A 41,019-nucleotide genomic window follows, 5' to 3' on the forward strand; every position below is an offset into this window, starting at 1 on the left:
TCTGGAGCGGGAAACGAGACTCGAACTCGCGACCCCGACCTTGGCAAGGTCGTGCTCTACCAACTGAGCTATTCCCGCATCATCATTGCGATTACCTCGGCGTAACCTTCACGCGGGGGATAAACGCTGATGCTTTACTGCTGCGCACCACACGAAATTCTTCATCGGTACGGGGTGCGCATTATACGAGAATTCGTTTTTGCCGCAAGCCTCTTATCGCAAAATTTTGCGCTTTCAGCGCGTTTGCTGCTTTAATCGACAAAATGATGCTTTACTGTGCATTTCAGACCGTTAAAGCTGTAAAAAATGCTCGCGATAGTATGCCAGCTCCGCGATCGACTCGCGAATATCATCCAGCGCCTGGTGCGTACCCGCTTTTTTAAAGCCCGGCAGGATCTGCGGTTTCCAGCGTCGCGCCAGCTCTTTCAGCGTGCTGACATCCAGATAGCGGTAATGGAAGTAGGCTTCCAGCTCTGGCATATAGTTAAACAGAAAACGGCGATCCTGACCGATGCTGTTGCCGCAAATCGGTGAAGTGTTAGCGGGCACCCACTGCTGCAGAAACGCCAGCGTGGCTTGTTCAGCCGCCCGATCGTCATACTGGCTCGTTTTGACCCGCTTCACCAGGCCACTGCCGGTATGGGTGCGCACGTTCCACTCATCCATCAGAGCCAGCTGCTCATCAGACTGATGCACCGCCAGTACCGGCCCCTCTGCGAGCACATTTAAGTTTGCGTCTGTAACGATCGTCGCGATCTCGATAATGCGATCGCGTACCGGATCGAGTCCGGTCATTTCAAGGTCGATCCAGATCAGGTTATTTTCGTTTCCAGCTGTCATCTATTTTCCATCCGTTGCCAGTGTCGTCATTCGACCGCGTTAAGGTGTATCATAGACGTTTTGCCCAGCGGGGCGAAGCCTGGCGAAAGCGTGAGAGGATGCGTGAGCAAAAATAAACTGTCGAAGGGTCAACAACGTCGCGTAAGCGCAAACCATCAGCGTCGTCTGCAGCAACGGAGTGAAAAACCGGAGCCTGATGATAGCCTGTTTGGCGATGCGTCTGAGGGCGTGGTGATCAGCCGCTTTGGCATGCACGCAGATGTCGAAGACCAGGCGGGTGAAGTGCATCGCTGTAATATCCGTCGCACTATCCGCTCGCTGGTTACCGGCGATCGCGTTGTATGGCGTGCAGCGAATGAAAATGGCGGTAAAGGTATCGTTGAAGCGGTACACGAGCGTAAAAGCGTGCTGACCCGCCCCGATTTTTATGACGGCGTAAAGCCTATCGCGGCCAATATCGATCAGATCATGATCGTATCAGCTATTCTGCCGGAGCTTTCGCTCAATATTATCGACCGCTATCTGGTCGCCAGCGAAACGCTGGGTATCGAGCCGTTACTGGTACTCAATAAGATCGATCTGCTGGATAGCGACGCACGCGCGTTTGTTGATGAGCAGATGGATATCTATCGCCATATCGGTTATCGCGTGCTGATGGTCTCCAGCTACGCACAGGATGGCCTGAAAGATCTGGAAGCGGCACTGACCGGGCGCGTCAGCATTTTTGCCGGCCAGTCAGGCGTGGGTAAATCGAGCCTGCTTAACCGGCTGCTGGGACTCGATGTTGCCGGCAGTGAGATCCTGACCAATGACGTGTCGGATGTGTCCGGACTGGGTCAGCACACCACGACCGCCTCACGTCTTTACCACTGCCCGCACGGCGGCGATGTGATTGACTCGCCCGGTGTACGTGAATTTGGCCTGTGGCACCTTGAGCCGGAACAGGTTACCCGCGGGTTTATCGAATTCCGCGAATTTCTCGGCAGCTGTAAGTTCCGCGACTGCAAGCACGATACCGATCCCGGCTGCGCAATCCGCGAAGCGGTAGAGAATGGCCTGATTAACGCGTCGCGCTTTGATAATTACCACCGTATTCTGGAGAGTATGGCGCAGGTAAAAACGCGTAAAAACTTTTCTGCCGATGAAGATTGATCGGTAAAACGACATAGTCGCTAACTCACCGGGGCGCTGCTACAATCCGCCCCCTTTTTACGTAAACCACAGGTATTAAGCCAGGAGGCAACGGTGTTTGATCGTTTTAAACTCGGCCTGAATCATATTCTGCCTAAGAAGGCGCTGACCGAACTCGCCGGCTGGGGCGCCAGTCGCCGCGGTGGCTGGCTGACCAAAGCGGTCATTGATGCTTTCGTCTGGTTCTATAAAGTTGATATGGCGGAAGCCAGTAAGCCGCATACCGGCAGCTATCGCACGTTCAACGATTTCTTTGTCCGCCCGCTGAAAGAGGGTGCCCGCCCTGTCGATCCTGACGCCTCGCTGCTGGCGCTGCCGTGTGACGGCGCAATCAGCCAGCTGGGCCGCATCACCGGCGATCAGATTTTTCAGGCGAAAGGACACTACTATACGCTGCAGGCGCTGCTGGCAGGCAACGACGAGCTGGCAGAGAAGTTTATTGATGGGGAGTTCGTTACCACTTATCTTGCCCCACGCGACTACCACCGGGTGCATATGCCCTGCAACGGCATCCTGCGTGAAATGATCTATGTGCCGGGCGACCTCTACTCCGTTAACCCGCTCACGGCGCGCAATATTCCTAATCTGTTTGCGCGTAATGAACGCGTTATCTGCGTCTTTGATACCGATCACGGCCCGATGGTGCAGATTCTGGTGGGTGCCACTATTGTCGGCAGTATTGAAACTGTCTGGGCAGGAACCGTGACGCCACCGCGTGAAGGTGTGATCAAACGCTGGCGCTACCCTTCTGCCGAACATGATGGTGCGGTCGTACTGCTGAAAGGTCAGGAAATGGGCCGTTTCAAGCTGGGCTCAACCGTGATCAACCTGTTTGCTCCTGACCGGGTAAAACTGGCGGAAAGCCTGGAGGCGGAAAGTAAAACGCGTCTCGGCCAGCCGCTGGCTATTGCACTGCCGCAGTCTGGCGACAGCGCCCCGCTGACTCACTAATCAGAGACCTGCTCCCGTGCGCGCTTTCCTTGTTCTACTGCTGAGCCTTGTGCTCAGCAGCCCTCTCTGTGCCGCCTCCCTCCCCTCCACCACGCAGCTGCAGCAGGAGCTGGATGAGGCAAAATCCGCTAAAAACAGCCCTGCACAAACCGAACAGGTGCAGGCACTGGAAGCGGCCATCAATTTTCTCTCTGAACGCAGCGACTCGCTGGAGCGGGCGAAGCAGTATCAGCAGGTGATCGACGATTTTCCCCGGCTGGCACGCGAACTGCGCCAGCAGATCGCCACGCTGAACGAGACCAGCAAACCCGTACGCAGCAATATGAGCAATGCGGAACTGGATCAGGAAATACTCCAGGTCAGCAGCCAGCTGCTGGAAGAGGGACGGCAGGCGCAGCAGGAGCAGGACCGCGCACGTGAAATCAGCGACTCGCTGGCGCAGCTGCCGCAGCAGCAGACCGATGCGCGCCGTGCTATGACGGAGAATGAGCGTCGCGCGCAGGGCGTTTCAAACAGCGCGTCGCCCCTTGCCCAGGCGCAGATGTATGCCCGTCAGGCAGAAAGCGCAGCGAGCAAAGCCCGCGTAGATGAGCTGGAGCTGGCGCAGCTCTCAGCCAATAACCGTCAGGAACTGGCCCGCATGCGGGCAGAAGTGCATCAGCGGAAAGCCACGCAGCTGGATAACTATCTGCAGGCGCTGCGCAGCCAGCTGAACAATCAGCGTCAGCGCGAGGCGGAGCTGGCGCTGGAGCGTACGGAGCAGCTGGCGGAAAACAGTGGCGATCTGCCGCCCACGATTAGCGAGCAGCTGCGTATTAATCGTCAGCTCTCTGCCGATCTGAATCAGCAGGCGCAGCGTATGGATCTGGTCGCCTCGCAGCAGCGTCTGGCAACGAATCAGACGCTGCAGGTACGCCAGGCGCTGAGCACGCTGCGCGAGCAGTCGCAGTGGCTGGGCGCCTCTAATTTGCTGGGTGAAGCGCTGCGCGCGCAGGTAGCCCGTCTGCCCGATATGCCAAAAGCACAGCAGATCGATAGCGAAATGGGTGAGCTACGGGTGCAGCGGCTGCACTATGAGTCACTGCTCGAACGTCAGCAGACATTGCGTAAAGAGAAGCAGGAAGATGGCACGCCTTATACCAGCGAGCAGAGCCGGATCCTGGACGCGCAGCTGCGCACCCAGCGTGAACTGCTTAATTCGCTGATCTCCGGCTGCGATACGCTGATTCTGGAGATCACCAAGCTCCGGGTGTCTAACACGCAGCTGCAGGATGCGCTCAGCGAAGTTAAAGAGGCGACGCACCGTTACCTCTTCTGGACGGCGGATGTCAGTCCGGTGGGCCTGAAGTACCCCCTTGAGGTAGCAAGCGCCCTCACCCGCCTGCTGTCGCTGGATACGCTGGGCCAGATGGGCAAAGCGCTGGCCATGATGTTTACCAGTCGCGAAACGGTGCTGCCGATTATGGGTGCCGTGCTGCTGGTGGGTTTCAGCATCAGCTCACGCCGCCACTACAACGCGTTTATGGCGCGCGCCGCCAGCCGCGTGGGCAAAGTGACACAGGATCGCTTCAGCCTGACGCTGCGTACGGTGTTCTGGTCCATTCTGGTGGCGCTGCCGCTGCCGGTGCTCTGGGCGGCGCTGGGTTATGGCCTGCAGCATGCGTGGCCCTATCCGTTTGCCGTGGCGATAGGGGATGGCATTACCGCCACGCTGCCACTGCTGTGGGCGTTTATGATCAGCGCCGCCTTTGCCCGTCATGACGGCCTGTTTGTCGTGCATTTTCGCTGGCCGCAGACGCGGGTAGCGCGCGCCATGCGCTACTATTCGCTGACCGTGGGGCTGATTGTACCGCTGATCATGCTGCTGATCGCCTTTGGCAACCTGGAAGATCCGCAGTTTTCCGCGACGCTGGGCCGACTCTGTTTTGTGCTGATCTGCGGCGCACTGAGCATTGTCACGGTCAGCCTGAAGCGCGCCGGTATTCCGCTTTATCTTGATAAAGAGGGCAGCGGAGATAATTTTGTCAATCGCATCCTGTGGAACCTGATGATCGCCATTCCGCTGGTAGCTGCTTTTGCATCCTGCATTGGCTATCTGGCAACCGCCCAGGCGCTGCTGGCTCGCCTGGAAACCTCAGTCTGTATCTGGTTCTTCCTGCTGGTGATTTATCACATTATTCGCCGCTGGATGCTGATTCAGCGCCGACGCATTGCGTTCGATCGCGCCCGCCAGCGTCGTGCCGATATGCTGGCCAACCGCGCGCGCAGTGAAGAAGAAAAAGAGCAGCAGAGCGCCACCAATACTGACACCATTGAAATTGATGAGCCGGTGATTGACCTCGATGCCATCAGTGCGCAGTCGCTGCGGCTGGTGCGTTCAATCCTGACGCTGATTGCGCTGGTATCGGTGATCCTGCTCTGGTCGGAAATCCACTCCGCGTTTAGCTTCCTCGATAACATTCCGCTCTGGGATGCCAGTACCACGGTTCAGGGCGTTGAGAGCGTGCAGCCTATCACGCTGGGTGCAGTACTCATCGCCATTCTGGTGCTGATCATCACCACGCAGCTGGTTCGCAATATGCCGGCGCTGCTGGAGCTGGCGCTGCTGCAGCATCTCAGCCTCGCGCCGGGTACCGGCTACGCGATTACGACGCTGACCAAATATGCGCTGATGCTGATGGGCGGCCTGATTGGCTTCTCTATGATTGGCGTGGAGTGGTCAAAGCTGCAGTGGCTGGTCGCTGCGCTGGGTCTTGGGCTCGGATTTGGCCTGCAGGAAATTTTTGCCAACTTTATCTCCGGCCTGATTATCCTGTTTGAAAAACCGATCCGCATCGGCGATACCGTCACCATTCGCGATCTAACCGGCAGTATCACGCGTATTAACACCCGCGCGACTACTATTACCGACTGGGACCGCAAAGAGATTATCGTGCCCAATAAAGCGTTTATTACCGAGCAGTTCGTGAACTGGTCTTTGTCAGATTCCGTTACGCGTGTGGTGCTGACGATTCCGGCGCCGGCGCGCGTGAACAGTGAAGAAGCTACCACCATACTGAAACAGGCGGCCGAGCGCTGCACCTACGTGCTGGATATGCCGCCGCCGGAAGTTTACCTGGTGGACCTGCAGCAGGGTATTCAGCTCTTTGAGCTGCGCGTGCATGCGGCAGAGATGGGCCATCGCATGCCGCTGCGGCATGAGCTGCATCAGCTCATCCTGCGGGGCTTTGCGGAGCACAATATTGAGATGCCTTTCCCGCCCTTCCAGGTACGTATGGAAACGCTGGGACGCAAAACGCCTGCCGGCAATGGCACGGCGGCGACGCAGACCTTTAAATCTGGCGGACTGTAATAAAAACGCCCGGCTGAAGCCGGGCGTTTCACACTGCGTAACAGGATTTACTGCTTCACAAACTCTTCACCCTGCGCAATATCTTTTTTCAGCGTCTCCAGCATACCGTGCAGCGCCTGCTGTTCAAATTCGCTCAGCGTGCCGAGCGGGCGACGTTCGGCAATCCCGTTTTTTCCCAGCAGCAGCGGCTGAGAGAAAAAGCGCGCATACTCACCGTCGCCTTCGACATAGGCGCATTCAACTACGTTGGCCTCACCCTGCAGCGCACGGATCAGCGACAGGCCAAAGCGTGCGGCGGCCTGCCCCATTGAGAGAGTCGCCGATCCGCCACCCGCTTTGGCTTCCACCACTTCGGTGCCGGCGTTCTGAATACGCTTTGTAAGATCGGCGATCTCCTGCTCGCTGAAGCTGACGCCCGGCACCTGCGACAGCAGCGGCAGAATGGTCACGCCAGAGTGGCCGCCCACTACCGGCACCTCTACTTCTCCTGGCTGTTTACCCTTGAGCGCGGCGACAAAGGTATTGGCACGAATGACATCCAGCGTGGAGACGCCAAACAGCCGGTTTTTATCGTAAACGCCAGCTTTTTTCAGCACCTCTGCGGCGATCGCTACGGTGGTATTAACCGGATTGGTAATGACGCCAATCAGCGCTTTGGGTGCCGTGCTGGCTACCTGCGCTATCAGGTTGCGGACAATGCCCGCGTTAACGTTAAACAAATCCGCGCGATCCATGCCGGGCTTACGCGCTACCCCGGCAGAAATCAGAACCACGTCGGCTCCTTTTAACGCCGGGGTGGCATCTTCACCGCTGAAACCTTCAACCGTCACAGCGGTAGGGATATGGCTGAGATCGACCGCCACGCCAGGCGTGACCGGTGCAATATCATAGAGAGAGAGGGCGGAACCCGCGGGTAACTGCGTTTTGAGCAGCAGAGCCAGCGCCTGGCCAATACCGCCAGCGGCTCCGAGAACGGCAAATTTCATCCTGAACTCCTTATTAAGATGGGGCAAAGATATGCCAGAAATCCATCAGCTTACGAGTTTAGTCAACATCTCAGGCGATAGCGACATAGCCGTTGCGCACAGGCAGCCTGCTGCTATCCGCTTCCGATACCGCTCTGTTTCAGAAGCGCCTGAATGATCTTATCGCAGCCAGCAGAGATATACGGCTTTGATCGTCGATCTGGTTGTTACCACGTCAATAGTATAACAACTTTGCAACCTCTGCTTTGCGCGTCAGCGCGCGATTTTGGTGCGTAGCCAGTTTCTGCTAGAATGCCCGTCCCGCGCGGACGTATGGCGAAAGTCTCTGCTGACGCATTGCATAAAAATTCATCTAAATGCATAATAATTTATCAGCTGCAGGCTTGTTGCCTGCTGCGCCTCTCATTCATTGGTAGCTTATGCGTAATCCTTCAAAACAAGACGACCTTATCAAGGCATTCAAAGCTTTGCTTAAAGAAGAAAAATTCAGCTCTCAGGGCGAAATCGTGCAGGCGCTGCAGGAAGATGGCTTTGAAAATATCAATCAGTCAAAAGTCTCCCGCATGCTGACAAAGTTTGGCGCCGTACGCACGCGCAACGCAAAAATGGAGATGGTCTATTGCCTGCCCGCTGAACTGGGTGTCCCTACCGCTACCAGCCCGCTGAAAAACCTGGTGCTGGATATCGATTACAATGAAGCGCTGGTTGTGATTCATACCAGTCCGGGCGCCGCGCAGCTGATTGCCCGCCTGCTCGATTCCCTCGGCAAAGCGGAAGGAATTCTGGGTACTATCGCCGGCGATGACACCATTTTCATCACCCCGGCGCGCGCTTTTACCGTCAAGCAGCTCTATGACGCGGTACTGGTGCTGTTTGAGCAGGAGCTGTAGCACTTCTCTGCCGGCGGCCAGTCTGCCGGCACCTTCTGGCGTTCAGATACCTGATATCTTCTGTTACTCCATCCCGCCTTTATCGCTAAAGGTTATCAGGCCTGCTGATATAGGTCAGACCTTTAAGCTCTTGTCACACTCAGCCATATATTCTCCTGCCTGTAACCACTCTTTCACCCGTTTTAACTGATTTTCTCGCCAGCATGCAGCGGCATTGACCATAAACTTTGGCACGAAAAGTTAATTTGACGCAGATCACTGTTTTTGCGAAAAAAAAGAGCCTGACGGATGAAAAATAGCCGATTTTAATAACTTAACGTTATAAAAAGGTGGCATAAGGATAAAGGATAACAACGAAACATTATTAGCGAAGTATTAATTTCCCATGTGATTAGATCTATACTTCTTTTCGTGACGCAAATCACACTAACTAAAAAGATAAAAATCACAGACGAGGAAAATACCATGAACGTTAAAGCGGCTATCGCCACCCTAAGCATTCTCTCTGCACTCTCATTTGGCGCTTCTGCAGCAGATTCTATTTCTGCCGATCAGGCAGCGAACCTGCAGTCGGCCGGCACCATCAGCGTCAGCGGCGTAGGCGGCTCGCCAATGGATATCCACCAGCAGCTGAATGCGAAAGCCGATGCGCAGGGCGCAAAAGCGTATCGTGTTATCGAGGCTTATAACGACAACACGTACCACGCTACAGCTGAACTCTATAAATAACTGTCAACCGGCGTGATATAACGCCGATGCTAATCGACGACCCGCTTACTCTGGTGTAGCTGCAGGTTGTTGATGCTAACGAGGAGATACATCATGAAAATCAAAACAACTCTTGCAACGGCTGGCCTGCTGTCTCTGTTTGCCTTTGGCGCCTCTGCGGCTCAACTGGTTACCAGTGAATCAGCACAAAATCTGCAGCCTGCTGGCAGCACCATCTCAATCAGCGGTACCGGCGGTTCACCAATGGATTATCGCGAACAGCTTTCTCAGAAGGCTGATGCGCAGGGTGCCAGCGCTTACCGCGTTATCGAAGCACGTACCGGCGATAGCTATCACGTGACCGCCGAACTCTATAAGTAATTCCTCGTCACCCCTGACGAACCCTTTGGCCCCGCTTTGCGGGGCCCTTTTTGGATTGTATTACTGAGCGGTAAAGCGGAGCTGGCCCTCCAGCTCCTCTTCTGCCTTTTCAAATAGCAGGATCAGTGCGCTATACCGGCGTTTCTGCCCTCTCCCCAGATTAACGAAGACAATTTCCAGCGGCAGCGGAAGCTGTTTACCGCTCATCACCCGCCAGAGATCGTCCGGATCGCGAATAGCGGCCTCGTTCAGCATAAAACGCTCGCCAAACTGACTATAGAAGTGGGCCTGATCGACGATTTCATCAAAATCGAAACGCTCGGTTCGCATGCTGTATCCTCCTGCTAAGAGAGACCGCCCAGATGCAGCGCTTTGACTTCCAGGTACTCTTCAATACCCAGCACTGAGCCTTCACGTCCCAGACCTGATTCTTTGATCCCGCCAAACGGCGCCACCTCAGTAGAGACCGCGCACTCATTGATACCGATCATCCCCGCTTCCAGCGCGGCAGCGACGCGGAACACCCGCTGCAGATTCTGCGTATAGAAGTAGGCAGCCAGACCATATTCGGTATCATTCGCCCGCTCGATTACCTCCTCTTCGCTGCTGAAGCGGAAGCAGGCCGCAACCGGACCAAATGTCTCCTCCTGCGCCAGCATCATGCTCTCCTGCGCTTCGGCAATGACCGTGGGCTGCCAGAAATTGCCTCCCAGCGCATGCTGTTCGCCACCGGTGACGATTCGGCCACCTTTACGCACCGCATCCTGCACATGCTCTTCAACTTTTTCCAGCGCGGAGGCAGCGATCAGCGGCCCGACGATCGCGCCTTCGTCCATACCGTTACCGACTTTGAGCTGCTTCACCGCTTCTGCCAGCTGCGTAACAAAGCGATCGTAAATCTGCTCATGGATATAAAAACGATTCACGCTCACGCAGACCTGACCAGCGTTGCGGAATTTATTGGCAATCGCACCCTGTACCGCCGCGTCGATATCCGCATCTTCAAAGACGATATATGGCGCGTTGCCGCCCAGTTCCATGGAGACCTTTTTCATCGTCTCAGCCGCATTGCGCATCAGCGTTTTACCCACGGCAGTGGAACCGGTAAACGAGATTTTGCGCACCGCGCGTGAGGCCATAATAGCGTCGCTGATCGCCTGGGTATCGCCCGCAACGGCATTGAGCACGCCGTCCGGCACGCCAGCCTGCTGCGCCAGGGCTATCAGGGCAAATGCGCTGAGCGGTGTATTATTTGCCGGTTTGATAATTCCGGTGCAGCCTGCGGCCAGCGCCGGCCCAAGCTTACGGGTCAGCATTGCCATCGGGAAATTCCAGGGGGTGATCGCCGCGACCACGCCAACCGGTTCACGCGTGGCCAGAATGCGCGAGCCGGGTTTAGCGGGCGGAATAATCTCGCCGTTGGCGCGCTTTGCCTCTTCTGCAAACCACTGAATAAAGCTCGCGGCATACTCTACTTCGCCTTCCGCCTCTTTGACCGGCTTACCCTGCTCGGCGGTCATCAGCTCTGCAAGCCAGCGTTTGTTCTCCACGATCAGCTGATACCAGCGCATCAGGATCCCGGATCGCTCTTTGGCCGTTTTATCCCGCCAGCCTGGAAAAGCGCGCTGCGCGGCAGCGATCGCCTGTTCGGTTTCCGCTTTACCCGCTTTGGCAACGCGGGCAATGACCTCGCCGGTTGCCGGATTGGTTACGTCAAACGTCGCGGAGGCCGCATGCCATTGACCCGCAGCGAAGAAGCCGGTTTTGAAGAGTTCATGTTGCTGCAAAGAAGCGGACATCAGTATTCTCCTGTCAGTATGCATCCGTCAGGAAAGTATAGATGGCAACGCGCAGCCGATTGGTGTCAGCGTGGCATAAACCCGCCGCCGCGCACGGCGGCAGGCTCAAATCTGGATAAGGGTGTTCTGATATTTGTCCAGCATCTGCGTCAGGCGGGCGACCGGCTCCGTGACGCTGGCAGGGGCACTATAATGCGCCAGCTTCTCCTGATAGCCAGCCAGCTCCTGCAACAGTGTCCTGAACGCGTCGCGTCGCTTATCATCACTGCTGGCTGAGATAACCCGGTCCGCGGTGTGCCGCAGCTGCCGGTGATAAGCGGAGAGCTCCGCATTGACCGGCACTTCTGCATTACGCAGCCGCTGATGACCAATGATCAGCGTCAGGGCGATACGGTATTTGTCGATATCGCCCGGAAACAGGTTGAGCAGCAGAAAAAGTTGCTGATAAAGCGCCGGCAGATGATTTTCACGGCGCCGGGCCTGATTGGTCGTCAGCGCTGCAACAGCAGCATACATCAGGCGATTCAGCAGTTTGCGGCCGGTACGCGCTTTGGATTTATCGCGAATCAGCAAAATCACCATCATGGCGACAAAGCTGCCGATCCACTGCCCCAGCGCGTTATCGAGAAACACGTTGAATTCAAACTTCATCGGGTTGTCCAGCACCAGCACATTGATTGTGCCAATCAGCGCGCCCAGCGTGCCAATCTGCCGCCGCTGCACAAAGATACCGCCGACAAAGCCGAGCAGGCCGATGGCGATGCAGAGCAGCAGCGCACTCTGCTGCGTGGCAGGCAGAACCCAGGTGAAGTAGAACAATCCAAGCGGCACGGCGACCGCCATACCGTAAAAGAAATCTTTGGCCATCATCAGCGGATTGGGCATGCGCATCGCCAGTGCGGTGATCACCCCCAGCATGACCATGCAGCCGCTGCCGGAGGTCCAGCCGGTATAGAGCCAGAACAGGGCCCCCAGCGCGGTGGCGACAAAGGTGCGAATACCGTTGATCATCGCATGGTGAGTTTCAGCCGAGCGGGCCTGAACGATAATCTCCCGCTGCAGGATGTTCTCTTCAAGGGCGCTGATACGGCTGTTGCATTTAATCCCTTTGATCAGCAGCAGATATTCAGTCGCTGCTCCGGTCCAGCTCGCCAGCGTGACCGGAACCGTTTTGCTGCTGTCACTGATAACGCGCCGCAGCACTTTCATGCGCTTATGTACCTCACCGGCGCTGTTTGCCTCTTTCTCCAGCAGCAGCCGGAACTGCGGCGGAATATAGTCGGGCCGGGAGTTCTGGATAAGGAACGTTTCAGCGGCCTGCGTAATCAGCGTCAGCGACAGCGTATTAAGCATCTTTAGCCGGCGACTGCTGTTCTGCCAGCGAGATGACTCCATCATTAGCTGGCTGCGCATGCCGTTCAGGGCAGTGGTGCGGCGCACCAGCGCGCTCCAGGCTTTGTCCACCTCATCTTTATCTTCATGCGCAACGCAGAGCTGCAGCAGTTTGTAGTGCGCCACCAGCAGCGCATCCACTTCAGCATCTATGACTTTTTTAATGGAGCGCGGTGAAAACAGCATATCTGCCAGAATCGCACAGAGGATCCCGATCACAATTTCGCTGCAGCGTTCAACGGCAAACTGGGGAGCCAGCGTCAGCCCGCCGGTTGCGTCAGCGGTGACGACGATAATCAGCGCCGTGTAACCTGCCAGCCCAAGCGCATAGGAGTTTTCAACTTTGATCAGCGAAGAGAGCCAGACGCAGAAACCGGCCCACATGCAGCACAGCAGCAGCATCACGACCGGCGCACGCACGGTGGTGATCATGATAGTCAGCGCGGCGATACAGCCGATAAAGGTGCCGATAATGCGCAATACGCCGCGATAGCGCAGCGCGCCGGAGTAGGGATCGCCGCCAGCTGCAAAGGCGGTACCGCCAGCGACAATACCGGCCGTCATCACCGCCCAGCGCGGCGTTTCCAGATGAAAGTGAAAGCCAATCATCAGCGCGGCCACCAGCGCAAACGTCAGCTTGATCGGGAAACGCAAAAACTCAATCATTACGCCCCCGCTTAACCAAACTCACGCAGGCGATTGAAGAATTGCGCCAGCGGCGAGACGTTGGTCTGCCGATCCTGCTCACCGGTGATCACTACGGTCGCGGTTGTGCCTGCCGGGAAGCGGTTGCCAGGCTGGGCATCCAGTCGGATACGCACCGGCACGCGCTGCGCCAGGCGCACCCACTCCAGATTAGAGTCCACCGTTGCCATACCTTTATTATCAATGCTGCTGCTGCTGTTGGTCACCCCGGCAGCCACGCTATCCACCGTGCCGCGTAACACGGTATTGCTGCCCAGCGGCGTGACTTCAGCGCGAAAGCCCGGACGCACGCCGCTGAGTTTGGTCTCTTCCATATAAGCCAGCACGTAGAAAGAGTGCTGCTGTACCAGCGCGACCGCTACGGAGCCGCGCGTAATGAATTCACCCTCATAGACATTGAGGTTGGTCACCCAGCCATCAGAAGGGGCTTTGATCGTGGTACGGTCGAGATCGATAACCGCCAGATCGCGGGTAGCGATCGATTTCGCCAGCTGATGTTCACTGGTCTGCAGATCGCTGTTGGCCTGTTCAATCGCCTCACGCGACATCGCGCTGGTCCCGAGCTGATTACGCCGTCCCGCCTCGCGGCGTTTTTCACTCACCAGCGCCTGATAGTAGTCCACGTCTGCCTGCGCCTGCGCCAGCGCTTTCTGATAGCGCGGCCGGTCGACGATAAACAGCGTATCGCCTTTTTTCACCAGCTGGTTGTCATGCACCGGCACGTCGGTGATGAGACCGGTGACATCAGGTGCGATAGCCACCACATCCGCAGAGAATTTAGCATCGCGTGTCCACGGGGATTCGGTGTAGAACACCCAGGCGCGAAAGACAATCACGACGGCGATGATAACCAGCAGGAGCGTAATCGCGTAACGCGCGATTTTTCTTATGAGCGCTTTCACTTAAAACCTCAGATGAATAGACGGGATACAAGATAAAACACACAGCAATACAGGGCCGTGTTAAACAGGGCCGGATGCCAGACCAGATCGTAGATCCCGCTTGGCGTCAGCACACGTTTCACCAGCCAGAACAGCGCCAGCGAAACCAGTAGTTCAATGAAGATGGGCGGGAAAGATAGCCCGAATACGACAAATACCGGAAGCACACTCATTTCGGTTCCTTAGTTCGACCTTGCCGGGATCGCACCGCTTTTGCCCCCACGCTGTGCCGCACCGGAAATGGTTAAGCAGGCAGCAGAAAAGTGGCAGTAACCTTCAGGCCGCCCTGCGCTAATCATAGCGTATCATCAGCCTGTCTGGTCCGTAACGGAATGCAGTGCATAAACCCAGCGCGCGTATAATAACGTGCCTGACTATATGTTTTCTACAAATCGTGACATAAATCACTTTTTAATCTGAATAAATAACCACACGACTTAGCGCGATATCTGTTTTTGCCAAAGTGGCTAACCGGAGGGCATTTATAGCTGACGCAGCCACAAAAAAGGCTGCCCGCAGGCAGCCTTTATAGTGACAGAGGTTCAGCACCTCAGGCGGTGCCGCCTACGGTGATTTTGTCCAGCTTCAGCGTCGGCTGACCTACGCCAACCGGAACGCTCTGCCCCTCTTTACCGCATACGCCGACGCCTTTATCCAGCGCCAGATCGTTACCGACCATTGAGATTTGCTGCATCGCCTCAATGCCGGAGCCAATCAGCGTAGCGCCTTTGACCGGCCGGGTAACTTTACCCTTCTCAATCAGATACGCCTCTGAGGTAGAGAAGACAAATTTGCCCGAGGTGATATCGACCTGACCACCGCCGAAGTTAGGCGCATAGAGGCCATATTCCACGCTTTCGATGATCTCCTGCGGCGTGGACTTGCCCGCCAGCATGTAGGTATTAGTCATGCGCGGCATCGGCAGATGCGCATACGATTCGCGCCGGCCATTACCGGTTGGCGGCACACCCATCAGGCGCGCGTTCAGCTTGTCCTGGATATAGCCTTTCAGCACGCCATTTTCGATCAGCATATTGTACTGACCCGGAACGCCCTCATCATCCACCGCCAGCGAGCCGCGCAGCCCCTCCAGCGTGCCATCATCCACCACGGTGCAGAGTTCCGAAGCAACCAGCTGACCCATCTTACCGCTGAATACTGACGTTTCACGACGGTTGAAGTCCCCCTCAAGGCCATGTCCTACCGCTTCGTGCAGCAGCACTCCTGGCCAGCCGGCACCCAGCACGACCGGCAGTGCGCCAGCAGGCGCTGCAACTGCAGAGAGGTTAACCAGCGCCATACGCACCGCTTCACGCGCCCAGGCGTCAGCCCGGACGTCACCACTCTCATCAGCGAGGAAAAACTCATAGCCGGTACGCGCGCCGCCGCCGCTTGAGCCGCGCTCGCGCTTGCCCTGATCTTCCACCTGCACGCTGATTGACAGACGCACCAGCGGACGAATATCCGCCGCCAGCGTCCCATCCGTTGCCGCAACCAGCACCTGCTCATAAACGCCGCTCAGGCTGGCATTAACCTCCTGTACGCGCGGGTCGGCCGCGCGCGCTACGCGGTCCACGCGATGCAGCAGGGCGATTTTATCTTCACGCGTCAGGCTGTCGAGCGGGTTAACCGGCGCATAAAGCGAACGTTGCATCACTGCCTGCAGCGTATGTGCGGTGCCATTGCCCTGCTCACGTACAATACTGCGCGCGGCTTCTGAGGACTGTCGCAGGGCGTTCAGGGTGATCTGGTCTGCATAAGCGAAGCCGGTTTTTTCACCGCTTACGGCACGTACGCCAACGCCCTGATCGATGTGGTAGGAGCCATCTTTAATAATTTTATCTTCCAGCACCCAGGACTCATGGAAGCTGGACTGAAAATAGAGATCGGCATAATCCAGACGACGTTCTGAAAGCTGCCCTAACAGGGAATGAAGGTCCTGCTGATTAATGCTGTTCGCAGCTAGTAACTGCTCACTTACCAGATTCAGAGTCATCGTTTCTCACTCATTATGTGCTCAGATAGTCATAGCCTGCGGCAATTCCCCGACGGCGTCAAATTCACTTGCTGCCGGCGTCGCGCGCTTTGCGCAGCACTTCACTGATTTCCGGTTTATCCAGCGGGCCACTGATGTGATAGCGCAGCAGAGAAATCTTGTTCCAGAGCGGCCCCAGTACCTTGCTGGCGGCAAAAACGGCGGCACCAACCACCGGATTGATCGCAAATGCTGCTGCCACACCGACCGACGCGGAGATCTCCGGCGCCACGACCGCTTCCATATCAATCTTTCGCTGTACCAGATCGATCCGGCCCTGCATCGCAATATCCGCCTCCAGCCCATCTACCAGCAGGTTATCGGTGCGCATGACGCCGTTTTCGATCCAGGCAGTGCCGTTGATTGAATCAAAATAGAAGCCATCGCTAAAGGTATCGCTGAAATCCAGACGCAGCTTGCGCAGCAGCGCATCAAAACTTACCAGGCGCAGCAGCTGTCCTGCCCGTCCGGTGTTGACATCGGCGATCTCTCCTTTGCCAAAGTGCGTTTTCAGCGTGCCGCTCAGCGTCGCCTCAGCAGGCTGCCAGGGCGCAGCGCGCCAGTGCAGGTCGTAATCCACGTTAAACGGCGCATCGCGCAGCGGCGTGTTCATACCGAACCAGTTGGTGGCGTCGTTGATATTGCTGCCGCTGAGGCGTCCCTTCAGCGAGGTGCGCGGATTGCCCGGTGAATTAACCCATTCGCCATTGATACTGAGCCGGGCGCTGCCGCTGTCCACAATTCCGTTAGTGAGTGCTAACGTCTCTCCGCGCGGCGTCAGCGTCGCAGCCATCCGTCCGAACTTCTGTCCGCGCAGCCAGCACTCATCGCAGTTAAGCTGCAGTGCAGGCCACTGACTGAAATCGATTCCGCTGTCGCCGCTGAACGGTGATGACGCCTGCCTGCTGCCGGTCTCTTTCCATTGCGGGTTGTAATAAAGGTAGTTCAGATTAATGCGCCATGGTGCACGCTGCGCTGTCGTCAGCGTGCCGCGCGCTTCACGACTCTCCAGCTTCAGCTGCGCATCACCGCCCGTGCCCTGCAGCAGAGTGGCGCTGAGATCGTGCCACTGCTGCCCGCCCAGCGTCAGGGCTGGCGTATGCAGCGTGACATCGCCCGGTAAGCCGACTCCACCCACCTGCGTGGCGCCCTCTCCGCTGCCGCCCGCTCCGGCCAGTACACCGAGCCAGGCTTCCCCATCCAGCGGCGGCAGGTTTAATACCATACCGCGCTGCGCCGGGAGCGCAGGCGTTGCCGTGGTCTGGTTCTGCCAGATGCCGCGTTCGACGCGCAGCTGCGGCTCCAGCAGCCAGCGGCTGTTAAAGCGGTGCATCTCGCCCACGCTGCCGCTGAGCATAAAGCCGTTCAGATCGCCCTTAGCCTTAACCGTCACCGGCAGCGCCTCACCGGCAGGCTTTGTCAGCGGCGCAGGTAAGTGACTGCTTACTGCTTTGCCATCGCCCCTGAGATCGACGCTGTAGGTCGCGCCTCCGCTATGCGGCAGCCTGATATCCACATCGCCCTGCCAGGCGAGTGACCCGCCGAGCTGACGCGCTACCGCCGCTGGCATCACGCTAAGACGCGCCGGCTGCCAGTCGCCCAGCAGGTGGACGTTAACGCCAAAATCCTGCGGATTCTCCTGCGTGCTGAAGGTCACGCCCAGCGGCTGACCAAACCAGTTCGCCTGCATCTCTTCGCTTTCAAGGTTGCCGTTGTTATAGCGGAAACGCCCTGTCAGCTGCGTCAGCGTGCTCTTCAGCGGTTTAATATGCAGCGTGTTGTTATTCATCACCACGTTGCCGCTGGCGTGTACCTGTTCGCCATCCAGCGGGATCTCCAGGTTGAGCGTACTTTTTACGTTGCCCCCAACCTGCAGCTGCTGCAGCGCAGCGCCGAGCGACGATTTCAGCGGCGTCTCATTAAAGTAGGCGCCGATATCCTCTCCCTGCCCGCTCAGATCGCCAGCGATCAGCAGTTTTTCTTTAAGATAATCCGGAATAACAGCCGTGACGTTACGCGCCCCGACTTTGCCCAAGCGCGCGTGATCAGCGCGCATCCACAGGCCGTCATTCACAAAATCGAGATCGATATCCAGATCCTGCAGAGCTGGCCAGCCCGGCTGAAAGCGAAACGCGGCATTACGCAGCGGCACCTGAACTTCAAACATGCCGTCGTTATGCTTAAACGGGAACAGGCGCGGATCGCCGGCGAATAGCAGCGTGGCGTTATCCGTTTCCCCGCCTTTTATCGCTTCGCTCAGGTAGCGCGTCAGGTTATGCCCCATCAGCGGTTCCGGCAGATAGCGCCACGCATCGCCCGCATCGGTTACGCGAATGCCGGCCAGAATATCGAGCCGTGGTGCAGTGTCACTGTTTTGCTGATAGCGGAAATCACCGCGCGCCCACAGCGACCGCGCCTGCACATCCAGCTGGTGTCCGGCCAGCGTCAGGCCATGACGGTCACGCAGCCAGCTCAGCTGGCCACTCAGCTGATGAATATCCAGCGGCGCCTGGAACATATCACCATAAGGCACTTCAGCCTGTCCCATGCGGAGATCAACCTGACCATTGCTGACGCTGCCGCTGGCGCGCCCGCTGAGATTGCTGATGCCTGGCAGCAGCTTCCAGTTATGCCACGCCAGATCGCGCCACGTCGCCTGCAGTCGCGTCTGCTCCGGCTGTGCCAGAGGAATATCCAGTGCCAGCGTATCGATATAACCGCGCGGCTGCAGTGCACGCCAGGTATCCAGCAGCGTCGGCGAGAGCGGGCCAATCAGCGGCACCAGCGGCGCAAACCGCTGCAGGTCCAGCCGGGTAGCACGCACGCGGATCTCCGCTGCCGCTTTATCCTGAGGTTGCCACAGCAGCGCAATCCGGCCGGGTGCCCAGGCCACGCCATCGGTGCTGAGCCGGGTCTGCGGTATGTTCAGGCTCCAGCCGTCGCGGAAGCGCGCCAGGTGTGCGGTCAGTCCGTCAATCTGCAGCTGATGGTCGTGCTGCTCGCCGCGCCAGCGCGCCCCACCCTGTTTAATCAGCACATCGCCCGCATAGAGTTCGCCATCGCGCAGGCTGGCCCACGCCGCCAGGCTGATACGCGCGCTCTCCAGACTGGTGTTATCACGCAGCCAGCGGCCAATCCAGGGACGCACATCCACATCGTCTGCCTGCATCCAGATGCGACCGTCGTTCAACAGGCCACGGGTATCCTTTAAATCCAGCCTGACCTGCACAACGCCATGCTGGCCGGTAAAGCTGCTGAGACTGACCTCGCCTTCCGCGCGATGCCGGCTGGCTTCATTCAGCCAGGTGAGGCGCGGTATCGCCAGCTCGGCATGCTGGCCTGAAGGCGTCAGAAAGCGGATAGTGCTGTCGCGCAAATCGAAGTGATCAAACTGGCGCAGGAAGAGGTCGTTGATCTGAGCAGGCTTGATGCTGGTGGTATCGCTGTCGCGGGTAAACAGCGGCCGCTCCGTCGCCAGACGCAGCTGCCAGAAGGTGAGATCGCGGAACTGCCAGCGCCAGTGCAGCAGCGACTGCCAGACATCCAGCGCAAGAGTGACGCGGCCAATGTGCAGTTCGCCATCCTGTTTCATATCAATACGCAGATCGCGTACCTGCAGCGTCGGGCCAAAATTCTGCCACGTTCCCTGCAGTTCACTGGCGTCTGCGGTGACGCCGCTGATGCGTGAAACCGTCTGCAGAATGTCGCTGCGATAGCTGTTGAGATGCGGCATCACCAGACGCAGCCCGCTCACCAGCAGCGCCACAATGACAATCACTGTGGCGATCAGCAGTAACAAAATCCCTGGCAACCGCCTCACACATCTCTCCTTGCTGGTCACTGGATAATAACGTCTGGCCGTAGGCCTTACATCATGACGACGTCAAACTGCTCCTGAGTATAGAGCGGTTCAACCTGAACTTTGACCTGTTTGCCGACAAAGATTTCGACTTCGGCCAGCGCATGCGACTCATCCGTTTTCAGCGCTTCGCCTACCGCCGGCGAGACGTAAACCAGAAAGCGGTCGGAGTCATAGGCGTGATGCACGCGTACGATCTCACGCATGATTTCATAGCAGACGGTCTCTACGGTTTTCAGCGAGCCGCGTCCTTTACATACCGGGCAATCGGCACAGAGCACATGCTCAATGCTTTCACGCGTTCTTTTACGGGTCATCTCCACCAGGCCCAGCGCTGAAAAGCCATGGATCCCGGTTTTAACCCGATCTTTACTCAGCGCACTCTCCAGCGAATGCAGCACGCGACGGCGGTGGTCGTCATTACTCATGTCGATAAAATCGATAATGATAATGCCGCCGAGGTTACGTAACCGCAGCTGACGGGCAATGGCCTGCGTCGCTTCGATATTCGTATTAAATATGGTTTCATCAAGGTTACGGTGGCCAACAAACGCCCCGGTGTTGATATCTACCGTGGTCATCGCCTCCGTCTGATCGATAATCAGGTAGCCACCCGATTTAAGCTCGACCTTGCGCTCCAGCGACCGCTGGATTTCATTTTCTACATCATAGAGATCAAAAATAGGCTGCTTGCCGCTGTAATGCTCCAGCTTGCCCGCCATTTCGGGAATATATTCGCTGGTAAACTCCACCAGCAGATCGCAGGTCAGACGCGAATCGACGCGAATGCGATCCAGCGCGGCACCGGCAAAATCGCGCAGCACGCGCTGTGCCAGCGCCAGTTCGCCATAGAGCAGGCAGCGCGTCTGGTTACGCTTTTTGCGCTCGCTGACTTTGGTCCACAGGCGTTTGAGAAACGCCGCATCCTGCGCCAGCTCTTCTGCGCCAATGCCTTCCGCAGCGGTACGAATAATAAAACCGCCCAGATCGTCACAGTAGGCAGCTACGACCGCTTTCAGCCGCTCGCGCTCCGCCTCACTTTCAATACGCTGTGAAACCCCCACGTGTGATGCGCCAGGCATAAAGACCAGATAGCGGGATGGCAGCGTGATATCGGTGGTCAGGCGTGCGCCCTTGGTGCCGAGCGGATCTTTCACTACCTGCACCATCAGGTCCTGCCCCTGGCGTACCAGCTCGGCGATGTCGCGCACAACAAAATTTTTCTTTTCATCGCCGGCAACACACTCGGTGTGCGGCATGATGTCGGAAGCGTGCAGAAAGGCGGCTTTATCCATGCCAATATCGACAAAGGCGGCCTGCATACCCGGCAGCACGCGGCTGACCCGGCCTTTGTAGATGTTGCCAACAATGCCGCGCCGCGCTTCGCGTTCGATATGAATTTCCTGCAAAATGCCGCCATCAATATAGGCAACGCGCGTTTCCGAAGGTGTCACATTTACCAGCAGTTCAGCCGTCATTCTCTCCCCTTAATGCACGCAGCGACTGAAAATGGCTCAGCAGCTCTGTGGTTTCCACCAGCGGTAGTCCCACTACGGCGTAGTAGCTGCCATTAATCGTGCGCACGAAATTGCCGCCCAGGCCCTGAATGCCATAGGCGCCCGCCTTATCCATCGGTTCGCCGCTGGCTATATAGTGCGCGATTTCATCAGCGGTCACGTTGCGGAAGGTCACATCGGTAAGCACCAGGCAATCCAGCAGCGTCTCGCTGTCAGCCAGCGCTATCGCGGTCATCACCTGATGCGTCTGTCCGGAGAGCCTTGCCAGCATCTCTGCGGCGTGTTCCGCATCACGCGGTTTTTCCAGTACGTCACCATTCAGCACCACAATCGTGTCCGCGCCCAGCACCGGCAGATCCCGGGGCGCCATAGCGACACCGGCGCGGGCTTTATCCGCCGCCAGACGGCGAACGTAATGTTCAGCCGCTTCGTCAGGCTGACGCTGCTCTTCGGTATGGGTTAACAGACGCTCAAACTGCAGCCCAAGCTGCGTAAGCAGCTCGCGCCGACGGGGCGAGCCGGAAGCCAGATACAGGGTAATCATTGTGTTCCTTACTGAACGGCAAACTGCCGGCGGATCTTTCTCATCAATAAGAATAGCCAGGGCCAGAGAATGCCGTCGACCACGCTACTCCAGAAAATTTCAGGCCGGAATGAGACATCTATGACCAGGAATTCAGCCCAGAAAACAATGACATCTACTGCCAGAGAAAGAACCATAACCATTAACGCCTGCTGCCACAATGCAAGGTTGCGGAACAGCTGGAATTTAAAGGCGACCAGGTAGGCGATGATACTGAAAGCCAGCGCGCGTACGCCCAGCGTGGAGCCGGCAATCAGATCCATAACGGCACCGAGAAAAAACCCGGTGCCGACGTTGACCCGATGCGGCAGCGCCAGCACCCAGTAGATCAGGATAAGCAGCAGCCACGACGGCCGGAACATATAGAACTGCTCCGGCCACGGCATGATTTGCAGAATTAATGCCAGCAGAAAAGAGAGCCAGATTACCCACCGTCCCTGACTGCGATATCGGCTCAAGGCTGGCCCCCACGCGTGTTCGCCGGCGTGCTCTGTGAACTTCCGCGGGCCGCAGAGGATGGCGGTCCTATCTGCTGACTCTGCTGCATCCCCGCGGGCGCCGGCGGCCCCATTTCGCCCGCCGGTGGCAGCACCTGAGGCATCATCTGCATCAGACGCTCGTTCGCTACGCGATGTACCTCATCCGGTGCCATCGGCATATCGCCATTTTTATCTGCTCCCCACAGCAGCAGCAGATAGCGCAGACGCTGCAGCCCGGCAGTCGGACGCGCCTGAATGACCGTATAGGCGCGCTGGGTATCCACCTTGACTGACGACACGACGCCGACCGGATAACCTTCCGGGAACCGGCCGCCGAGGCCGGATGTCACCAGCACGTCGCCGACGCGAATATCTGTATTGCCTGGCAGATGCTCCAGCTGCAGATCTTCGCTGCAGCCGTTACCGGCAGCAATAACGCGAATATCGTTACGCAGCACCTGAATTGGCAGCGCGTGAGAGGCGTCGCAAATCAGCAGCACGCGACTGGTCAGCTGGCCAACGGCCACCACCTGCCCGACGACACCTTTATCGCTGATCACCGGCTGACCTTCGTAAACGCCGTTTACGCTACCCTTGTCGATCACTACCTGATCGGTATAGGGATCGGTACCGGTTGAGATCACCTGCGTCACCATCTTGTGCTCATCCTGACGCAGCGGCGATCCAAGCAGCTCGCGCAGGCGGGCGTTTTCCTGCTTATATTGCCCCAGCATCAGCAGATCGCTGTTTTTCAGGAAAAGCTCGCGGCGCAGCGCTTTGTTTTCCAGCTCCAGCTGCTGACGGGATGCCAGCGTATCCGACACGCCGTCAAGCAGCTGTCGCGGGCCGTTGGCCAGAAAATAAAATGGGCTGACTGACGTGTCCAGATAGTTGCGGATCCGGGAGAAAGTACTTACGCGGCTGTCGGCGATGATAATCGCAATTGCCACGATAACGGCCAGAAAGAGACGCAACTGCAGGGAAGGCCCCCTGCTAAAAATCGGCTTCATAAATTCTGCGAATTCCTCGACATCAGGGAAGAAGCACCAGTCCGCAGACCCGCGCCTCCAGGGCTGGACGCATTATGCCGTCATACGCAGCCGCGCCATTTACCCATGCCTGAACCGCCGCTGCATGATGCATCGCTGCGTGCGGTTCAGTTTATGATGAGTATTGTCGCGATTCCCTGCGCAATATGATCATGGTCGCAGCCAGTGAGGAATTACTCCTCGCTGAACAGATCGCCACCATGCATGTCGATCATCTCCAGCGCTTTACCGCCGCCACGCGCTACGCAGGTCAGCGGATCTTCCGCTACCACGACCGGAATACCTGTCTCTTCCATCAGCAGGCGATCCAGATTACGCAGCAGTGCACCACCGCCGGTCAGCACCATGCCGCGCTCTGAAATATCAGAAGCGAGCTCTGGCGGACACTGCTCCAGCGCAACCATAACCGCGCTGACGATGCCGGTCAGCGGCTCCTGCAGTGCTTCAAGAATTTCATTTGAGTTCAGCGTAAAGCCACGCGGCACGCCTTCTGCAAGGTTACGGCCACGCACTTCGATTTCGCGCACTTCGTCACCCGGATAGGCTGAGCCGATTTCGTGTTTGATACGTTCTGCGGTGGCTTCACCAATCAGTGAACCGTAATTGCGGCGCACGTAGTTAATGATAGCTTCATCAAAGCGATCGCCACCGATGCGTACAGAAGAGGAGTAGACCACGCCGTTCAGGGAGATCACGGCGACTTCAGTCGTACCGCCACCGATATCCACGACCATTGAACCGGTTGCTTCAGAGACCGGGAGACCAGCACCGATAGCCGCAGCCATCGGCTCTTCAATCAGAAATACTTCGCGTGCTCCTGCGCCCTGCGCAGATTCACGGATAGCGCGACGCTCAACCTGGGTCGCGCCGACCGGTACACACACCAGTACGCGCGGGCTCGGGCGCATAAAACTGTTGCTGTGTACCTGCTTAATAAAGTGCTGGAGCATTTTTTCAGTCACGAAGAAGTCGGCAATCACGCCATCTTTCATCGGACGAATAGCGGCAATGTTGCCCGGCGTACGGCCAAGCATCTGCTTTGCGTCATGACCAACAGCCGCTACGCTCTTTGGGGAGCCGGCGCGATCCTGACGGATAGCAACCACTGAAGGCTCGTTCAGCACGATGCCCTGTCCTTTTACATAAATCAGGGTATTCGCAGTACCCAGGTCAATGGACAAGTCATTGGAAAACATGCCGCGAAATTTTTTAAACATACTAAGGGATAATCCTGCAAGCTGGGGGCGGAAAATAAAATCCGCTTACTTTACCAACCACACGAAGCCGCTACAAGGCGCAAAAACGTTCGGCTACGGTGAAAAAATAGACCGTATAATTTTTCCGGCCGGTACTGTTCGCTACTGGCAGCGCCAGATAGCGCTAAACGGCCCTCTTTAACGCAAATTGCCCGGGCCGGCGGCGGGGTTATCGACATAAAATTTAACATTTCATGCCTCTGGCTCTGCCCGCTCCCGCTGGTTAATGCCAGAAAAACACTGATTGCCGGGACAATCCCTGCCAGCACATCAAATGCGGTAACGTTGCGAGTGTTTTTTAACGTTACTGTTAACCGGTAAGGATGGCGCAAACAAATCCCCCTGCCCGCCCGATACCCCGAGCGCAGTCAGGGTTTGCCATTCAGCCCGGGTACGCACGCCAGCAGCAAAAACATAGCTGGAGGTGGATTTACATACCTCCAGCAGGCTTTGCACAAAAAGCTGATTCTCTGTGCGGCGATCGATATTTCGTACCAGTCCCGGATCCAGCTTAATCACATCAACAGGAAGCTGGCGGATATAGGCGCTGCTGACCACCGTCATTCCCGCCTGATCGACCGCGATACGGCAGCCAAACGTGGTGAGCATGTGAAAGACCGGCAGCAGGCGATTGATGTGTTGACACACATCCGCCTCGGCAAGTTCAAATAAAAATCGCCGGCGCTGGGATTTATTGCACTGCAGCAGCAGTTTTTGCAGCCAGCGCTGGAACGGCCGCTGCAGAAGTGAATCGATGCTTACCGGCAGCGCCAGCGTCTCATCCGGCCACACTTCTGTCAGCGCGGCGATGCGCGTCACCAGCTGACGATCCCAGCTGTCAGTCAGCCCCAGCTGCATGACCAGCGGCATAAACTCGGCGGCAACCACTTCTTTATCGCCATCAAATATGCGCGCCAGCATCTCACGATGATGAACTTTACCATCCAGCAGTACCGCAGGCTTTTGATAAAGACGGGGACCACCGCGATTGAGCGTATTTTCCAGCAGCGTACGCCAGCGCACGCTGCCGCGGCCCATATCCAGCGGATTACCCTCGCCCACCGACCAGGTGTTGCCTCCCTGCAGTACGGCGCGCCGTGTGGCCAGTTCGACGTTCTCCATCACCTGCAGTACGCTCTGTCCGCTGCACCAGGCGTTGATGCCAATATGGATTAAATCATCGCGATCCACCCTGCGCATCGGCGGCAGAGAGTCCACCGCATTGATGAGCTGCTCAGCAATACTATTCGCCTCTTTCAGCGTCCGGTGCGGCAGCAGTACGGCAAAATCACTGCGAAAATAGCGTGCCAGCAGCGCCCCCGGGTAGCGCAGCACAAACGTTGAAAACATATTGATGATATCAAACAGGTACTCTTCGGCCAGCGTCGGACCAATTATTTCATGCAGGTTGTCGAAGTCAGGCAGACGGATCATCATTACCACGCCATGCGTGCCGACATCCTCCTGATCTTCCAGCAGCGTCGCCAGCTGGTTATCAAAAAAGAGGCGATTATTGAGGCCCGTGCGCGCATCCTGAGCCGCAAAGGTGCGGATCAGCGTATCGATTCGCAGACGCTGTTCTCCCGCCTCCTGCAGATCGCTGAGCAGCGTATCCAGCGCGCGGCTGGCTTTGGCCGGCCATTCAGTGGTGCCCGGGACGCGGGCGATTCGCTCGCCGGCAATAATGCGTTCCGCGCGTGCCTCCAGCCGATCCATATTGCGCCAGCGGCGATTAAGCCAGTGGTGCGTCATCGCCAGCAGCGCCGCCATAATGGCAACCACGCTCAGCAGCACCACCAGCGTATAGGCACCGGTAAAGGAGCGGAACCAGGTTTTCGCCGGATCGAGTACCACGACGCGCAGCTGCATCTCGGGCGCATGCACCAGGGGCAGCTCAAGCTGAATAAACCGGTTAGGCTCATCTTCCAGCATCGGATTCTCATGGCGGGTGAGGCGGAATAGTTCGCCTTCATCATTACGCAGCGTGACCTGCTCAGCGTTGATCACCGGCATCAGCCGCGTCAGCCACTGTTCAACCTCCTGCGGCGACTGAGTCATCAGCGCTTTGTCGACTTCGGTCGCCAGCGTATCGATACGGTTCTCAACGCGCTCCTGCGACAGCCAGATAAAACTAAAAGCGCAGCCTACCAGCATCAGTAACATTGCCAGTAAGCTTAATAATGTAATAAACGCAGAAAACTTCGTTGTTAATCGCATCCCTGTGCCTGTACCACTGCGGTTATAAACGGGCAGCCAGCCTGTGCGTCATTCAGCTGACGCAATCCTGAGCAAAGTACCATAAATAGCTGTCTGAATCAGCGCCAATGCTCCGGCAAGCACGCTGTCGCGCGAGTATAACGGTAAAGTCACGGCGCCTGACTGCCGGGCGGGCTTTTTCGTCCTATTCTCAACAGAGGCTGTCTGCCAGGAAATTTCATATTTTCTCCGGCAAAGTGGCATCGCCGATGGGGTTTACGCATCTTAATGATCACTGCTTATCTGCCGGAGAACACCATGAAATTCAAGCACACTCTCACTGAAGCTGATGTTACCCCGGAAAACATCTTTGCGCTGCGCCGGCGTCAGGTGCTGAAGGCGCTGGGCATTGGTGCTGCCGCCGCAACGCTGCCGGGTAGCGCGCGGGCGGACATTCTGAGCTGGTTTAAAGGAAACGATCGTCCGCCGGCACCGGCAGGACGCGATTTGACCTTCACTAAACCCGCACAGTGGCAGGCGGATTTACCTCTGACGCCTTACGATAAAGTCGCGGGCTACAACAACTTTTATGAGTTTGGCCTGGATAAGGCCGATCCCGCAGCCAACGCCGGCTCACTGAAGACTGAACCCTGGCAGCTGCGTATTGAAGGCGAAGTGGCTAAGCCCCTAACGCTGGATATGGATGATATTTTTAAACGCTTTGCCATGGAGCAGCGTATCTACCGGATGCGCTGCGTCGAAGCCTGGTCAATGGTCGTGCCCTGGGTGGGCTTTGAACTCAGTAAGCTGCTGAAGCTGGCTGAACCCACCAGCAACGCACGCTACGTGGCGTTTCAGACGCTCTACGACCCTGAGCAGATGCCAGGTCAGAAAGATCGCTTTATTGGCGGCGGGCTCGACTATCCCTATGTTGAAGGATTGCGGCTGGATGAAGCGATGCATCCGCTGACGCTGCTCAGCACCGGTGTCTATGGCAAAGCGCTGCCGCCGCAGAATGGTGCCCCGATACGCCTGACGGTGCCGTGGAAATATGGTTTCAAAGGCATTAAATCGATTGTGAAAATCACGCTGACCGCTGACCAGCCGCCGACGACCTGGAGCCAGATTGCCGCCAGCGAATATGGGTTTTACGCCAATGTGAATCCGCACGTTGACCACCCGCGCTGGTCACAGGCGACAGAGCGTTTTATCGGCGCGGGCGGCCTGCTCAACGTAGAGCGGCAGCCTACGCTGCTGTTTAACGGTTATGCACGCGAGGTTGCGTCACTCTATCGCGGGCTCGATCTGCGGGAGAATTTTTAAATGCGCCTGACCCTGCGACAGGTTACCTGGCTTAAAGTAGTGCTGCACCTGGCCGCCCTGCTGCCGCTGCTCTATCTGGTGCTTTCGGCTGCTCAGGGCTGGCTGAGCGCCGATCCGGCCAAAGATATTCAGCACTTTACCGGCAGAATGGCGCTGAAGCTGTTACTGGCAACGCTGCTGGTCAGTCCGCTGACGCGCTATCTGAAACAGCCACTGCTGATCCGCACCCGCCGGATGCTGGGACTCTGGTGCTTTGCCTGGGCCACGCTACATCTGATTAGCTACTGGCTGCTGGAGCTGGGCTTTACGCATCTGCGCCTGCTCGGCAGTGAAATTTTCGCCCGCCCTTATCTGCTGCTGGGTATGATCAGCTGGGTGGTGCTATTTGCGCTGGCGATAACCTCGTTTCAGCGCGCGCAGCGCAAGCTCGGCAGACGCTGGCAAACGCTGCATAACGCTATCTATCTGGTAGCGATCCTCGTTCCCATTCACTATCTCTGGTCAGTCAAAGTCCTGTCGCCGCAGCCGTGGCTCTATGCGCTGGCAGCCGCGCTGCTGCTGGCGTGGCGCTACAAAAAGTTACGCAAAAGCTTCAGCCGCTGATTTTCCTGAGGTTGTTTTCTCCCCCCGCTTTCTGTTAAAACGTGTGGCCTTCGGGCCGCACCGGATCAACTTCGCAGATAAGACCAGTATTTTGCTGCGAATTGTCCCGAAACGGATATAATGCCCGGCTTTAGTGCAAGCAAACCCTTCTTTTTCACTCTCAAGGGTGACAAATGAAGGATGTCGCGGTATTTTACGCGATGCCCTAATGATTGCAGGAGATAGCCGCAAGATGGCGCATAAATTTCACATACTGTTGTTGAACGGTCCCAACCTGAATTTGCTGGGAACGCGCGAGCCTGACAAGTATGGTCACGCCACGCTGGCTGATATCGTCAGCGATCTGGCGCAGCAGGCTGACCAGCACCATGTGAAATTGAGTCATTTGCAATCGAACGCAGAATATCAGCTGATCGATCGTATTCACGCCGCACGCAGCGATGTGGATTACATCATCATCAATCCGGCTGCGTTCACGCACACCAGTGTTGCGCTGCGTGATGCTTTGCTGGCGGTAAGCATACCTTTTATCGAGGTGCATCTCTCCAACGTGCATGCACGCGAGCCGTTCCGGCACCACTCCTATCTTTCCGATGTATCTGCCGGCGTCATTTGTGGACTTGGCGCGGATGGGTACGCGTGGGCTTTACAAACGGCGATAAAACGCCTGTCACATTCCAATTAAACAGAGTACGGAACCACACTCATGGATATTCGTAAAATTAAGAAACTGATCGAACTGGTTGAAGAGTCCGGCATTGCTGAGCTGGAAATCTCTGAAGGCGAAGAGTCAGTTCGCATCAGCCGTTCACCTGCCAATGTCGGTTATCCTATGATGCAGCAGGCTTATGCTGCACCGGCTCCGCAGCCTGCACTGGCCGCTGCCGTTGCGCCGGTTGCTGCCGCTCCGGTTGAAGCAGCTAAGCCTGAAGTCAGCGGTCACATTGTCCGTTCACCGATGGTCGGCACCTTCTATCGCACCCCAAGCCCGGACGCAAAAGCGTTTGTGGAAGTGGGTCAGAAAGTGAACGCTGGCGATACCCTGTGCATCGTTGAAGCGATGAAAATGATGAACCAGATCGAAGCCGATAAATCCGGCGTTGTGAAGGCGATCCTGGTAGAAAGCGGCCAGCCGGTTGAATTTGACGAGCCGCTGGTCGTCATCGAATAACGAGGCGAAGCATGCTGGATAAAATTGTCATTGCTAACCGTGGTGAAATCGCGCTGCGCATTCTGCGTGCCTGCAAAGAGCTGGGCATCAAAACCGTAGCGGTCCACTCCACGGCAGATCGCGACCTCAAGCACGTGCTGCTGGCAGATGAAACTGTCTGCATCGGCCCGGCGCAGTCGGTCAAAAGTTACCTGAATATTCCGGCCCTGATCTCTGCCGCTGAAATTACCGGCGCAGTTGCTATCCATCCGGGATACGGCTTTCTGTCTGAGAACGCTGATTTTGCTGAGCAGGTTGAGCGTTCAGGCTTTATCTTTGTGGGTCCGAAAGCGGATACAATCCGTCTGATGGGCGACAAAGTTTCTGCTATTACCGCGATGAAAAAAGCGGGCGTACCGACCGTTCCGGGTTCAGATGGCTCACTGACTGATGATATGGATAAGAACCGCGCTATCGCGAAGCGTATCGGCTATCCGGTTATCATCAAAGCCTCTGGCGGCGGCGGCGGACGCGGTATGCGCGTTGTACGCCATGAAAAAGATCTTGAGCAATCCATCGGCATGACGAAAGCGGAAGCCAAAGCGGCTTTCAATAACGACATGGTCTACATGGAGAAATTCCTCGAGAACCCGCGCCATATCGAAATTCAGGTGCTGGCCGACGGTCAGGGTAACGCCATCTATCTGGCGGAGCGCGACTGCTCCATGCAGCGTCGTCACCAGAAAGTGGTGGAAGAAGCACCTGCGCCAGGCATCACGCCGGAACTGCGTCGCTTCATCGGCGAGCGCTGCTCTAACGCCTGCGTGGAAATTGGCTATCGCGGAGCCGGTACTTTTGAGTTCCTGTATGAAAACGGTGAGTTCTACTTCATTGAGATGAACACCCGTATTCAGGTTGAACATCCGGTTACCGAGATGATCACCGGCGTTGACCTTATCAAAGAGCAGCTGCGTATTGCTGCCGGTCAGCCGCTGTCGATCAAACAGGAAGATGTGGTCGTGCGCGGTCATGCGGTGGAATGCCGTATCAACGCCGAAGATCCCAATACCTTCCTGCCAAGCCCGGGTAAAATTACGCGTTTCCACGCGCCGGGTGGCTTTGGTGTACGCTGGGAATCACACATCTACGCTGGTTACAGCGTGCCGCCGTACTACGATTCCATGATTGGCAAACTCATCACTTACGGCGAAACCCGTGAAGTGGCGATCGCCCGCATGAAAAATGCGCTGGCTGAGCTGATCATCGACGGCATCAAAACCAACGTCGAGCTGCAGATGAAAATCATGTCCGACGAAAACTTCCAGCAGGGTGGCACCAACATCCACTATCTGGAGAAAAAACTCGGCCTGCACGAAAAGTAATCGCAGCGCAGAGCACGACAGAGGCCGGTTAATCCGGCCTTTTTTATTGTTATCGCCTGTGAGGTGACCTGATGGATGGGCGTTTTTTACAAGCGAACAAAGAGGCACGCTGGTCGCTGGGCCTCTCTCTCGCGTATCTGCTGGTGTGGGCCCTGTCTGCCTGGCTCGGCGGGACGCAAAGCGGAATATCTGGCCTGCCGCGCTGGTTCGAACTCTCCTGCATATTTGCACCGCTACTGTTTACCGGACTCTGTGCGCTGATGGTCCGCGTCATTTTCCGTGATATGTCACTGGAGGACCGTGATGGAGAGTGAGATCCTTCTGCCGCTGCTGGCTTATCTGGTTCTGATCGCCGTGCTGTCGGTGATCGCCATGCGCAAGCAGCGCCAGGGCAGTTTTCTGACCGAATATTTTCTCGGCAGCCGCTCCATGGGCGGGTTTGTGCTGGCCATGACGCTGACCACAACCTATATCAGCGCCAGCTCATTTATAGGGGGTCCCGGTGCCGCCTATAAATATGGTCTGGGCTGGGTACTGCTGGCGATGATTCAGGTGCCTGCCGTCTGGCTATCACTGGGCGTGCTCGGCAAGAAATTTGCCATTCTGGCCCGGCGTTATAACGCAGTAACGCTCAACGATATGCTTTATGGTCGCTATCGCAGCCCGCTGCTGATCTGGCTGGCCAGTATCAGCCTGCTGGTAGCGTTTATCGGTGCCATGACCGTGCAGTTTATCGGCGGCGCTCGTCTGCTGGAAACGGCGGCGGGCATTCCTTACGATACGGGCCTGCTGATTTTTGGCGGAACTATCGCCCTTTATACGGCTTTCGGGGGCTTTCGCGCCAGCGTGCTGAACGATGCAATGCAGGGTCTGGTGATGCTGGCCGGCACGTTTCTGCTGCTGTTTGCCGTTATTCATCATGCCGGCGGGCTGAGTCACGCGGTCAGCACGCTGCGCGCTATCGATCCGCAGCTGGTGTCGCCGGAAGGGGCAGGCAATGTGATTACACCTGCCTTCCTCAGCTCATTCGCCGTGCTGGTCTGCTTTGGCGTCATCGGTTTGCCGCATACCGCCGTACGCTGCATCTCTTACAAAGACAGCAAGGCGATGCACCGCGGGATTATTCTCGGCACCATCGTGGTGGTGCTCCTGATGCTGGGGATGCATCTGGCTGGCGCGCTGGGACGTGCGGTGCTGCCCGATTTAACCATACCTGATCGGGTAATCCCGACGCTGATGATTACCGTACTGCCTCCAGTGGCAGCCGGCATTTTTCTTGCCGCACCGATGGCGGCTATTATGTCGACCATTAACGCGCAGCTCCTGCAGGCATCCGCTACGCTGATCAAAGATCTCTATCTGCGTGTGGCGCCCCGGCAGAGTGAAAATGAAGCGCGGCTGCGCATGCTCTCCGGCACGATTACTTTTGTGCTGGGCATCCTGCTGCTGCTGGCCGCCTGGAATCCGCCGGATATGATTATCTGGCTTAATCTGCTGGCGTTTGGCGGACTGGAAGCGGTCTTTCTGTGGCCGCTGGTGCTGGGTCTCTACTGGGAGCGCGCCAACGCTGCCGGGGCCATCAGCGGTATGCTCGCCGGTGCCGTAAGCTATACGCTGCTCGCCAGCCTGAATATTGAATGGTGGGGACTCCACCCTATTGTTCCTTCGCTAACCCTGAGCCTGCTCGCTTTTCTGGCAGGTAACCTGTTTGGCAGCGCGTCTGCGACGCACGACGCTGCACTGAAATAAAGAGAAACGCTATGCCATGGATTCAAATCAAGATTAACAGCACCGGAGAACAGGCTGAGCCGCTGAGCGACGCGCTGATGGAAGTGGGTGCCGTCTCGGTGACGTTTCAGGATACGCACGATAATCCGGTGTATGAACCTCTTCCGGGTGAAACCCGGTTGTGGGGCGATACTGATGTCATCGGCCTGTTTGACGCCGAAAGCGATATGGATGAGGTGGTCGCCGCACTGCGTCTGCAGCCGGTGCCGGGATCGACCTTTCACTACAAGATCGAGCAGATCGAAGATAAAGACTGGGAGCGCGAGTGGATGGACAACTTCCATCCGATGCGCTTTGGTGAGCGCCTGTGGATCTGTCCAAGCTGGCGCGATGTTCCCGATCCTGACGCGGTCAACGTCATGCTCGATCCTGGCCTGGCCTTCGGCACCGGAACTCACCCTACCACGTCACTCTGCCTGAGCTGGCTGGATGGTCTCGATCTGCAGGGCAAAACGGTGATCGACTTTGGCTGCGGCTCCGGCATTCTGGCGATCGCCGCGCTCAAGCTAGGTGCCGCACAGGCGATCGGGATCGATATCGATCCGCAGGCCATTCAGGCGAGCCGTGATAACGCTGAACGCAACGGCGTGGCAGATCGCCTGTCGCTCTACTTGCCACATCAGCAGCCTGAAAACCTGCAGGCTGACGTGGTGGTCGCCAATATCCTGGCGGGCCCGCTGCGCGAACTGGCACCGCTGATCGGCGTTCTGCCAAAAGCAGGCGGCTACCTCGGCCTCTCTGGCGTACTGGCCAGTCAGGCAGAAAGCGTCTGCGAAGCTTACGCTGAGCGCTTCGCGCTTGATCCGGTCGCGGAGAAAGAGGAGTGGTGCCGTATTACCGGGCGTCTGCGCTGATTTTGACCCCAGGCGTGCAAGCGCAAGCCTGGGGTTTTTCGGAACAGAGGGCGTGCGCCACCTGTCCTGCCCGCGGTCAGAATAATTTTGTATTAAATTTGCGCAAATAGCCGTTAATTCTATGGTTAATTCATCAAAATCGTGGCTTTTATATCGCGTTTTGCGGTCTGAATTCAGAAAAATGTTTGTTCACAATTTCGCCTTAAATATTTAATCTTATGATTTAAAAGGTTTATTATGAGAGGCGCGTTGATCGCAGCGGATAGGCTTTAATGTTAAGAGGCTGTTGTTCAAAGTTTGGCCTTTCATCTTCCGGAAAAAATGCGTAATATACGCCGCCTTGCGAACAGTTAGGGTCACTTCTTTTTTCATGCGCATTGGACACCACCAGCTACGTAATCGCCTCATTGCTGCGCCTATGGCCGGAGTAACCGATAAGCCATTTCGCACACTCTGTTACGAGAACGGCGCCGGTATGACTGTCTCCGAGATGCTGTCATCTAACCCGGAAGTCTGGGCCAGTGACAAATCCCGGCTGCGTATGGTGCATAGTGACGAGCCCGGCATTCGTGCCGTGCAGATTGCTGGCTGCGATCCCGATGAGATGGCTGCCGCCGCGCGAATTAACGTTGCGTCTGGCGCGCAGGTTATCGATATCAATATGGGCTGTCCGGCTAAAAAAGTGAATCGTAAGATGGCAGGCTCCGCGCTGCTGCAGCATCCGCAACTGGTAGAATCGATTCTCCGTGCGGTCGTAAACGCAGTAGACGTACCGGTTACGCTGAAGATTCGCACCGGCTGGGACAAAGAAAATCGTAATTGTACAGAGATTGCCCAATTGGCTGAACGTTGTGGCATTCAGGCTCTCACCATTCATGGACGCACCCGCGCCTGTTTGTTTGAGGGGCAGGCTGAATACGACAGCATTCGGACAGTTAAGCAGAGCGTTTCCATTCCGATTATCGCGAATGGGGACATAACTGACCCGCATAAAGCCAGGGCAGTGCTCGACTACACCGGGGCAGATGCTCTGATGGTAGGACGTGCTGCTCAGGGAAGACCGTGGATCTTCCGGGAAATCCAGCATTATCTGGACACAGGGGAGCTGCTTGCACCAAAGCCGCTGGCAGAGGTGAAGCAAATGCTGATTGGACATATACGGGAGCTGCACGACTTTTACGGTCAGCGCAAGGGATACCGTATTGCCCGAAAACACGTTTCCTGGTATTTGCAGGAAAGTGCCCCTGACGACCAGTTTCGGCGCACATTCAACGCCATTGAGGATGCCAGCGAACAGCTGGAGGCGTTGGAGGCATACTTCGAAAATCTTGCGTAAACGAAATAAAGAGCTGAAAGAACTATGTTCGAACAACGCGTAAATTCTGACGTACTGACCGTTTCTACCGTTAACTCACAGGATCAGGTGACCCAAAAGCCACTGCGTGATTCGGTTAAACAGGCACTGAAGAACTATTTTGCTCAACTGAATGGTCAGGATGTTAGTGATCTGTATGAGCTGGTACTGGCTGAAGTTGAGCAGCCTCTGTTGGACATGGTAATGCAGTATACCCGTGGCAACCAGACCCGTGCAGCCCTGATGATGGGTATCAACCGTGGTACTCTGCGTAAGAAGCTGAAAAAATACGGCATGAACTAATTGTTCGTTGCTGCGAAAACGCCAGCCTCCGGGCTGGCGTTTTTGTTTCTGTCGCCGCTTTCTTCTGTCACCCTGCATGAAACAGTTACCGCCTGAATGGTAACTATCGTTGCAATCTCCTGCGTCATTTTTTCTGTTCCCTCTTCTGCGTAAATCTGCGGGCTGTTCACATGAGCCTGGCACTAGCCCCGGTCGCTGCTGCGTTTATCCATAGCGGCATTAACTGCTCCGGCTAATGAGCGATAGCTCACACTGCGCGCCAATAGTGAAACTATTTGCACTATTTGTGATCGCGGCGACTCGTCATGCTGCCTTTTGGTGCGCGATAGTAACCGCACGTTACTTCCTGCCCTTTTCTGACGCTCTTTCCTGAAGAATTCAGCCTGCTGCAAACCTGGCATCAGCTTTGCAACAGGCTGGATGGCTAATTGCCACAGACAGACAGCAGTGCACTACAAAGTGCGCACCACAATAACAACAGACGAACCGCCACACAGGATGCTTTATGAAAAAGATGATGCTCTCCACCCTGATTGCCGCTGCCACGCTGCTGAGCGTGACTCAGCAGGCGCATGCAGGCGCCACTCTGGACGCAATTAAAAAGAAAGGCTTTGTACAGTGTGGGATCAGTGATGGACTGCCTGGTTTCTCGTACGCAGATGCCAGCGGCAAATTCACGGGTATTGATGTGGATGTCTGCCGTGCCGCCGCTGCCGCCGTGTTTGGCGATGCCGGCAAAGTTAAATATACCCCGCTGACGGCTAAAGAGCGCTTCACTGCGCTGCAGTCGGGCGAAGTGGATATCCTGTCGCGTAATACTACCTGGACCTCTTCACGCGATGGCGGCATGGGCTTTCTGTTTGCCGGCGTAAACTACTATGACGGCATCGGCTTTCTGACGCATAAGAAAGCGGGGCTGAAAAGTGCCAAAGAGCTGGATGGCGCAACGGTCTGTATTCAGGCGGGTACCGATACCGAACTGAATGTCGCCGACTATTTCAAAGCGAATAAAATGCAGTATACCCCGGTCACCTTTGACCGCTCTGATGAATCAGCCAAAGCGCTTGATAGCGGCCGCTGCGATACGCTCTCCTCCGATCAATCTCAACTCTATGCGCTGCGTATCAAGCTGGGCAAGCCTGACGAATTTATCGTACTGCCGGAAGTGATCTCTAAAGAGCCGCTCGGGCCGCTGGTACGTCGCGGTGATGACGACTGGTTTACGATTGTTAAGTGGTCGCTGTTTGCCATGCTGAATGCCGAAGAGATGGGTATCAGCTCAAAAAACGTCGATCAGATGGCAGCAAAACCGACCACGCCTGATATGGCGCATCTGCTGGGTGCAGAAGGCGACTTTGGTAAAGACCTGAAACTGGATAATAAGTGGGCCTATAACATCATCAAGCAGGTGGGCAACTACCAGGAAATTTTTGACCGCAACGTGGGTAAAGATAGCGCGCTGAAAATCGCACGCGGACAGAATGCGCTCTGGAATCAGGGCGGTATTCAGTACGCACCGCCGGTGCGCTGATTCACTGCTGTGCCAGTCGGGCGCCGCGTCCTGTGGCGCCCACGCGTATCTATCATTGAGGTTTCAACATGTCGCAACGCCCAACCGTGAAAAGGGATTTTTCATTCGGTAACCCTGCGGTTCGCGCCTGGCTTTACCAGTTTGTCGCGATTATTGCGGTAGTGGCCGTGGTGGGATATTTGATCCACAACACCATTATCAATCTGGCTAACCGCGGCATTACGTCAGGTTTTGGCTTTCTGGAGCGCAGTGCCGGTTTTGGTATTGTTCAGCATCTGATTGACTACACCGAGGGAGATACCTATGCCCGGGTCTTTATGGTCGGGCTGACCAATACCCTGCTGGTCTCCGCACTTTGCATCGTCTTTGCATCCCTGCTTGGCTTTGCGGTAGGCCTGGCGCGCCTGTCCGATAACTGGCTGCTGCGTAAGCTCTCCGCCATCTATATTGAGACGTTCCGTAATATTCCGCCGCTGCTGCAGATTTTCTTCTGGTACTTTGCCGTACTGCGTAATCTGCCGGGCCCGCGGCAGGCGCTGAACGCTTTTGATCTCGCCTTTGTCAGTAACCGTGGCTTGTATATTCCATGGCCCCAGTATGCACCTGGTACGCTGCCGTTTCTGGTTGCGCTGGCGTTAAGCATTATCGCCAGCCTGGCGCTGTTTCGCTTTAATCGCAAACATCAGCTGAAAACCGGTCAGCTGCGTCGTACCTGGCCCGCTGCAGCCGGGCTCATTGTGCTGCTGCCGCTGATGGCCCATACCCTGTTTGGCGCAGGCGTGCACTGGGATGTGCCTGAGCTACGCGGATTTAATTTCCGCGGTGGCTTTGTGATGATCCCGGAGCTGGCGGCGCTGACGGTGGCGCTCTCCATTTATACCTCTTCATTTATTGCTGAGGTGATCCGCGCCGGTATTCAGTCAGTACCACATGGCCAGAGTGAAGCGGCGCGCTCGCTGGGACTGCCGAATCCCGTGACGCTACGCCAGGTCATTATTCCCCAGGCGATGCGCGTCATTATTCCTCCGCTGACCAGTCAGTATTTAAACGTCGTCAAAAACTCGTCGCTGGCCGCTGCTATCGGCTACCCCGATATGGTGTCGCTGTTTGCCGGTACGGTGCTTAATCAAACCGGTCAGGCAATAGAAACCATTGCGATTACCATGGCGGTTTATCTCATCATCAGCCTGACCATTTCCCTGCTGATGAACCTCTATAACCGCAAAATTGCGCTGGTTGAGCGTTAAGAGAACGAAACACTATGTCTGTGACAACACATGAAACGCCGCCGGTAAGCAGTAATCTGCTGCAGAAGAGCTGGAGCTGGGCGCGCAAAAATCTCTTCTCCGGCTGGCTGAATACCCTGCTGACCCTGGTCAGTCTGTGGCTCATCTGGAGTGTCATTCCACCGGCACTGAACTGGCTGATATTTCAGGCAAACTGGCTGGGCGAAACCCGTGCCGACTGCACTAAAGCGGGGGCCTGCTGGGTGTTTATCCATGCACGCTTTGGTCAGTTTATGTATGGACTCTATCCGCACGAACTGCGCTGGCGAATCAACCTGGCTCTGGTTATCGGTTTACTGTCACTTATTCCGCTCTTTATCCGCGCCATGCCGCGCCGCGGTCGCTATCTTGCCTGCTGGGCGGTGCTCTATCCGGTTACGGTGTGGCTGCTGCTTTATGGTGGCTATTTTGGTCTGGAGCGGGTGGAAACCCGTCAATGGGGCGGCCTGACGCTGACGCTGATTATCGCTTCCGTCGGTATCGCCGGCGCATTACCGCTGGGTATTCTGCTGGCACTGGGCCGGCGCTCAAACCTGCCGGTAGTGCGTACGCTATCCGTTATTTTTATTGAGTTCTGGCGGGGCGTACCGCTGATCACCGTGCTGTTTATGTCCTCTGTCATGCTGCCGCTGTTTATGGCGGAAGGCACGACTATCGATAAACTGGTTCGGGCGCTGGTTGGCGTGATTCTGTTTCAGTCCGCCTATGTGGCGGAAGTGGTGCGCGGCGGTCTGCAGGCGCTGCCAAAAGGCCAGTATGAAGCGGCTGAGTCGCTGGCGCTGGGATACTGGCGGACACAGGCGCTGGTGATCCTGCCGCAGGCGCTTAAGCTCACGATCCCCGGGCTGGTGAATACCATTATTGCACTCTTCAAAGATACCAGTCTGGTGATCATTATCGGCCTGTTTGATCTGTTCAGCAGCGTGCAGCAGGCCACGGTCGATCCTGCATGGCTGGGCATGTCCACAGAAGGCTATGTCTTCGCTGCACTGGTTTACTGGATTTTCTGTTTTAGCATGTCGCGCTATAGCCAGTATCTGGAGAAGCGTTTTCACACCGGGCGTAAAGCGCACTGAGGTTTACTATGACATCCACAATAACGACGGCGGCTAACGCTATGATGATTACGCTCGAAAACGTGAACAAATGGTATGGACAGTTTCACGTGCTTAAGGATATTAATCTGCAGGTTAAACCGCGTGAGCGCATTGTACTCTGCGGCCCGTCAGGCTCAGGAAAATCGACCACTATTCGCTGTATCAATCATCTGGAAGAGCATCAGCAGGGACGTATCGTCGTGGACGGCATTCATCTTAACGATGACGTGCGTAACATCGAACGGGTACGCACCGAAGTCGGCATGGTGTTTCAGCACTTTAATCTGTTCCCGCACCTTACCGTGCTGCAGAACTGCACGCTGGCCCCCATCTGGGTGAGAAAGGTGCCGAAGAAGGAGGCGGAAGCGCTGGCGATGCACTACCTTGAGCGGGTGCGCATCGCTGAACATGCCCATAAGTTTCCGGGACAGCTCTCTGGTGGTCAGCAGCAACGTGTGGCGATAGCCCGTTCGCTCTGTATGAAACCCAAAATTATGCTGTTTGACGAGCCAACTTCAGCCCTTGATCCTGAGATGGTAAAAGAGGTGCTGGATACCATGATTGGCCTGGCAGAAGATGGCATGACCATGCTGTGTGTGACGCATGAAATGGGATTTGCACGTACGGTGGCTGACCGGGTGATCTTTATGGATCGGGGAGAGATCGTAGAGATGGCGCCGCCAGAGGAGTTCTTCGCTAACCCACGCTCAGAGCGTACCCGCGCGTTTCTGTCGCAGGTTATTCACTGACCTCAGCGCCCTTAGCTCTGCCCCTGCCATGCAGCAGGGGCTTTTTTATGGCTGCGCGTTTTTATCCTGTCAGGCAAAAACAAAAAAGCCCTGAACTTTCGTTCAGGGCTTCTGTGTTTGGTGCCTGGCAGTTCCCTACTCTCGCATGGGGAGACCCCACACTACCATCGGCGCTACGGTGTTTCACTTCTGAGTTCGGCATGGGGTCAGGTGGGACCACCGCGCTAGTGCCGCCAGGCAAATTCTTTTACCCGAACTCATGCTTTTTTTAAACTGGTGCTGATACCCAGAGTCGAACTGGGGACCTCACCCTTACCAAGGGTGCGCTCTACCAACTGAGCCATATCAGCACGCTTTAATTGGATGCCTGGCAGTTCCCTACTCTCGCATGGGGAGGCCCCACACTACCATCGGCGCTACGGCGTTTCACTTCTGAGTTCGGCATGGGGTCAGGTGGGACCGCCGCGCTGTGGCCGCCAGGCAAATTCT

At 56.4% G+C, this 41,019-nt stretch carries 35 protein-coding genes, 2 tRNA genes and 2 rRNA genes; 20 read left to right on the top strand and 19 right to left on the bottom strand.

Features of this window, described 5'->3' with window-relative positions; translation table 11 throughout:
- Positions 1-2 precede the first annotated feature (2 nt).
- Both F3I15_RS16890 and orn read right to left on the bottom strand, forming a co-directional pair.
- Positions 3-78 (bottom strand) — tRNA-Gly (locus tag F3I15_RS16890).
- Positions 79-291: 213 nt separating this feature from the next.
- Positions 292-840 carry an oligoribonuclease gene (orn, locus tag F3I15_RS16895; protein ID WP_150018702.1) on the bottom strand — a complete coding sequence of 183 codons (549 nt, stop codon included), beginning with the start codon at positions 838-840 and terminating at the stop codon, positions 292-294.
- A 102-nt stretch (positions 841-942) separates the two neighbouring features.
- Here orn and rsgA point away from each other — a divergent pair, with 102 nt between their 5' ends.
- The 3 genes from rsgA (at position 943) to mscM (ending at position 6,334) form a co-directional block, all read left to right on the top strand.
- Complete coding sequence (gene rsgA, locus F3I15_RS16900; protein WP_150018703.1) at positions 943-1,992, top strand: small ribosomal subunit biogenesis GTPase RsgA; 1,050 nt, start codon at positions 943-945, stop codon at positions 1,990-1,992.
- Between the two features lie 93 nt (positions 1,993-2,085).
- Positions 2,086-2,982, top strand: coding sequence for an archaetidylserine decarboxylase (asd, locus tag F3I15_RS16905; RefSeq protein ID WP_065648082.1), 897 nt, complete (start codon positions 2,086-2,088; stop codon positions 2,980-2,982).
- Positions 2,983-2,998: 16 nt separating this feature from the next.
- Entirely contained in the window at positions 2,999-6,334 is a 3,336-nt protein-coding gene (gene mscM, locus F3I15_RS16910) for a miniconductance mechanosensitive channel MscM (protein ID WP_150018704.1), read from the top strand.
- A gap of 47 nt (positions 6,335-6,381) precedes the next feature.
- Here the strand turns inward: mscM and mdh are convergent, their stop codons facing one another.
- Positions 6,382-7,320 (bottom strand): malate dehydrogenase, encoded by a 939-nt coding sequence (gene mdh, locus F3I15_RS16915; protein ID WP_150018705.1) that lies wholly within the window; start codon positions 7,318-7,320, stop codon positions 6,382-6,384.
- 419 nt (positions 7,321-7,739) lie between these two features.
- On the opposite strand from mdh, the gene argR reads away from it, so the two are divergent.
- The 3 genes from argR to yhcN (F3I15_RS16930) all read left to right on the top strand — a co-directional run bounded on the left by argR (position 7,740) and on the right by yhcN (F3I15_RS16930) (position 9,299).
- The gene (gene argR / locus F3I15_RS16920; RefSeq protein WP_039380667.1) at positions 7,740-8,210 is read left to right on the top strand and encodes a transcriptional regulator ArgR; all 471 of its coding nucleotides are present in this window, start codon (positions 7,740-7,742) and stop codon (positions 8,208-8,210) included.
- 465 nt (positions 8,211-8,675) lie between these two features.
- Positions 8,676-8,939 carry a peroxide/acid stress response protein YhcN gene (gene yhcN, locus F3I15_RS16925; protein ID WP_039380669.1) on the top strand — a complete coding sequence of 88 codons (264 nt, stop codon included), beginning with the start codon at positions 8,676-8,678 and terminating at the stop codon, positions 8,937-8,939.
- 93 nt (positions 8,940-9,032) lie between these two features.
- On the top strand, positions 9,033-9,299 hold the full coding sequence (gene yhcN / locus F3I15_RS16930) for a peroxide/acid stress response protein YhcN (RefSeq protein ID WP_039380672.1): 267 nt from the start codon (positions 9,033-9,035) through the stop codon (positions 9,297-9,299).
- A 60-nt stretch (positions 9,300-9,359) separates the two neighbouring features.
- On the opposite strand, the gene F3I15_RS16935 is transcribed toward yhcN (F3I15_RS16930), so the two are convergent.
- The 13 genes from F3I15_RS16935 to csrD form a co-directional block, all read right to left on the bottom strand.
- Complete coding sequence (locus F3I15_RS16935) at positions 9,360-9,629, bottom strand: hypothetical protein (protein WP_150018706.1); 270 nt, start codon at positions 9,627-9,629, stop codon at positions 9,360-9,362.
- A 14-nt stretch (positions 9,630-9,643) separates the two neighbouring features.
- Positions 9,644-11,098, bottom strand: coding sequence for an NAD-dependent succinate-semialdehyde dehydrogenase (locus F3I15_RS16940; RefSeq protein ID WP_150018707.1), 1,455 nt, complete (start codon positions 11,096-11,098; stop codon positions 9,644-9,646).
- 105 nt (positions 11,099-11,203) lie between these two features.
- Positions 11,204-13,156 (bottom strand): p-hydroxybenzoic acid efflux pump subunit AaeB, encoded by a 1,953-nt coding sequence (gene aaeB, locus F3I15_RS16945; RefSeq protein ID WP_150018708.1) that lies wholly within the window; start codon positions 13,154-13,156, stop codon positions 11,204-11,206.
- Positions 13,157-13,167: 11 nt separating this feature from the next.
- Entirely contained in the window at positions 13,168-14,097 is a 930-nt protein-coding gene (gene aaeA / locus F3I15_RS16950; RefSeq protein WP_094111846.1) for a p-hydroxybenzoic acid efflux pump subunit AaeA, read from the bottom strand.
- Positions 14,098-14,105: 8 nt separating this feature from the next.
- Complete coding sequence (gene aaeX, locus F3I15_RS16955; RefSeq protein WP_065648072.1) at positions 14,106-14,309, bottom strand: p-hydroxybenzoic acid efflux pump operon protein AaeX; 204 nt, start codon at positions 14,307-14,309, stop codon at positions 14,106-14,108.
- Between the two features lie 377 nt (positions 14,310-14,686).
- Entirely contained in the window at positions 14,687-16,132 is a 1,446-nt protein-coding gene (tldD, locus tag F3I15_RS16960; RefSeq protein WP_039380688.1) for a metalloprotease TldD, read from the bottom strand.
- 64 nt (positions 16,133-16,196) lie between these two features.
- A complete protein-coding gene (gene yhdP / locus F3I15_RS16965) occupies positions 16,197-19,991 on the bottom strand; it encodes an AsmA2 domain-containing protein YhdP (RefSeq protein WP_150018709.1) in 3,795 nt (1,264 codons plus the stop codon).
- A gap of 47 nt (positions 19,992-20,038) precedes the next feature.
- Entirely contained in the window at positions 20,039-21,508 is a 1,470-nt protein-coding gene (rng, locus tag F3I15_RS16970; RefSeq protein ID WP_039380693.1) for a ribonuclease G, read from the bottom strand.
- On the bottom strand, positions 21,498-22,091 hold the full coding sequence (locus F3I15_RS16975; RefSeq protein ID WP_150018710.1) for a nucleoside triphosphate pyrophosphatase: 594 nt from the start codon (positions 22,089-22,091) through the stop codon (positions 21,498-21,500). The genes rng and F3I15_RS16975 overlap by 11 nt, the downstream gene beginning before the upstream one ends.
- Before the next feature lie 8 nt (positions 22,092-22,099).
- A complete protein-coding gene (mreD, locus tag F3I15_RS16980; protein ID WP_039380697.1) occupies positions 22,100-22,588 on the bottom strand; it encodes a rod shape-determining protein MreD in 489 nt (162 codons plus the stop codon).
- Entirely contained in the window at positions 22,585-23,619 is a 1,035-nt protein-coding gene (mreC, locus tag F3I15_RS16985) for a rod shape-determining protein MreC (RefSeq protein WP_150018711.1), read from the bottom strand. The genes mreD and mreC overlap by 4 nt, the downstream gene beginning before the upstream one ends.
- Positions 23,620-23,831: 212 nt before the next feature.
- Positions 23,832-24,875 (bottom strand): rod shape-determining protein MreB, encoded by a 1,044-nt coding sequence (gene mreB, locus F3I15_RS16990; RefSeq protein WP_003855260.1) that lies wholly within the window; start codon positions 24,873-24,875, stop codon positions 23,832-23,834.
- A 309-nt stretch (positions 24,876-25,184) separates the two neighbouring features.
- Positions 25,185-27,131, bottom strand: coding sequence for an RNase E specificity factor CsrD (gene csrD / locus F3I15_RS16995; RefSeq protein ID WP_150018712.1), 1,947 nt, complete (start codon positions 27,129-27,131; stop codon positions 25,185-25,187).
- Between the two features lie 297 nt (positions 27,132-27,428).
- On the opposite strand from csrD, the gene msrP reads away from it, so the two are divergent.
- From msrP to F3I15_RS17065, 14 genes are all read left to right on the top strand, one after another.
- Complete coding sequence (msrP, locus tag F3I15_RS17000; protein WP_150018713.1) at positions 27,429-28,433, top strand: protein-methionine-sulfoxide reductase catalytic subunit MsrP; 1,005 nt, start codon at positions 27,429-27,431, stop codon at positions 28,431-28,433.
- A complete protein-coding gene (gene msrQ, locus F3I15_RS17005; RefSeq protein WP_150018714.1) occupies positions 28,434-29,036 on the top strand; it encodes a protein-methionine-sulfoxide reductase heme-binding subunit MsrQ in 603 nt (200 codons plus the stop codon). It abuts the gene before it with no gap.
- Between the two features lie 232 nt (positions 29,037-29,268).
- A complete protein-coding gene (gene aroQ, locus F3I15_RS17010) occupies positions 29,269-29,721 on the top strand; it encodes a type II 3-dehydroquinate dehydratase (RefSeq protein ID WP_071669162.1) in 453 nt (150 codons plus the stop codon).
- Positions 29,722-29,742: 21 nt separating this feature from the next.
- On the top strand, positions 29,743-30,207 hold the full coding sequence (gene accB, locus F3I15_RS17015) for an acetyl-CoA carboxylase biotin carboxyl carrier protein (protein WP_039380716.1): 465 nt from the start codon (positions 29,743-29,745) through the stop codon (positions 30,205-30,207).
- An 11-nt stretch (positions 30,208-30,218) separates the two neighbouring features.
- Complete coding sequence (accC, locus tag F3I15_RS17020; RefSeq protein WP_150018715.1) at positions 30,219-31,568, top strand: acetyl-CoA carboxylase biotin carboxylase subunit; 1,350 nt, start codon at positions 30,219-30,221, stop codon at positions 31,566-31,568.
- A gap of 71 nt (positions 31,569-31,639) precedes the next feature.
- The gene (locus F3I15_RS17025) at positions 31,640-31,882 is read left to right on the top strand and encodes a YhdT family protein (protein WP_150018716.1); all 243 of its coding nucleotides are present in this window, start codon (positions 31,640-31,642) and stop codon (positions 31,880-31,882) included.
- Complete coding sequence (gene panF, locus F3I15_RS17030) at positions 31,872-33,317, top strand: sodium/pantothenate symporter (protein WP_150018717.1); 1,446 nt, start codon at positions 31,872-31,874, stop codon at positions 33,315-33,317. Before F3I15_RS17025 ends, panF begins: the two co-directional genes overlap by 11 nt.
- A gap of 11 nt (positions 33,318-33,328) precedes the next feature.
- The gene (prmA, locus tag F3I15_RS17035; protein WP_039380731.1) at positions 33,329-34,210 is read left to right on the top strand and encodes a 50S ribosomal protein L11 methyltransferase; all 882 of its coding nucleotides are present in this window, start codon (positions 33,329-33,331) and stop codon (positions 34,208-34,210) included.
- A 370-nt stretch (positions 34,211-34,580) separates the two neighbouring features.
- Positions 34,581-35,546 carry a tRNA dihydrouridine synthase DusB gene (dusB, locus tag F3I15_RS17040; protein WP_039380734.1) on the top strand — a complete coding sequence of 322 codons (966 nt, stop codon included), beginning with the start codon at positions 34,581-34,583 and terminating at the stop codon, positions 35,544-35,546.
- Between the two features lie 24 nt (positions 35,547-35,570).
- On the top strand, positions 35,571-35,867 hold the full coding sequence (gene fis, locus F3I15_RS17045; protein ID WP_003855228.1) for a DNA-binding transcriptional regulator Fis: 297 nt from the start codon (positions 35,571-35,573) through the stop codon (positions 35,865-35,867).
- A gap of 505 nt (positions 35,868-36,372) precedes the next feature.
- Positions 36,373-37,398: an amino acid ABC transporter substrate-binding protein gene (locus F3I15_RS17050; RefSeq protein WP_039380737.1), complete on the top strand. Its 1,026-nt coding sequence runs from the start codon at positions 36,373-36,375 to the stop codon at positions 37,396-37,398.
- A 68-nt stretch (positions 37,399-37,466) separates the two neighbouring features.
- Positions 37,467-38,645, top strand: coding sequence for an amino acid ABC transporter permease (locus tag F3I15_RS17055; RefSeq protein WP_150018718.1), 1,179 nt, complete (start codon positions 37,467-37,469; stop codon positions 38,643-38,645).
- A 14-nt stretch (positions 38,646-38,659) separates the two neighbouring features.
- Positions 38,660-39,760: an amino acid ABC transporter permease gene (locus F3I15_RS17060; protein ID WP_150018719.1), complete on the top strand. Its 1,101-nt coding sequence runs from the start codon at positions 38,660-38,662 to the stop codon at positions 39,758-39,760.
- 8 nt (positions 39,761-39,768) lie between these two features.
- Positions 39,769-40,530: an amino acid ABC transporter ATP-binding protein gene (locus F3I15_RS17065; RefSeq protein ID WP_150018720.1), complete on the top strand. Its 762-nt coding sequence runs from the start codon at positions 39,769-39,771 to the stop codon at positions 40,528-40,530.
- Between the two features lie 122 nt (positions 40,531-40,652).
- Here the strand turns inward: F3I15_RS17065 and rrf (F3I15_RS17070) are convergent.
- From rrf (F3I15_RS17070) to rrf (F3I15_RS17080), 3 genes are all read right to left on the bottom strand, one after another.
- A 5S ribosomal RNA gene (rrf, locus tag F3I15_RS17070) occupies positions 40,653-40,768 on the bottom strand.
- A 36-nt stretch (positions 40,769-40,804) separates the two neighbouring features.
- Positions 40,805-40,880 (bottom strand) — tRNA-Thr (locus tag F3I15_RS17075).
- A 15-nt stretch (positions 40,881-40,895) separates the two neighbouring features.
- Positions 40,896-41,011: ribosomal RNA gene (gene rrf / locus F3I15_RS17080) — 5S ribosomal RNA — on the bottom strand.
- Positions 41,012-41,019: the final 8 nt, after the last annotated feature.

Origin of the sequence: Pantoea sp. M_9 (assembly GCF_008631385.1) — a bacterium.
Lineage (GTDB): Bacteria > Pseudomonadota > Gammaproteobacteria > Enterobacterales > Enterobacteriaceae > Pantoea > Pantoea eucrina.

Excerpts from the sequence above, each read along its gene's own strand:
- yhcN (WP_039380669.1), top strand. The coding sequence starts at position 8,676 with ATGAACGTTAAAGCGGCTATCGCCACCCTAAGCATTCTCTCTGCACTC.
- F3I15_RS17025 (WP_150018716.1), top strand. The coding sequence starts at position 31,640 with ATGGATGGGCGTTTTTTACAAGCGAACAAAGAGGCACGCTGGTCGCTG.
- msrP (WP_150018713.1), top strand. The coding sequence starts at position 27,429 with ATGAAATTCAAGCACACTCTCACTGAAGCTGATGTTACCCCGGAAAAC.
- yhcN (WP_039380672.1), top strand. The coding sequence starts at position 9,033 with ATGAAAATCAAAACAACTCTTGCAACGGCTGGCCTGCTGTCTCTGTTT.
- aaeB (WP_150018708.1), bottom strand. The coding sequence starts at position 13,156 with ATGATTGAGTTTTTGCGTTTCCCGATCAAGCTGACGTTTGCGCTGGTG.
- aroQ (WP_071669162.1), top strand. The coding sequence starts at position 29,269 with ATGGCGCATAAATTTCACATACTGTTGTTGAACGGTCCCAACCTGAAT.
- orn (WP_150018702.1), bottom strand. The coding sequence starts at position 840 with ATGACAGCTGGAAACGAAAATAACCTGATCTGGATCGACCTTGAAATG.
- F3I15_RS16975 (WP_150018710.1), bottom strand. The coding sequence starts at position 22,091 with ATGATTACCCTGTATCTGGCTTCCGGCTCGCCCCGTCGGCGCGAGCTG.
- mreB (WP_003855260.1), bottom strand. The coding sequence starts at position 24,875 with ATGTTTAAAAAATTTCGCGGCATGTTTTCCAATGACTTGTCCATTGAC.
- F3I15_RS17065 (WP_150018720.1), top strand. The coding sequence starts at position 39,769 with ATGACATCCACAATAACGACGGCGGCTAACGCTATGATGATTACGCTC.
- F3I15_RS16935 (WP_150018706.1), bottom strand. The coding sequence starts at position 9,629 with ATGCGAACCGAGCGTTTCGATTTTGATGAAATCGTCGATCAGGCCCAC.
- accB (WP_039380716.1), top strand. The coding sequence starts at position 29,743 with ATGGATATTCGTAAAATTAAGAAACTGATCGAACTGGTTGAAGAGTCC.
- msrQ (WP_150018714.1), top strand. The coding sequence starts at position 28,434 with ATGCGCCTGACCCTGCGACAGGTTACCTGGCTTAAAGTAGTGCTGCAC.
- rng (WP_039380693.1), bottom strand. The coding sequence starts at position 21,508 with ATGACGGCTGAACTGCTGGTAAATGTGACACCTTCGGAAACGCGCGTT.
- F3I15_RS17050 (WP_039380737.1), top strand. The coding sequence starts at position 36,373 with ATGAAAAAGATGATGCTCTCCACCCTGATTGCCGCTGCCACGCTGCTG.
- dusB (WP_039380734.1), top strand. The coding sequence starts at position 34,581 with ATGCGCATTGGACACCACCAGCTACGTAATCGCCTCATTGCTGCGCCT.
- csrD (WP_150018712.1), bottom strand. The coding sequence starts at position 27,131 with ATGCGATTAACAACGAAGTTTTCTGCGTTTATTACATTATTAAGCTTA.
- mdh (WP_150018705.1), bottom strand. The coding sequence starts at position 7,320 with ATGAAATTTGCCGTTCTCGGAGCCGCTGGCGGTATTGGCCAGGCGCTG.
- F3I15_RS16940 (WP_150018707.1), bottom strand. The coding sequence starts at position 11,098 with ATGTCCGCTTCTTTGCAGCAACATGAACTCTTCAAAACCGGCTTCTTC.
- F3I15_RS17055 (WP_150018718.1), top strand. The coding sequence starts at position 37,467 with ATGTCGCAACGCCCAACCGTGAAAAGGGATTTTTCATTCGGTAACCCT.
- fis (WP_003855228.1), top strand. The coding sequence starts at position 35,571 with ATGTTCGAACAACGCGTAAATTCTGACGTACTGACCGTTTCTACCGTT.
- F3I15_RS17060 (WP_150018719.1), top strand. The coding sequence starts at position 38,660 with ATGTCTGTGACAACACATGAAACGCCGCCGGTAAGCAGTAATCTGCTG.
- accC (WP_150018715.1), top strand. The coding sequence starts at position 30,219 with ATGCTGGATAAAATTGTCATTGCTAACCGTGGTGAAATCGCGCTGCGC.
- argR (WP_039380667.1), top strand. The coding sequence starts at position 7,740 with ATGCGTAATCCTTCAAAACAAGACGACCTTATCAAGGCATTCAAAGCT.
- tldD (WP_039380688.1), bottom strand. The coding sequence starts at position 16,132 with ATGACTCTGAATCTGGTAAGTGAGCAGTTACTAGCTGCGAACAGCATT.
- prmA (WP_039380731.1), top strand. The coding sequence starts at position 33,329 with ATGCCATGGATTCAAATCAAGATTAACAGCACCGGAGAACAGGCTGAG.
- mreC (WP_150018711.1), bottom strand. The coding sequence starts at position 23,619 with ATGAAGCCGATTTTTAGCAGGGGGCCTTCCCTGCAGTTGCGTCTCTTT.
- aaeX (WP_065648072.1), bottom strand. The coding sequence starts at position 14,309 with ATGAGTGTGCTTCCGGTATTTGTCGTATTCGGGCTATCTTTCCCGCCC.
- panF (WP_150018717.1), top strand. The coding sequence starts at position 31,872 with ATGGAGAGTGAGATCCTTCTGCCGCTGCTGGCTTATCTGGTTCTGATC.